The sequence below is a fragment of the Streptomyces sp. NPDC048142 genome (assembly GCF_043202835.1).
Taxonomy (GTDB): domain Bacteria; phylum Actinomycetota; class Actinomycetes; order Streptomycetales; family Streptomycetaceae; genus Streptomyces.
This window is the reverse complement of sequence record NZ_JBIDBC010000001.1, coordinates 56,621-112,855: the sequence shown is the minus strand read 5'-3', so window position 1 is coordinate 112,855 and position 56,235 is coordinate 56,621. Positions and strand designations below refer to the sequence as shown.

Genomic DNA, 56,235 nt, shown 5'->3' with positions numbered 1-56,235 from the left:
GCCTGTTCAGAGCGGTTTCCAGAACACTTATGAGCCGATTGCTCCCGCCGCGTCGGAATCTGTTCCGAGCACGCCCGCGGAACCTTCGGAGCACGTAGGCTTCGACCGTCCGGGACCCGCTCCGCAGGCCGGCCCCGAGCTGACCGAAGCCGGTCTGCCGCGCCGCGGCGGTCAGCAGCACTGGCAGCCGGGCCCCGGCGGCCGCGGCAACGACCAGCCCGCTCCGGCTCCGCGGCAGGAACAGCGGCAGGACCCGCAGACGGACGGGGACGGCCCCGACGACTGGCGCTCGACGAACGACGAGCGCTGGGAGCGGGCCGACAAGCTCCGTGAGCCGAAGGCGGGCGGAATAACCCCCTCCGGACTCCCCCGGCGCGTACCCAAGGCCAACCTGGTCGAGGGTACGGCGGAGCAGACCCAGCAGGGCGGCCCACAGGTCTCCCGCGCGCCCGAGGACGTCCGCGGCAGGTTGAGCAACCTGCGGCGGGGGATCCAGCGGGGACGCGGCACGGGGTCGGACACCAGTACCACCTACAACCAGGAGCGTTAGTGTGAGCCCGATGAGCCAGGCGGCCCAGAATCTCAACTGGTTGATCACCAATTTCGTGGACAACACCCCCGGGGTGTCGCACACGGTGGTGGTCTCCGCCGACGGACTCCTGCTGGCGATGTCCGAGGGATTCCCGCGCGACCGCGCCGATCAGCTGGCGGCCGTCGCCTCCGGTCTGACGTCGCTGACCGCGGGCGCCTCGCGGATCTTCGAGGGCGGCGCCGTGAATCAGACCGTTGTGGAGATGGAGCGTGGATTCCTCTTCATCATGTCCATCTCCGACGGATCCTCGCTCGCCGTGCTGGCCCACCCGGACGCCGATATCGGTCTGGTTGGGTACGAAATGGCCCTTCTGGTGGACCGTGCGGGCAGCGTCCTGACTCCGGACCTCCGCGCCGAACTTCAGGGAAGTCTTCTTAACTAGTAGAGAGACAGTGCGTTTCTCGCCACCGCACCTTAAAGTGCGGTGGCGCGGCCCCACTGGGATCGGCGACCGGCAGTCGGAGGAGGAAACGTGGCAGCACCCACAGGCGGGCACTCATACAACGGTGACCAGAGGGTTCCGGGTGAGCACGGTGACGACCGTTTCGGCTTCCCTGCCGCACCCGGTGGACAGGGACCCGAGCAGTATCAGCCATACCAGCAGCCCCAGCACTCGCAGCAGCCCCAGGGTGCTCACGGCGCTCAGGGGTCCCAGTGGCCTCCGCAGCAGCCGGGGGCGGGGTGGCCGCAGCAACCGCAGCAGCCCCAGCGGTACGACGCACCCCAGCAGCAGCGGCGGGCTCCCCAGCCCGCCAAGCCCGCCGTGCACAACCCGCTGGTCCGTCCGTACGCCATGACCGGCGGCCGGACCCGACCGCGTTACCAGCTCGCCATCGAGGCGCTGGTGAGCACCACGGCCGATCCGTCCCGGCTGCAAGGGCAGTTGCCCGAGCACCAGCGGATCTGCCGGCTCTGCATCGAGATCAAGTCGGTCGCCGAGATCTCGGCCCTTCTCTCGATCCCCCTCGGCGTTGCCCGGATCCTCGTCGCCGACCTGGCCGAGGCCGGACTCGTCGCTATCCATCAGCCGGGCGGCGACGAGGCCGCCGGCGGCCAGCCAGATGTGACACTGCTCGAAAGGGTGCTCAGTGGACTTCGCAAGCTCTAGCGGCGGAGCGGCCCGCTCCACTACCTCGGCGAAGATCGTGGTGGCAGGGGGCTTCGGCGTGGGTAAGACCACGTTTGTCGGTGCCGTTTCGGAGATCAATCCGCTGCGCACCGAAGCCGTGATGACGTCCGCCTCGGCGGGCATCGACGATTTGACCCACACCGGGGACAAGACCACCACGACGGTGGCCATGGACTTCGGGCGCATCACCCTGGACCAGGACCTGATCCTGTACCTCTTCGGTACGCCGGGTCAGGACCGCTTCTGGTTCATGTGGGACGACCTGGTCCGCGGCGCCATCGGCGCCGTCGTCCTCGTCGACACCCGCCGCCTCGCCGACTGCTTCCCCGCCGTCGACTACTTCGAGAACAGCGGACTGCCCTTCGTCATCGCCCTCAACGGCTTCGACGGACACCAGCCCTACACCCCCGACGAAGTACGCGAAGCGCTCCAGATCGGGCCGGACACCCCGATCCTGACGACGGATGCCCGCCACCGCGCGGACGCCAAGAGCGCGCTCATCACGCTGGTCGAGCACGCGCTGATGGCACGCCTGCGCTGAGGGCCCGTCCCCGTACGCACGAGAAGGGCCCCGCACTCCTTGAGGAGTGCGGGGCCCTTCTCCGTGAGCCGTGCGGGCGGTCAGCCCTGCCAGCTGTGCGGGGCGCGGAAGCCCGGCGTGCGCTCCAGGCGGCGCCAGCCGGCGGTGTCCCGGCCCCGGTGGGCGGGGGCGGCGGGCCGGGCGGCGGCGCGGGCCATCAGGACGGCGGTGATGGCCGCCAGCTCCTCGGGGTCGGCGTGACCCTTCTCGACGCGCAGGACGGACTCGGCGGACGTCAGGCTCATGATGGGGTGTCTCCGTCTTCTCGGCAGGATGTCGTGGACCGTGCGGCGGATCGCGCCGCTGCGGAGGATGACTACTGCGGGGGGTTGCCGTGCTTGCGGGACGGCAGGTCGGCGTGCTTGTTACGGAGCATGGCGAGCGAGGCGATGAGCACCTCGCGGGTCTCGGCGGGGTCGATGACGTCGTCGACGAGGCCGCGCTCGGCCGCGTAGTAGGGGTGCATCAGCTCGGCCTTGTACTCCTTGACCATGCGGGTGCGCATGGCCTCGGGGTCCTCGGCGTCGGCGATCTGCCGGCGGAAGATGACGTTGGCGGCGCCCTCGGCGCCCATCACGGCGATCTCGTTGGTGGGCCAGGCGTAGGTGAGGTCGGCCCCGATGGACTGGCTGTCCATGACGATGTACGCGCCTCCGTAGGCCTTCCGCAGGATCAGCGAGATCCGCGGCACGGTGGCGTTGCAGTAGGCGTACAGCAGCTTCGCGCCGTGGCGGATGATCCCACCGTGCTCCTGGTCCACACCCGGCAGGAAGCCGGGGACGTCCAGTAGGGTGATGATCGGGATGTTGAAGGCGTCGCACATCTGGACGAAGCGTGCGGCCTTCTCGGAGGCCTCGATGTCCAGGACCCCCGCCAGCGCCTGCGGCTGGTTGGCGACGATGCCGACGACCTGTCCGTCGAGGCGGGCCATCGCGCAGATGATGTTGCGGGCCCAGCGTTCGTGGATCTCCAGGTAGTCGCCGTCGTCGACGAGTTCCTCGATCACCTGGTGCATGTCGTACGGGCGGTTGCCGTCGGCCGGGACCAGGTCCAGCAGGACGTCACCGCGCCGGTCGGCGGGGTCGTCGCTCTCGGCGGTGGGCGGGTTCTCGCGGTTGTTGGAGGGCAGCATCCCGATGAGGTAGCGGACCTCGGCGATGCAGGTCTCCTCGTCGTCGTACGCGAAGTGCGCGACGCCGGAGGTCTCTGCGTGCACGTCCGCGCCGCCGAGACCGTTCTGCGTGATCTCCTCGCCGGTGACCGCCTTCACGACGTCCGGCCCGGTGATGAACATCTGCGAGGTCTCACGGACCATGAACACGAAGTCGGTCAGCGCCGGACTGTAGGCCGCACCGCCCGCGCACGGCCCCAGCATCACACTGATCTGCGGAATCACCCCGCTCGCACGGGTGTTGCGCTGGAAGATACCGCCGTAACCGGCGAGCGCCGAGACACCCTCCTGGATACGGGCCCCGGCACCGTCGTTCAGCGACACCAGCGGAGCACCCGCCGAGATCGCCATGTCCATGATCTTGTGGATCTTTGTGGCATGCGCCTCACCCAGCGCCCCGCCGAAGATCCGGAAGTCATGCGCGTAGACGAAGACCGTCCGGCCCTCGACCGTCCCCCACCCGGTGATCACACCATCGGTGTACGGCTTCTTCGCCTCCAGACCGAACCCCGTGGCCCGGTGCCGGCGCAGCTGCTCGACCTCCTTGAACGAACCGGGGTCCAGCAGCAGCTCGATCCGCTCCCGCGCCGTCAGCTTCCCCTTGGCGTGCTGCGCCTCGGTCGCCCGCTCACTCGGCCCGCGCCGCGCCCGCTCGCGCAGGGTCAGCAGTTCGGCCACCCGGCCTCGGGCGTCGTTCGGCTCACCCTGGGTTTCGTCCACAACGGTCATGTACTGACCCTACGAACCCCGACCCAGAAATCGTGCCGTCGACTCCGCACAGTCTCCTGCTCGGTTTCGTGGTGGGAGTGAACAGAACCCTGGCGTCGTGCAGGCGATCCACCAGCGAAAGGCCGTCTGCGGCTGTGGGAACCCCACAAAGGGGCGGTGTGCCGTGGGCCACATGCCCCTGAGGGGGCCCGAAGGCCCCCTCAGTATCGCGCGGCACAGTTCCCCTGATGTCCACCGCGCCCGGTGAATAGTTCGACCGGCGTTCAACTTCCGCAGTGGAAGCGGGCATTGCCCCAGTCGGCGTGGTCGTTGCCATTGCCGTCGCCGCCGTCCCGGACGACCAGCTCGACGTACTGCGCGCCGGTGACGTCGGCGGTGAGCTTCCAGGCGGGATCGGCCGCCCCCAGCACCGGTGACGCGACCTCCTCCGTGCCGTCGGCGGTGACGGAGAACCGCACACTGCCCCGGGTGGACTGGACGTCGTCGACGCCCACCTCGGCGGTGAAGGAGGTGCACTTCCCACCCAGGTAGTAACGGATCTTCGCCGGGGCATGGGTGCCCAGCCCCTTGGCGTACGCGACCCCGCCGATCTTCAGCGGGCCGCCGTCACCGGCCCCGGTCTCCCCGTTGGCCCGGTCGCGCTCGACCGGGCCCCAGCCGTTTTCCGAGGCCGTCCAGTCGAGGTCACTGGCCCAGCTGTCCTCGGTGGGCGGCGGCGGGAGCGTACGGACGAAGGTCCCGGCGCCGAGCACCCGGCCGGCTCCCCCGACGGCGTACGTGGCCTCCGCGTCCAGCGCGTAGGTGTCGTAGGGGGCGCCGACCGGCGGGGTGACCCGCCAGCTGCCGGTGACCTTCGCACCCGGGGCGACCGAGTCGAAGGCGACCGCGCCCACGGGCTCGGCCTCCCAGCCCTCGGGCACGGTCAGCGCGAGCCGCACGCCGGTGGCGGCACTTCTCTCGTCGTTGCCGAAGGTCGCCCTCACCGTGTTCGGGGCTCCCGGCTCCAGGGTCTCGGCGTCGGCGGCCACACCGAGCGTGCCGCAGACGGCCTCCTGCCCGGCGGGGGCCGGTCCGAGGTCGGTCACGGTGAAGCCGTCGAGCACGAAGTCCGCGCCGGCGGGTGCTCCGGACAGCTTGCGCAGCCCGGTCCAGGTGTCGCCGCAGCCCGCGGTGAGCGTCCGGCCGAAGTGCCCGGTGGTGCGCTGCCGCCCGATCGGGGTGGCCCGGGTCTCGGTCGATGCGGCCTTGCCGTCGGTGACCCGGTCGTAGCCCTCGACCCAGCTGTAGGCGCCCGCATGGCTGGACTGGTAGTCGAACGCGACCCGGTAGCGGTGGCCGTCCTTCATCGGGACGGTCCAGGGGGCGGTGCGGTAGACGAGGCCGGTGTTCTCCTCGTGGGACTTCAGGGACTCCTTCCCGCCGAGCACGTCGTCGATCAGTTTCCCGTTCCAGCCGGACTGGGTGTACGGGGCGTGGAGCTGCGAGATGCTGGTGCGGGGGTCGGTGGAGCCGCCCGCGTCGCCCTTGAGGAAGGGGCCCCAGCCCTGGTCGACGGCCTCGAAGTCCTCGTACACCACGGTGCCGGGGCGGGTGGCGGGGGCGTTCTCCACGATCCGTACGTCATCGGCCCGGACCTGCGCCGTGCTGCCCGCCGCCGCCTCGATGCGGAGGGAGGTGCGGCCCTTCGCCGGTGCGGTGAAGTTGACCTTGGCGCGCTGGAAGAAGGTGCCGTGCCAGTCGGACGCGGCGACGAAGTCCTCGGCCGTGGAGCGTTCGACGGCCACGGACTTCCCGCCGGCGCTCAGGGTGGTGCGGCGGCTCTCGCCGGGCTCGACCTCGACGAGGGCGGAGGCGGTGTAGCGCTCGCCGGGCTTGAGGCCGGTGACGGTCTGGGAGAGCGAGGCCTTGTCCGGGCCGGAGAGTTCGGCGCTGTTGCGGCCCTGCTCGTCGGTGTCGCGGACGGCGGTGCCGGTCTTCGTCCAGCCCTTCAGGTCCCGGTCGTTGAAGCTGGGGTCCGTGAGTTTGGTCCCCTTCCCCCAGTCGGGGGCGGCCTCCTTCGGAGCCCGGCCGGGGTACAGGACGTAGGCCTGCCCGGCGGCGGCGGTCAGCGTGATCTTCCCGCGCACGGGACGGACGGTGGTGACTTTCTCGCGGCCGTTGTCGGTCAGCTCGTAGAGGGTGTACGGGCGCTTGCCTGGCACCTCCCAGGTGCTGGTGCCGCCGGTCCCGCTGTAGTGGTAGAGCTTCTTGCCGCCGTCCCACGGCAGCAGGTAGTCGGTGCCGCTGAGCACCTTGCGGCCCTGGTCGTAGAAGGTGCGCTGCCCGTTCTCGACCGTGCCGCGCACCCCGCCGGTGAAGGTGATGTCGTTGCCGTCCCAGCGGGTGATCCGCTGCTGCTGGAGGTACTTCGCGGGCAGGTTCTGCTGCCAGATGTTGGCGGTGAAGGCGTTCCAGTCGGTCTCGCCGGTCCAGCCCTCGAAGTCCTCCAGGACGCTCTGGCCGAGGACCGGGTGGTTGTTCCAGATGTCCTTCTCGCCGTTGCGGATGAACCGGATGATCTGCGAGTTCAGGCCCTTGTTGGTGGCCCCGCCGTAGTTCAGGTCGTTGGCCCAGTGCGACCAGAGCGAGGCGCGCTCGAACTTGTCGGCCCATTCGGTGCCGACGGTCCAGCCCTGCTTCTGCACCGCCTGGATGGTCTTGTCGGCGATCCAGCCGTGGCTGTAGTAGACGTCGATGTAGAGGAAGTCGAGGTTCTCGTCGGTCTCGTCGCGCAGTTGCTGGAAGCGTTTCGCCAGGTCGCCGCTGTTGATGTCGCGGCGCTGGTCGATGTAGTAGCTCTGGTTGAGCCAGTTCCAGCCGGGCCTGGTCTTGTCGACGAGCTGCTCGTCGAAGGCGTTCGCCTCCGGGTAGGACTCGGTGGCGTTCACATGGACGCCGAAGTCGGCGCCCCACTTCTTGCCCTCCTTGAGCAGGGTGTTGAGGTCCTTGAGACCGCCGGCCCGCTTGTTGTAGTTGCCGCCGTAGTCCGGGTGGGCGGAGTCGTGCCCCTCGGAGCCGTACCCCTTGAGGACGGCGAGCTGGCCGAGACCGTCGGTGGCCTTGGAGATCCGCTTGACGTCGTCCAGGGTGCGCAGGAAGGGGTGGGTGGCCTGGCTTGCGAAGTTGAACGGGATGTGGGTGACGACCCGCTTCGCGGTGTCCTCGCTGCCCGGCGCGGTGACGCCGATCGAGCGGAAGGCGATTGCCCCGTCCTGCCAGTCGACGGCCCGGTCGCCGTTGGCGTCCGGGGTGACGACGACCTTGGCCCACGGCAGGTTCTCGCCGCTCTCGGGCTCCGGCGCGCCCTCGCCCCGGTAGGTCCACTGGCCGGACCATACGCCGACCCGGACGCCGCCGTCCTCCTCGGTGCGCGCCTGGTGCCAGAAGCGGGCGTCGTCGCCGCCGGTGGCCCCGGCGGGCTTGTCGTACGAGGAGTTGGACTCGACGGCCGCGGCGAGCGAGCCGTTGTTGAGGATCGCGTAACTGGCCCCGACGGGCGCGGCGTCGGGCTTCGTACCGCCGGTGATCTCCGCGAAGACGTCGGCGGTGCGGGTGGAGTCCGGGTCGAGCTTCGTGAACGCGGTGGCGGCCCCGGTCTCGGTGGACCCGACGGAGATCAGGTCGTGCCCCGGGATGTCGATCGTGCCGACCCGGAAGGCTTCGGTGTCGCGGACGGCGGTCACCTTGAACGTGGTGGCGCGCCCGGAGACGGTGAGCGAGGCGTCGATCTCGACGCCCGGGAGCCCGTCGAAGGCGAGGGTGTAGCGGGCGGCGGAGCGGGTGACCTTCGGCGCGCCCGTGAGCTTCACCCGGTGGGCGGTTCCGTTGAGGGTGACGGCGGTGACCGGCCGGGTGCTGCCGAGCAGCCGCTTGCCGCTCGCCCGGTCGGTGTACGACAGGACGCGCGGAAAGTCGTCGGCGACGGCGACGACGAGCCGGCCGGACCCGATGACGGCGGATCCACCGGATTCCGCCGTCCGGGCCGGGGAGGGGGACGGATCGGCGGCTGCGGCGGGGAGGGCGGCCCCCGCGAGCGCCAGGACGGCTGCGGAGGCCGCGGCGACCAGGCCGGGGCGAGGGAATCTTGGCGACATGGCCCCTGGGTAGTCGCCGTGTCCGGACACCGTCAACGAACTTCGGCTCCGGGGGCCGACTCCGTCCAACAACCCCGGTGCGTTAGTCCAAGTGAGGAGGGTGCGGGGCGGACGGGGCGGCACGGGCGCCTGACAAGCCGGGCCGGGCGACCAGGCCAGGCCGGGCGGGGCGGGCGGGGCGGGGCGGGCGGGGCGGGGCTGGCCGGGGCAGGGTGCCTGGTGGTGCGTCAGCCCGTCACCCGGGGCACGACCAGGCCGGTTTCGTACGCGATCACCACCGCGTGGGTCCGGTTCTGCGCGCCGAGCTTGGTCAGCACGTTCCCGACGTGCGTCTTCACCGTCTCCAGGCTCACCGTGCACGACCGGGCGATGTCCGGGTTGGACAGGCCGGTGGCCATCAGGCGCAGCACCTCCTCCTCCCGGCCCGTCAGCGCCGCCCTCGGCAGCGCCTCGGCGGATTCCAGTGGGCGGGCGGTGACCATCTGGCGCAGCACCGCCGGGAAGAGGATCACCTCGCCCGCCGCGACCACCCGTACCGCCTCCGCGATCTTGGGGACGGGGAGCCGCTTGAGCACGAAGCCGCTGGCTCCGGCGCTGAGTGCGGCGGTGACGTAGTCGTCGTTCTCGAAGGTGGTGATCACCACGACCTTCGGCGGGTCGGCCTGCCCTGCGAGGAGCTGCCGGGTGGCCTCGATGCCGTTGCGGCGCGGCATCCGTACGTCCATCAGGACCACGTCCGGCCGCAGCCGCTGTGCCCGCTCGACTGCTTCGATGCCGTCGGCGGCCTCCCCGACGACGGCGATCCCGGGCTGCATTCCGAGCAGGGTGCGCAGACCGCTGCGGGTCACCTCGTCGTCGTCCGCGATCAGGAGGGTGATGCGGCTGGAGGCGCCGGCGGTGTCGGTGGTGACGGCTGCGCCCGCGTCGGGACCGGTCGCGGCCGGTGCGCCCGCATCGGGACTGATCGTGACGGCTCCGCCCGCGTCGGGACCGGTCGCGACGGCTCCGCCCGCATCGGTGCTGGTCGCGACCGCTGCGCCCGCTGGTGAGCCGTTCATGCGGGCAAGCGTACGGGCAGCCGGACCGCGAGCCGCCAGTGCTCCGGTCCGTCCGGACCGGCCTCGATCTCGCCGTGCAGCAGCCGCACCCGCTCGAAGAGGCCGGGCATGCCGTGCCCGGACGTCGGGAAGGCCCCCGGGCTCATGCCGCTCCGGGCCCCGGTCCGGTTGACCACGTCGAGCTCCAGCGATTCCGGCGCGGCCGCCACCCTGACCCGGATCGGACCGCCCGCTCCGTGCCGCAGCGCGTTCGTCAGCCCTTCCTGCAGGATCCGGTACGCGGCGCGGGAGAGCGTCCCCTGCACCTGCGCGTAGTCGCCCGACAGCTCCGGCTCCACCACCGCGCCCGCGTGCCGAAGCCGGTCGAGCAGCTCGGGAAGGTCGGCCAGGGTCCGGGCCGGCGCCGTCCCCGCCTTCTCCTCACGCAGCATGCCCAGCACATAGTCCAGGTCCTCAAGGGCGGCCCGGGTCGACTCCTCGATGCTGCGCAGGGCGGCCCGCGCCGCCGACGGGTCGGCACCGAGCACCTCGCCCGCCACCGCCGCCTGGATCGTGGCGGCCGTCAGGGTGTGCCCGATCGAGTCGTGCAACTCGTGGGCCAGCCGGTTGCGTTCGGCCAGTACCCGCTCCCGCTCGGCCGCCAGCGCGAGCCGCTCGGCCGACGACGGACCCAGCAGTCTGGGCGCCAGCCACCGCAGGGCGTGCGTCACCGCCAGGCACAGCGCCGCCGCCAGCAGCAGGCAGCAGAGCGCCGCTGCCCAGCTCCGCCAGCCGCTGTCCGCCCGCAGCGACCAGCCGTTCACGCTCACCCCGGCCTCGGCGCCGGCCCAGCCGCCGGGAAGGAGCAGGCCCGCGATGAACAGCAGCACGCTCAGCTGAGCCCCCGCCCACCCCAGCGCTACCTGCGACAGCAGCCAGAGCGGGGTCCGCCAACGGTCGGCGGCCGACGCCGTGGGAGAAGCCGCCCCCTCACCGGTCGAGCCCGCACGCCGGCGCTTGCCCACGGGGTCCGGCAACGGCACCCCCAGCATCCGCCGGGCGCAGGCGATCAGCACCCGCCGGGTCGTGCGGGACAGTCCGATCGCACCGATCAGCACGGACCAGACCAGCACGGTCAGAGCGAACTGCGCTCCCTCGGAAGCGGATGGCCACGCCATCGCCGGCAGGGCCGCGAACGGCAGCAGAGGAAGACTCGCCAGCGCACCGCAATAGGCGAACAGCGCACCCGCATACGTGGAGCCGCGCAGCAGCGGCCGGATTCCTCTCAACATGGCCAGGCAAGTATGAACCCGACGGACCACCGGCGGCCTCCCCCGATCGGGGGAGCGAATTCTCCCGCCTTCCCGCGATGTGCCCGTGGGCCCCCGAAAGCAGAATCGGCCTCTCAACCAGTCGACGGGACGGAAGGACGGGCAGATGAACGCTCAGGGGATCGAGGCGCGGCTGAACCACACGGTGTCCGCTCAGGACCAGGCCGTACGGACGCGGACGGCGCCGAACGGAAGGGCACCGGACCCGACAGTGCCGAAGAACAGCCTGGCCACGGCCGCCATGACACTGGGCATCGTCGGCCTGTGCACCTCGGTGGTCTTCATCGGCGGCCCGCTCGCCGTGATCGGCCTGATCCTGGGCATCGCGGCGCTGCCGGCGGCCAGGCGGACCGGCGCGGGCCGGGGCAAGGCCGTCACCGCCCTGGTGACGTCGTCCCTCGCGATCGTGGTGTCCGGGCTGGTCGCCGTCTTCATGGTCTGGTACGCGAACAAGACGCAGGAGTGCTACCAGCCCGACAGCTTCCACCAGTACACACAGTGCGTCCGCGAGCACCTGAACGGAAGCTGAACCGCTTCCCCCTTCCCTCACCGGTGAACCGGTTCCCTCACCGGTGAACCGGCTGCCCACTCCCTGGACGCTGCCCACTCCCCCCGGGCGCTGCCCTGCCGGCACGGTCCACTGGACGCAAGATGTTGAACTTTGAACTAGATCGCGCTACAGTCAATCTCGTTGAAGGTTAAACCAAACTTTCGGCGTCGCCGGACCCCCGTCCCCCGCAGCGCATCCCCGAGGAGGAGCCATGGCTCTGTTCACCCGCAAGTCGACCGCCGCCCCCACCGTCACCGAGGCCCCCTCGGTGGATCCGGCGCTGGCCGCGCTGACCGGCACGTACACCCTGGACCCGGCCCACAGCAGCATCGGCTTCACGGTGCGCCACGCCATGGTCACGAACGTGCGCGGCTCGTTCGGCGAGCACGAAGGCACCCTGGTGGTGGACGGTACGGACCCGGCGAACTCCACCGCCTCCATCGACGTGAAGATCGCCAGCATCGACACCGGCATCGCCGACCGCGACGGCCACCTGGTCAGCGGCGACTTCTTCGACGCGGAGACGTTCCCCCTCATGACGTTCCGCTCCACGAAGGCCGAGCAGCTGGGCGGCGAGGCGTACCGGATCACCGGCGACCTGACCATCAAGGACGTCACGCGCCCGCTCGCCATCGACCTGGAGTTCAACGGCTCCGCCACCGACGTCTACGGCAACGAGCGCGTCGGCTTCGAGGGCAGCGCCGACATCCTGCGCTCCGACTGGGGCCTGACCTGGAACGCGGCGCTGGAGACCGGCGGCGTGATGGTCAGCGACAAGGTGAAGCTGACCTTCGACATCTCCGCGATCAAGGCCGCCGCCCCGGGGGCCTGACCCCCCTCGCCGTCGAGCACGTCCGCCCGGCACACAGCGCGCCCCGCACCCGGATACCGGGGACGGGGCGCGCTGTCGTGTGTGCGGGGACTGCTTGACGACCTTCTCCGCGAAGAGCGGGACCCACGTACTGCACGACGGCCCGCACGATCACGGCGGGCGGCTCGCACATCTGCCTGCAGGCCGGTCCACGCACGGTCGCCATCAAGGTCTTCCGGTACAAGTGCGGCAACCAGAGCGTGCGCGGCCAGGCCGTCAACTCCTGGCCCCACGAGTCCGGTCGGACGCTGGTCGGATCCGGCTTCATCTTCGGAACAACCTTCTGCCTGCCGCCACGGGTGACATCGACGAGGGCTCCCGTACGTGGAGCGGCACGCTCGACTGGTACATCCGCACCTACGGCAAGCCCCCGACAGCTGTCCGACTCGCGCGGCGCCGAGGTCACCTGTGTTGACGGGCACCCCCGACGGCCGGACGCTCTTCGTCAACATCCAGCATCCCGGGGAGCGCACGGCCCGCTGGGGCGCCCCGGACCCGGACGCTCCCCGCACCACCGGCAACTGGCCCGCCCACACCCGGTCCGGCCGCCCCCGCTCCGCCACGGTGGCCGTCCGCCGGGGAGAAGAAGACGCACGGGCGACGAGAGCCTGAGCTCAGGCCGACGACCATGCCTCGGGGGGCGGGGGCCGGGCCTCCCTGGGCCGGGCCTCCCGGGTCTCGCCCCCGGCCCCAGGCCCCGGTCCCCCGGTCCCAGGCCTCAGTCCCCGGGTTCCCGGATTCCCGTTACGCCGTGCCGACCGGGCGCGGCTCCCGGCGCATCACCCACAGCACCGGGCCGCCGCCCGGCAGCGCCGCCTCGCCCAGGACCGTGAAGCCGAAGTGCTCGTAGAAGGGCAGGTTGTCCGGCTTGGAGGACTCCAGGTAGACCGGCAGGCCCGCCGCGTCGGCCTTGGCCAGCCCGGATCGCAGCAGCGCCGCCCCGTGCCCTTGGCCCCGGGCGGCCGGGTCCGCGCCGACGACCGCCAGGTACCAGTGCGGTTCCTGCGGCCCGTGCTGGGCGGCCGCCTCGACGGCGTCCCGGAACAGGGGCGCCCGGTCGCCGAGGATCTCCGCCAGCTCCGCGATCGTCTCCGCGTCGGGAACGGCCTTCTCCTGCCCTTCCGGCGGCACCCAGAACGCGGCCGCCGACGCGGTGCGCTCGCACACCCCGTGGCGGCCGTACTGCCGGGTGAAGATCGTGGTGAAGTAGCGGACCAGGTCCGGCTCGCGCGAGGCCCCGCCGGGGAAGAACCACCCCATCATCGGGTCGTCGGCGAAGGCGCGGGCCAGGGTGCGGCTGATCGACGGAGCATCGTCGAGCGTGGCCGCCTGCGGCGTGTTCGTTATCGACATACAGGTCATTCTGCACACCGATGATCTTGAAGGGTCACGGGGGTCTCCCCTCCCCAGGCGCCCGCCCGGACGCCGGGGACGCCGGCCCGGACGCTGCCCCGGACACCCGGGATAGCCTCCCCGGATGGATCGGAGACTTGCCGCGTACGCGGTGTGCATCGAGGACGGACGGGTGCTGCTCGCCCATGCCGTGGAGCCGGACGGCGGGCGGACCTGGACCCTCCCGGGCGGCGGGGTGGAACACGCGGAGGACCCGTTCGACGCGGTGATCCGGGAAGTCGCCGAGGAAACCGGCCTGGAGGCCGTGGTCGAGCGTCTGCTCGGCGTGGACTCACGGGTGATTCCGGCAGGCGAGCGGCGCCGGCCCTGTGCGCCCGAGCTCCAGAACGTCGGCGTCTTCTACCGCGTCCGCGTCACCGGCGGCCGGCTCCGGCCCGAACCGAACGGCGACACCGCCGAGTCGGTGTGGACCCCGCTGCCCGAGGTCGCCCGCCTGCGCCGGTCGTCGCTGGTGGACATCGGGCTCGGCCTGGCGCAGACCCTCCCGCCCACGGGGCACATGGGCCCCGTCCCGGTCGGCGGTCCGGTCCAGCACTGACCCGGCGGATCCCGCCCGCGCCCTCAGCGGCGCAACCCCGTCATCCCGTGGCCCGCCGGGCCCGCGACCGCCAGCCGGGTGTCCTCGGCGATCAGGTCGCCGTTGACCGCGCCCGCCGCGCGGAGGCCCGCCGCAGCCGCACCGATGACCTGCTCGGTGAGGTTGGCGACGTTGCCCGCCACCCAGACGCCGGGGATCTCCGTGGCACCGGCCGCGTCGGCCGCGATGTACGAACCGATCACCGTGCCGCCCATCTCCTGCTCCACCGGGGTCAGCCCCAGCGACTCCAGGACCGCCGAGCGGGCGGTGAACCGGGCCTGGACCACCAGCGCCTCGCGCGGGATCACCCGGCCGGACTCCAGCCGTACGCCGGTGAACCGGTCGTCCGTGACCTCCAGTCCCGCCACCTCGCCGTCCACCACCGCCACACCTCGCGCGGCCAGCTCCTCGTACTCCTGGTCCGACGGCTCCGGGCCCGTGTGGCGGAAGAGGGTGACGTCCTCGCTCCACTGCCGCCACATCAGCGCCTGGTGCACGGCGAGGGAGCCGGTGGCGAGCACGCCGATCGGGCGGTCCGCCACCTCGTGGCCGTGGCAGTACGGGCAGTGCAGCACCTCGCGCCCCCAGCGCTCCGCCAGGCCGGGCACGGGCGGCAGTTCGTCGACGAGCCCCGTCGTGACCAGCAGCCTGCGCGCCTCGACCGACCGGCCGTCCTCCGTCACCACCCGGAAGCCCCGCTCCCCCGGCAGCCGCTCGGCCGAGACCACCCGGCCCTCGGCGAGCTCCGTTCCGTATCCGGCCGCCTCGCCCCGGCCGATCGCCAGCAGTTCGCCGGGCGGGGTCGACTCGCGGCCCAGGTAGTTGTGCACATGGGACGCGGGCGCGTTACGGGGCTCGCCCGCGTCGATCACCAGGACCGAACGCCGGGCCCGCGCCAGGGTCAGCGCCCCGCTCAGGCCGGCGGCCCCGCCGCCCACGATCACCACGTCGTACCGCTGCTGCTTCATGTCGCTCCTCCTTCGTCACCCGGCGGATCGCCTCCGCTCGATGACGAGAGTGCGCCCGTGAGGCCGAAACGACAAACATCCTTGCCGAAACAGCAACTCACGCGATGTTGAACTCGCACCACACGACCTTGCCCGGATCCCGCTCGGCCACCCCCCACTTGTCCGCCAGCCCCGCGACGAGCAGCAGCCCGCGCCCGCCCTCGTCGTCGGCCCCCGGCACCCCGTCCACCGGGCGCACCTCACCGTCACCGCTGTCGTGCAGCTCGACGCGGATCATGTTCTCGATCCGCTCCAGGTAGATGTGGACCTTGAAACCACGCCCCGGCGGAACACCGTGGCGGAGGGCGTTGGTCGCCAGTTCGGTTACGCAGAGCAGCACATCGTCGGCGCGCTCTTCGCACTTCCACTCGACGAGAGCCTTGCGGGCGAACTTGCGTACGACCGGGATCGACCTGCGCTCACGGCAGTAGAAGGCCGCGCGGAAGTAGGGGAGTTGAGTTGTCTCGTTCATACTTCCACGCTCACACAACGTCACTACGCTTCAGCAGAGCGGAGAGACGTACAAACACTTTTGTACGGGTTCTGACGGGTTGACAGCGGGACCGGAACGGGGAGAGCCAGGTCATGCAAAACGGAAAGCAGAGCGGCATCAGGCGAGTTACCTCATGGCAGCTGGTCGGGGCGCAGCTGCGCCACCTCCGCAAGCTCGCCGGGCTGACCCAGGCGGCCCTCGCCGAGCAGCTCGGGGCGGGCGAGGACACGATCGCCTCAATCGAGCAGGGCCGGCGGGCACTTCAGCTGGACCTGGCCGTCCAGCTCGATGAACTGCTGGAGACCAAGGGCGTGTTGCGGATCGCGGTGGAAAGGATTCCACGGAAGGAGCGCTACCAGGCGCTGGTCAAGGACTTCGTGCAGTACGAGCAGAACGCGCTGAGCCTGCTCTGGTACGAGTCGCAGCTCATCCCTGGACTGCTCCAGACCGAGGCGTACGCGCGCTTCATCTTCGGCTGCAACTACCCGCCACTCGAAGAGGAGGAGATCGAGAAGCGGGTGGCGGACCGGCTCGGCCGCCAGAAGATCCTGGAGCGCAAACCCCGGCCGATCCTCCACTTCATCCTGGAGGAGAGCATCCTGCACACCCAGCTGGGCGACCCCGAAGTAATGCGGGAGCAGCTTCTCCATCTGCGGCGCTGCATGGATCTGCCGTTCGTCACCATTCAGATCATGCCCCGGAACACGCCTCGGCACGCCGGGCTCGCGGGACCACTCGTTCTACTGGAGACGCCCGACCACGACGGGCTCGCTTACGTCGACGGCCAGCTGCGCGGAGAGCTGTACGACGAACCCGCCGACGTCAGCGCACTTATGCAGAGGTATGGGATGCTGCGTTCCCAGGCGCTCACCGTCGCGGAGAGCACCCGGCTACTGGACGCACTGCTTGACGCACTGCTTGGAGAGACATGCCCCGCGCAGCACACCCCGGCCCCACAGCCCTCCACTGGTTCAAGTCCAGCTACAGCAACGGTGACGGCGGAAACTGCGTTGAGGTCGCCTACCACTGGCACAAGTCCAGTTACAGCAACGGTGACGGCGGAGCCTGCGTCGAAGTCGCCGCCCATCCCTCCGCCATCCACATCCGCGACTCCAAAGTGACCGACGGTCCCGTCCTCACCGTCGAGCCCGCCGCCTGGAGCGCCTTCGTGCACAGCGGCACGGCCCTCTGAGCCGTACCCCTTACCCCGCACCCCGTACCCCGTACACGGAAAGAGCTGCCCCGCTTCCAGCCGACAAACGCGGCCGGAAGCGGGGCAGCTCTCGGTGGACCTGGCCCGTGAACCTCGGCTCAGCTGAACCGGGCGTCTTCCACGGTGCTGGTGACCGTGCCGGCGGTGGAGGTCGTCGCCCCCGCCGCCCCGTCGACCAGCTTGCCGAGGTCCCCGACGCCGTCCAGCGCGCCCAGGCTGACGGGCGGTTCGGCTGCGTGCGCCGTGTCCCCGCCTCCCGGGGGCGGGCTGATCGCGGCGATGACCGCTCCGGCGGCGAGAGTGACAACGGCGAGTGCGCTTCGCTTCTTCATGCCCGTATCAACGGTCGGCACCGGCCAAAGGGCACGCTCCGATTCTCCGGCCGCAGCGCCGCAGGCCGTCCCCGCCCCCATGCGAGGTTCGCGGCAGCCGGGGCAGCGCGGCCAGGGCTGATCACTTCGCGGCCCCGTGCGGGGCGGACTGCGGGCTCAGAAACCCCCGCCGTCGAACCCGCCGAAGCCTCCGCCGTCGCCGAAGCCGCCGCCCCCGCCGAAGCCGGAGGAGTCGAAGTCGGAGCCGGAGAAGTCGCCGCCGCCCCAGTCGCCGCCCTCGCCGCCGCCGAAGTCACCGCCACCGTACTCGGAGGCGTACGCCGGGGTGGCGAGCATCGAGCCGAGCATGGTGCCGACGAGGAGGCCGGGGAGCAGGCCGCCGCCGAAGTAGCCGCCGGCCCAGGGGCCATACGCCGGGCCCGCTTCCCAGTACGGGCGGCGGTTGCCGTCGCCCACGTCGACCGTACGGCTCATGGGGTCCTCGCCCCGGCTGAGCCGGATCTCGTCCGCGCCGCAGACCGGGACCTCCCGGGCCGCGCCGCCGGAAGGGGTCCACAGGACCTCCGTGACGGCGGGGCCGTGGCGCGGGTCGAAGAAGCACGGCGGGCGGCGGGCCGGGAGTTCCGCGCCGGTGCGGCGGGCCTCCAGGACGGCCAGGGAGTAGCGGCCCTCCTCCAGGGACTGGGTGACTCCGCGTACGTCCGAGGGGTGTGCGGCCTTGTCCATCCTGGTCTTGGCGCTCTCGTAGGAGTCCAGGGCCCGTTCGTAGTCGGCGCGCATGGTGTCGTCCGCGCCCGGTTCGGCGGGGTGGAAGTCCAGACGTTCCAGGGTTTCGCCGTACGCGGTGATGTCCTCGTCGACGACGACCCGGAGCTTGTCGAGCGCGATGCGCTCCTCTTCCTCCGTGCGGCGCTTGTTGCGGCGGGAGATCGCGTACGCGCCCGCGCCGCCCGCCGCGACCAGGGCGCCGAGCGTGATCAGGCCGCCGACCGGGGCTCCGGCCCCGTCCGCCGCGCCTCCGCCGCCGGACCAGGAGGCGGGGGCCGTGCCCCTGGCCTGCTCGACGGCGCGGTCGACGAAGGCGTTGAGCTGGGCGTTCGTGTCCGTGGCGGTGGCGGGGTTCTGCACGGATGCGGTGAGGTTGTCGACCGCGCGGATCGGCATGACCTGCGGGTCCGCGCCCGCGTCGAAGCCGTCGCCGAGGCGGACCGCGTAGACGCCGGTGATGCCGGTCTCGGTGCGCAGGGTCTGGAGGAGGCCTTCCTCGGGGAAGGCCGGGGTATCGGGCAGGACGGCCACGAACACCGGCTTGTCGGCGTCCATGATCTTGTTCTCCAGGGCCTTCTCGTCAGCGACGGAGAGCTGATCGCGAGCGCCCGGGGCCACGTGGACCGGGTCGTCGCGCAGGGCCTGGGCGGCGTCCTGGATGGTCGCGGCAGGCGCGGCGGGCGCCGCCGACGCGGAGGAGGTCAGGGCGAGAGCCGCTGCTGCGAAGATGAGCAGCAGGCCCGCCAGCAGCGCGGGTATGAGCCTTTTCCTCATACTTAACGCTACTCCAGACGGGCGGCGGACGTCGCCCGCCCGGAGAGCGCCCCAGGGCGTCCGTCGCCCCCGCGAAGACGATTGACCGGCCCCGTTCGCCGGCCGCACGGGCGACGAGGCCGGGCCGGGCTACTCCGTGGGCTCGACGCCCGCGCGCAGCAGTCCGTAGGTGTACGCGTCCTCCAGCGCCTGCCAGGAGGCGGCGATGACGTTCTCGGCGACCCCCACGGTCGCCCAGTCGCCGGTGCCGTCGCCCGTGGTGATGAGCACCCGGGTGGTGGACTCGGTGCCGGTGCGGCCCTCCAGGATGCGGACCTTGTAGTCGACCAGCTCCAGCTTGGCGAGCTGCGGGTAGATCCGCTCCAGGGCCACGCGCAGGGCCCGGTCCAGCGCGTTGACCGGACCGTTGCCCTCGGCGGTCGCGACGATCCGCTCGCCCTTGGCCCAGAGCTTCACGGTCGCCTCGTTGGCGTGGGTGCCGTCGGGGCGGTCCTCGACGATCGCCCGCCAGGATTCCGTACGGAAGTAGCGCCGGGCCCGGCCCTCGACCTCGCCGCGCAGCAGCAGTTCGAAGGAGGCGTCGGCGGCCTCGTAGGTGTAGCCCTTCAGTTCGCGTTCCTTGACGCGCTCCACGACCCGGCCGACCAGGGCGCGGTCGTCGCCGAGGTCGATGCCGAGCTCCTTGCCCTTCAGCTCGATGGAGGCGCGGCCCGCCATGTCGGAGACCAGCATCCGCATGGTGTTGCCGACCAGCTCGGGGTCGATGTGCTGGTAGAGGTCGGGGTCGACCTTGATGGCGGACGCGTGCAGCCCGGCCTTGTGGGCGAAGGCCGAGACGCCCACGTACGGCTGGTGGGTGGAGGGGGTGAGGTTGACGACCTCGGCGATGGCGTGCGAGATGCGGGTCATCTCGGCGAGCGCGCCCTCGGGCAGCACCTTCATGCCGTACTTGAGTTCCAGGGCGGCGACCACGGGGAAGAGGTTGGCGTTGCCGACCCGCTCGCCGTAGCCGTTGGCCGTGCACTGGACGTGGGTGGCGCCGGCGTCCACGGCGGCCAGGGTGTTGGCGACGGCACAGCCGGTGTCGTCCTGGGCGTGGATGCCGAGCCGGGCGCCGGTGTCGGCGACGACGGTGGAGACGACGGCCTGGACCTGGGCGGGGAGCATGCCGCCGTTGGTGTCGCAGAGGATGACGACCTCGGCGCCCGCCTCGTACGCGGTGCGGACCACGGACTTGGCGTACTCGGCGTTGGCGCGGTAGCCGTCGAAGAAGTGCTCGCAGTCCACGAAGACCCGGCGGCCCTGCTCACGCAGGTGGGAGACGGTGTCACGGACCATCTCCAGGTTCTCCTCCAGGGTGGTGCGCAGGGCCAGCTCGACATGGCGGTCGTGCGCCTTGGCCACCAGCGTGATCACCGGGGCGCCGGATTTCAGGAGCGCCTTCACCTGGGGGTCGTCGGCGGCGCTGCCGCCCGCCCTGCGGGTCGCGCCGAACGCCACGAGCTGGGCGTTCTCGAACGTGATCTCCTGCTGGGCGCGGGCGAAGAACTCCGTGTCGCGCGGGTTGGCCCCCGGCCAGCCGCCCTCGATGTACCCCACACCGAAGGTGTCCAGATGACGGGCGATGGTCAGCTTGTCGGCGACCGTCAGGTTGATGCCCTCACGCTGAGCACCGTCGCGCAGTGTGGTGTCGAAGACATGGAAACTGTCGTCGGTGGCGTTGGCCTTGGTGGTCATGCTGATCTGACTCCTGTCGGATGAGTGGATCCGGACGGTCTGGGGCTGTTCGGGGAACCCGGAACAGCCCCCAGCTCCACTTGCCCCCATCATCCCGCGCGCTCCGCTCCGGCCCGGGTGCGGGCCGGAAAACGAAAAAACCCCTCGCGGGTGCGAGAGGTCTGCGCGCGGGTCTGGGGCACGATGGCCGCGCCGTACGTGGTGGTACGGGACGGTCACTGCGGACCGGCGCGCCTGCTGCCAATAATCATGACGAACGAGGACACGGCAGCAGTCTGGCACAGCGTCGGCGCCGTGACGGCGGTGTCTCAGGATGCGGTCGTGACGCCGGTCGCACCTCTCACGCGGCGCCCGCCGTCAGCGTCTCGTCGAGGAACTCCGCCGTCTGGGCGAGCACCTGCTCCCGGCCCGTCCCTGGGATCCCCACCGTCACATGGATGCTGAACCCGTCGAGCAGCGCCCGCAGCCGGGCGGCGAACCGGTCGGCGTCCACCGGCCGGAACTCGCCGCGCGAGATCCCCTCGGCGAGCAGCGCCACCAGGTCGCGGTGCCAGACCCCCTCGATGGCGGCCTGCCGGGCGCGGGCGTCGTCGTCGGCGTTCTGCGAGCGGCCCCAGACCTCCAGCCAGAGCGTCCAGTGGGGGTCGCGGTGCCCGGCGGGCAGGTAGAGGCCGATGTACGCCTCCAGCCGCTCCCGGGCCGTCCCCGGCCGGGCGAGCAGGGCGACGCGCTCGGCCCCGAGGCGCCGCTCGCTCCACTCCAGGGTCTCCAGGAGCAGTTCGTCCTTGGTGCGGAAGTAGTAGAGCAGGTGCCCGCTGCTCATCCCCACCTCCCGCCCCAGCCCGGCCATGGTCAGCCCGTCGAGCCCGCGTTCGGCGATGGTGGCCATGGCGGCGGCGAGGACGTCCTCGCGGGGCGGGGCGGCGTGGTGGACGCGGCGGGGGGCGGGGGTCATGGGTTCGCTCGTACCTTCGGCTGCTGCTGGGTGACGCAGTGGATGCCTCCACCACCGGCGAAGATCGTACGGGCGTCGACGAGGGTCACCGTACGGTCCGGGAAGAGGCCCCGGAAGATCGCGGCGGCCTGCTCGTCGCGCGGGTCGTCGAAGGCGCAGAGGACCACGCCGCCGTTGCAGAGGTAGTGGTTGATGTAGGAGTGGTCGACCCACTCGCCGTCCTCGTCGCGCAGCACGGTGGGCGCGGGCACCTCGACGACTTCCAGCCGGCGGCCCCTGGCGTCGGTGGCGGCCCGCAGGATCGCCAGGTTCTCCCGGGTGACCTCGTGGTCGGGGTGGGCCGGGTCCGGCTGGACATGGGCGACGACGGTACCCGGGCGGGCGAAGGCGGCGACGATGTCGACATGGCCGAGCGTGCCGTACGTCCCGTAGTCGCCGGTCAGCCCCCGGGGCAGCCAGATGGCCTTCTCGGTGCCGAGGCGGGCGTGGATCTCGGCCTCCACCTGCTCCCTGCTCCAGCCGGGGTTGCGCTCCTTGCCGAGCTGGACGGTCTCGGTGAGCAGGACGGTGCCTTCGCCGTCCACGTGGATCGCGCCGCCCTCGTTGACGAGCGGGGAGCTGTGGGCGGGGACACCGGCCAGCCCGGCGACGGTCCGGGCGATGTGCTGGTCGTGCTCCCAGCGGGCCCATTCCTGGGCGCCCCAGCCGTTGAACGTCCAGTCGACGGCGGCGAGGGTGCGGCCGTCGGTGACGAAGGTGGGGCCTATGTCCCGCATCCAGGCGTCGTCGAGCGGCCGTACGACCAGCTCGACGTCGGGGCCGAGCAGCGCCGCCGCCCCCTCCTCCTGACCGGGCCCGACGACCATGGTGACCGGCTCGAAGCGGCGTACGGCACGGGCGACGCCGGCCCAGGCGTGGCGGGCCTCCGCCAGCTCGGCGTCGGAGGCGAAGGTGGGGTTGGGTCCGGGCCAGGCCATCCAGGTGCGCTCGTGGGGAGCCCACTCGGGAGGCATGCGGAAGGGGGCGGGGGCGGGGACCATGGGAGCTCCTGTAACGACGATGGTTAGAGTGCCACTCTAACCATGACGTATGGCCATCCGAAAGATTCCCGGCATTTCTTCGAGCGGCACTCAATTCTCCGTGTACGGAAAAGGCCGCACCGGGCGACGGGCCGGGTGCGGCCTGGTCCGGACGAGAAGCCCTTAGCCGAGCGGGTGCATCCAGCCGTGGGTGTCCTCGACGACACCGCGCTGGATGTCGAGGAGGCGCTCCCGCAGCTTCATGGTGACCTCGCCGGGCTCGCCCCCGCTCTGGGTCCACTCGCCGCCCTCGGACTTCACCAGGCCGACGGGGGTGATGACAGCGGCGGTGCCGCAGGCGAAGACCTCGACGAGGGTGCCGTTCGCGGTGTCGTCGCGCCACTGGTCGATGGAGACCCGGCCCTCCTCGGATTCGTAACCGAGGTCGCGGGCGACCTTGAGGAGGGAGTCACGGGTGACGCCGGCGAGCAGCGAGCCGGTGAGGGCGGGCGTGACGAGCTTCTTCGAGCCGTCCTCCTGGGCGTACACGAAGTAGAGGTTCATGCCGCCGAGCTCCTCGACCCACTTGTGCTCGACCGCGTCGAGGTAGGCGACCTGGGCGCAGCCGTGCGAGGCGGCCTCGGCCTGGGCGAGGAGGGAGGCGGCGTAGTTGCCGCCGGTCTTGGCGTCACCCATGCCGCCGGGGACGGCGCGGACGCGGTTCTCGGAGAGCCAGATGGAGACCGGCTTCACACCGCCGGGGAAGTAGGCGCCGGCGGGCGAGGCGATGACCAGGAAGAGGTACTCGTTGGCCGGCTTCACACCGAGGCCGACCTCGGTGGCGATCATGAACGGGCGCAGGTAGAGGGACTCCTCGCCGCCGTGCGCCGGGACCCACGCCTTGTCCTGCTGGACCAGCGCGTCGCACGCCGCGATGAACGTCTCGACGGGCAGCTCGGGCATGGCGAGCCGGGCGGCCGAGCGCTGGAAGCGCCGGGCGTTGGCGTCGGGGCGGAAGGAGGCGACCGAGCCGTCGGGCTGGCGGTAGGCCTTCAGCCCCTCGAAGATCTCCTGCGCGTAGTGCAGGGTCATGTTGGCCGGGTCCAGCGACAGCGGGCCGTAGGGGACCAGCTCGGCGTCGTGCCAGCCGCGGCCCTCGGTCCAGCGGATGGTCACCATGTGGTCGGTGAAGTGGCGGCCGAATCCGGGGTTGACCAGCATCGCCTCGCGCTCCGCGTCGGACAGCGGGTTCGAGGAGGGCTTGAGCTCGATCGTGGGCGTCGTCATGAGTGCGTGTCCTTCACCGGTCTTGTGTGTGATGGACCGCGCTCACGACCGTCTCTGCCCGACGTTTTTCGGTCAGGTCCTAGGACGTCCGAGCTTTACCGCAAGCCACGGCCCCGCGTTCGATTATCTCCTGCGGGGGGCCGTGCACGAAATGGTGTGAATGCGGTCCAGGGGTCGATGGTGGCACCCGGGGGCCGCACAGGTGAAGCCGCCGGGTGCTTTCGCTGACCCGGCGGCTTCGAATGGAGTCGTCGGGTCAGCTCGCTACGCGTACCGCGAGGGCGTCGCCGATCTCGTCGGTCGTCCGCGTGGCGGCTCCGCCGCGCTCCGCGAGATCGGCGGAGACGGCGTCCTCGATGCGCACGGCCTCGGCCTCGTAGCCGAGGTGGCGCAGCAGGAGGGCGACGGAGAGGACCGTGGCGGTCGGGTCGGCCTTGCCCTGCCCCGCGATGTCGGGGGCGGAGCCGTGGACCGGCTCGAACATCGACGGGAACGCGCCCGTCGGGTTGATGTTGCCGGAGGCGGCCAGGCCGATACCGCCGGAGACGGCGGCGGCGAGGTCGGTGAGGATGTCACCGAAGAGGTTGTCGGTGACGATGACGTCGAAGCGCTCCGGCTGGGTGACGAAGAAGATCGTCGCGGCGTCGACGTGCAGGTAGTCGGTGCTGACCTGCGGGTATTCGGCGGCGACCCGGTCGAAGGTGCTCTTCCACAGGTGGCCGGCGTAGACGAGGACGTTGTTCTTGTGGACCAGCGTCAGCTTCTTGCGCGGACGGGCCGCCGCACGCTCGAAGGCGTCCCGGACCACGCGCTCGACGCCGTACGCCGTGTTGAGGCTGACCTCGGTGGCGACCTCGGCGGGGGTGCCGGTGCGCAGCGAGCCGCCGTTGCCGGTGTACGGGCCCTCGGTGCCCTCGCGGACGACGACGAAGTCGATGTCGGGGCGGCCGGCGAGCGGGGTCGCGGTGTTCGGGAAGAGCTTGGAGGGGCGCAGGTTGATGAAGTGGTCGAAGGCGAAACGCAGCTTCAGCAGCAGCCCCCGCTCCAGGACGCCGGACGGCACGGACGGGTCGCCGATCGCGCCGAGGAGGATGGCGTCGTGGTTCTTGAGGGCTTCCAGCTCCGCGTCCGGGAGGGTGTCACCGGTGCGGTGCCAGCGCTGGGCCCCGAGGTCGTACTCCTTGGTCTCCAGCTTCACATCCGGCGGGAGGACAGCGTTGAGGACCTTGAGGCCCTGGGCCACGACTTCCTGGCCGATTCCGTCACCGGGGATCACTGCGAGATCGATGCTGCGAGACATGCCGGAAGCCTAACGGTGCGTCCCACCCCATGACATCCGACGTCCAGCATGCGGACGGGTCGTGCAAGGGGTGTTCGATGTACGGGGCGGACGGGTGCGGATGGGCGGAGTACGAGCGGGCGCAGTGCGGGTGGGCGCCGTGCGGGTGGGCGGAGCACGGGTGGTGGCCCCCCGGCTCAGCGGCACCCGGCTCAGTGGCCGGTCGAGCCGCCGTTGTCGCGACGGTCCAGAGCGCGCTGGAGGGCGGCGGCGGCGTTCTTGCGGTCCGACTCCGACTGACGGGGAGTGTTGCGGACGCGACGGGCGGTGATGGTGGTCATGGGGGATCGACTCCTTGAGATCGCGTGGATGCCGGGACCGGGCGCGAGGCACGGACGGCGGCCGGGGAGGGCCGCGACGCCGGACGGGCAGCACGGTGCCGGGGGATCAGGATCGGATTTCGAGGCGCCGGAAGGGGCGGGGAGCGTACGCCGCAGGGGTTACCTGCTCCGGGGCGCGCGCCCGCAACCGCCACAGTCGCTCGATCGAGCGATTCGTTCGGCTCCTACAAAGCTAGGACAGTCCGGCCGCTCTGTCTCCACAGTTAGTCGGACTTCCTACTATCTGAGACGGGCGCCTCCGCGCGTTCCGCCCGCAGTTCCCGGATCAGCGCCCGCACCGCGAGCGATCGTGCCTGCTCAGGGGTGGTGACATAGCCGATCGAGCGGGTGGGACGGTCAGCCCCGAGAGCAGTGATCTCCGTTCCGTCGGGTGCTCCGTACAGGGACAGACCGGGCATGATCGCCATGCCGAGGCCACGGGACACCATCGAGAGCACCGCCCCGTCGTCCTCGGCCTCGACCGTCGCCCGGGGGATCCACTCCTGGGCCGCCCACCAGTCGCGGGTGTACGAGGTGCAGTTCTCGGCCCAGTCGACCAGGGGCAGCGTGCGGGGCGCCGCGTGTCCGGCCGGGTGCACCAGGGAGTACTCCTCCTCCAGCAGTACGCCGCCGACCAGCCCCGGCGGCACCGGTGGGGTGGTCCCGAGCGTCGCGACGGCCAAGGGCTGTCCCGCAATCCCTGGTGGATCAGCGCGCGGCGTCAGATGCGGTGCATCGCAAGGCGGAGGGACGTCCGCATACTGGATGTATTCGGGCGTTCCGACAACGCGGCGAGGTGCCGTAGCTGTCGTCGTGCGCCCGCCAGGGATTGCGGGACAGCCCTCAGGTCCGCCCGCCCGTCCAGCACTTCGCCGGCCGTGCCCCGGCCCACCTCGCGGACCATCCGGACCACCGGCTCGATCCCGGGATGGCGGGCGGTCAGACGCTCCAGTGCCGGCGGCAGCAGATACAGGGCGGCGCTGCGGAAGGCGGCGATCCGCAGCGGGCCGCTCATCGTCTCCGCGCCGCCGGACCCGGCGGCGGCCCCCCGGGCCTCGGCGCCCAGCACGTCGAGCAGCCGCAGGACGCGCCGGGCGTGCCCGGCGGCCACGTCACCGGCCGGGGTGGGCGCGGCGCCGAGCCGCCCGCGCTCGAAGAGCACCGCGCCGATCTTGCGTTCGCTGGCGCGTACGGAGTGGGACACGGCGGACTGCGTCATACCGAGGGTCCGGGCGGCGGCCGAGAATCCGCGTGCGTCGGCGACGGCGGCGATGACGCGGAGTTCCTGCGGCAGGAGGTCGGTCATCGCGCCGCCCGCCCCATGCCCTGCGCCCCGGGCGATCCCGGGCCCGACACATGAGAGCTGCTCATGGAAATGATTCTTCCATCGACGCCACCCCCTGCCCGACCGGCGTGTTCCCTCTTTATCGTCCATGGCATGACGACACAGCGCACCGCCCGCACCTATCACCTCGCCGCCCGGCCGCACGGCTTCCCGACGGCGGATCTCTTCGCCGTCGACGAGTCGCCCGTACCGGAGCCGGCTCCCGGCACGGCGGTGGTGGAGAACCTCTACCTCTCGGTGGACCCGTACCACCGCGAGGAGATGGACGGCGGCTGGGAGTTGGGCGTCCCGCTGGAGGGCCGCGCGCTCGGCCGGGTGACCGCCTCCCGCGCCCCCGGACTCGCGGAGGGCGACCTCGTCCTGCACCGCGCGGGCTGGCGGACCCACGCCCTGGTGACGCCCGGCGAAGGCAGCGTGCGTCCGGTGCCCTCGTACGACGGGGTCCCGCTCACCGCCCACCTCTCGATCCTCGGCGGGACCGGGCTCACCGCCTATGTGGCGCTCACCCGGACGCTGGAATTCCGGGCCGGTCAGGACCTGTTCGTCTCGGCGGCGGCGGGCGGGGTCGGCACGGCGGTGGGGCGGATCGCGCGGCTGCTGGGCGCCGGACGCCTCATCGGCAGCGCGGGAACACCGGCGAAGGCCGCCCGGCCGACCGGGGAGCTCGGCTTCGACGCGGCCTTCGACTACCACGAAGGACCGGTCGGCGAACTGCTGGCGAAGGCGGCCCCGGACGGCATCGACGCCTATGTCGACAACGTCGGCGGGGACCATCTGGAGGGCGCGATCTCCGTACTCCGCGAGCACGGGCGGATCGCCTGGGTCGGCGCCATCTCCCAGTACCACTCCGCGCACGAGCCGCCCGCCGCTCCGCGCAACCTGTTCGACATCGTGGAGAAGAGCCTGCGCCTGGAAGGCGTGATGGTGCGCAACTACCCTGACGCGCAGCGGGAGTTGGACGCACTTCTGGTGCCCCATCTGCGAAGTGGCCTGATCGTGCCGGACGTCACCGTGGTGGACGGCTTCGAGCGGACGGTGGACGGGTTCCTCGGGATGCTGCGGGGCGAGAACACCGGGAAGATGCTGATCCGGATCGCCGACTGAGGCCCGCCCGGACCGGGGTGCGCGGTGGTCCGGGCGGGCGGGGCGAGCAGTGGCAGTGGAGGTGGCCAGCGGTGGCGGGGCCAGCGGTGGCGGCTCAGTACACCGTCACGCCGTACGCCGAGAGCGCCTCGGTGACCGGCTGGTGGATGGCCGAGCCCGAGGTGCCCGAGCAGCCGGAGCTGCCGGAGTGGATGCCGAGGGCGACGGATCCGGCGAAGTGGGCGCCGCCGCTGTCGCCGCCGGCCGAGCAGGCGGTGGTGCGGACCATGTTGTAGACGGGCCCGTCGCTGTAGTTGACGGTGACGTTGACGGCGGTGACCGTGCCGGAGGTCACCCTGGTGGTGGACCCGCTCTTCTGGATCGCCTGGCCGACCACGGCGTTGGCGGCGGAGGTGATGTCCCGGGTGGATCCGTTGTAGAGGTCGACGGCCCCGGCGGGCGATGAGCCGTCGGTGTAGCGGACGATGCCGTAATCGTTGACCGGGAAGCTACTGCCCTCCCGGACGCCGATGACCGGACCGCCGGAGCGGGCCGACCAGTTGGCGGAGATGTCGGTGCAGTGTCCGGCGGTCACGAAGTAGCGCGCCCCGCCCTTGGTGACGTTGAAGGCGGCCGAGCAGCGGCTGCCGCCGCCGTAGATCGCTCCGCCGCCCAGCACCTCGCGGTGGAAGACGCCCGGTACGCGCTTGATGTCGACCGCGCCGTCGAGCCGTTCGGCGACGGCTTCGAGGCGGGCCATGTCCCGTGCGGAGACGGAGGAGTCGGCCTCGACCGCGACCCGGTTGGTGCGCGGGTCGACGCCCCAGGAGGTGCCGGTGATCTTCGCCTCGGCCTCCAGGGTGTCCATCACGGCGTCGAGCCGGGCGGCGCTGCGGGCCACCCGGCGGACGGTGGCGCCGGCGGCGCGGGCCTGCTCCTCGGCCCGGTCGGTGGTGACGGTGACGACCAGTTTCCCGGTCTTCGCGTCGAGGTAGCTGCCGGCGGTGGCGGCCCCGAGCCGGCGTTCGACGGCGGCGTCGAGCGCGTACGCGGACGGGGCGGGGATCGCCGAGGGGGCGGCATCCGGGGTGTCGGCGGCGGTGGAGGGGGCGGCTCCGAGGCCGAGGGCGCCGGCGACGAGCAGCAGGGAAACACCCAGGCGCGCACGGGAGTTGCTTCTCATGGGGGGAGCTCCTTCAGGGTGACGTGTGGGGACGTACCGAGAAGGAATTTGACATGCTCATTACTTATTTCACAAGACCGCGTGCCGGGGCCCCGCTGGGCGGACAGGCCGCACCGGTCACCGGTCATCGGACGCTGACCGGGACCGGCTCCGCGCCTGTCCGAAGTCCCGCTTCCCCCCGGCCGCCCCCACCGCGCACACTGCGGCCATGTCCGACACGACGCCCGCACCCCCGCAGTGGTCGCCCACTCACGGCGACCCGTACCGCCCCACGCCCTACCGCCCCGAGCGGATCGCCCCCGAGGAGTCCCTCGCCCGCGCCGCCCGGCTGCGGGAGGGCATGGACGGGCGCAGGACCGTCCGCGCCTTCTCCCCCGACCCGGTCCCCGAGCAGGTGCTGCGCGACGCCATCGCGTGCGCGGCCACCGCCCCCTCCGGCGCGCATCAGCAGCCGTGGACCTTCGCCCTGGTCAAGGACCCCGAGGTCCGCCGCCGGATCCGGGAGGCCGCCGAGCACGAGGAGAAGGTGAGCTACGACGGACGGCTCGGCGAGGAGTGGCTGGCCGCGCTGCGCCCGCTGGGCACGGACGCGGTGAAGGCCCATATGACGGACGCGCCCGCCCTGATCGTGGTGTTCCAGCAGCGCTACTGGCTGGGCGAGGACGGCACGAAGCGCAAGCACTACTACGTCGACGAGTCGGTCGGGATCGCGGTGGGCATGCTGCTCACCGCCCTGCACCTGTCCGGTCTCGCCGCGCTGATCCACACCCCGAGCCCGATGCGCTTCCTCGGCGAGGTCCTGAACCGGCCCGGGAACGAGAAGGCGTTCGCCGTGATCCCCGTCGGCTATCCCGCCGACGACTGCGTGGTCCCCGACCTGGTGCGCAAGTCACTGCACCAGGTGCTCGTGGAGATCTGAGGAGCCTCGCCGGGCCCGTGAACGCGGCACACCCATGGAAACCGCCCCCCGGCCGGCAGGGGGGCCGGTCGGGGGGCGGTGCTCAGGAGGTCTCCGGAGAGACCCCGGTTCCGGGGCGTCGTGCTGCGGCGCCCCGGGAGGGCGTCAGCCCTGGTGGGGGTAGGTGTAGTCGGTCGGCGGGACCAGCGTCTCCTTGATGGCCCGGGTCAGGGTCCAGCGCTGGAGGTTCTGCGGGGCGCCCGCCTTGTCGCAGGTGCCGGAGGCGCGGCCGCCGCCGAAGGGCTGCTGGCCGACGACGGCGCCGGTCGACTTGTCGTTGATGTAGAAGTTGCCCGCGGCGTAGCGGAGCTTGTCCATCGTGTACGCGGCGGCCGCGCGGTCGCCCGCGATGACCGAGCCGGTCAGCGCGTAGTCGGAGACCGACTCCATCTGCTCCAGCATGGCGTCGTACTTCTCGTCCTCGTACACGTGGATCGCGAGGATCGGACCGAAGTACTCGGTCGTGAAGACCTCGCTCGAAGGGTCGGAGCACACGATGACGGTCGGGCGGACGAAGTAGCCCACCGAGTCGTCGTAGGTGCCGCCCGCGACGACGGTGCACGCCGGGTCGGACTTCGCGCGGTCGATCGCGGCCTTGTTCTTGGCGAACGAGCGCTCGTCGATGACGGCCCCGATGAAGTTCGACAGGTCGGTGACGTCGCCCATCGTGATCGAGTCGACCTCGGCCGCGAACTCCTCCTGGAAACCGGAGTTCCAGATGGAGGCCGGGACGTACGCCCGCGAGGACGCCGAGCACTTCTGGCCCTGGAACTCGAAGGAGCCGCGGGTCAGCGCGGTCTTCAGGATGGCGCGGTCGGCGCTGGGGTGCGCGACGACGAAGTCCTTGCCGCCGGTCTCGCCGACGAGCCGCGGGTAGGTGCGGTAGTTGGCGATGTTGTTGCCGACCGTCTTCCACAGGTGCTGGAAGGTGGGGGTCGAGCCGGTGAAGTGGATACCGGCCAGGTCGCGGTGGTTCAGCGCCACCTCGGAGACGGCGATGCCGTCGCCGGTGACCAGGTTGATGACGCCCTTGGGCAGACCGGCCTCCTCCAGGAGCTGCATCAGCAGCACGGCGGCGTGGGTCTGGGTCGGGGACGGCTTCCACACCACGACGTTGCCCATGAGGGCGGGGGCTGTGGGGAGGTTGCCCGCGATGGCCGTGAAGTTGAACGGCGTGATCGCGTAGACGAAGCCCTCCAGCGGGCGGTGGTCCATGCGGTTCCACACGCCCGGGGAGTTCGCCGGGGGCTGCTCGGCGAGGATCTGGCGCGCGTAGTGCACGTTGAAGCGCCAGAAGTCGATGAGCTCGCAGGGGGTGTCGATCTCGGCCTGCTGGGCGGTCTTGGACTGGCCGAGCATGGTGGAGGCGGCCAGCGTCTCGCGCCAGGGGCCCGCCAGCAGCTCCGCGGCGCGCAGGATGATCGCCGCGCGGTCGTCGAAGGACATCGCGCGCCAGGCCGGAGCGGCGGCGAGGGCCGCGTCGACAGCGTCCTGGGCGTCCTGCTCGGTGGCCCCGGCGAAGGTGCCGATGACGGCCTGGTGGTTGTGCGGCTGTACGACGTTCACGCGCTCGCCGCCGCCCATCCGCTTCTCGCCGCCGATGGTCATCGGCAGGTCGATCGGGTTGTCGGCGAGCTCCTTGAGCTTCACCTCCAGGCGGGCGCGCTCCGGGGAGCCCGGGGCGTAGGAGTGAACCGGCTCGTTGACCGGCGCGGGGACCTGGGTGACGGCGTCCATGGTTGCCTTGTCTCCTTTTGGTGTCGGCGGGGATGGATGTGTCGGCCGTGGCCGGTTCAGCCCGGGGTCGGGGCTGGGTGCTCAGCCCTTGGTGAGGATCGAGCGGCCGAAGAACAGCAGGTTGGCCGGCTTCTCCGCGAGGCGTCGCATGAAGTATCCGTACCAGTCGGTGCCGTACGCCGTGTAGACGCGCATCCGGTGGCCCTCGGCCGCGAGCCGGATGTGCTCGTCGCTGCGGATGCCGTACAGCATCTGGAACTCGTACTCATCCAGTTTGCGCCCTGCCTGGCGGCCGAGCTCCTGGGCGATGGCGATGAGACGGGGATCGTGGGACCCGATCATCGGGTAGCCCTCGCCCTCCATCAGGATCTTCGTGATACGGACGTACGCCTTGTCGATCTCGGCCTTGTCCTGGTACGCGACGGAGGCGGGCTCCTTGTAGGCGCCCTTCACGATGCGGACGCGGCTGCCGGCCTCGGCCAGGCGGCGGGCGTCGTCCTCGGTGCGGAACAGGTAGGACTGGATGACACAGCCGGTCTGCGGGAAGTCCTTCCGCAGCTCCTCGTGGATGGCGAACATCGAGTCGAGGGTGGTGTGGTCCTCGGCGTCCAGGGTGACCGTGGTGCCGATGGCGGCCGCCGCCTCGACGACCGGGCGCACGTTGGCGAGGGCCAGCTCGTGGCCGTTCTCCAGCGCTTGGCCGAACATGGACAGCTTCACGGACATCTCGGCGCGGGTGCCCAGGCCCAGCGCCTTCAGGCGCTCGATGAGCTCCAGGTAGGCGTCGCGGGCGGCCTCGGCCTGCGCGGGGGTGGTGATGTCCTCGCCGACGACGTCGAGCGTGACCTCCAGGCCCTTGTCCGCGGCGTCCTCGACGACCGGCACGACCTCGTCGACGCTCTCCCCGGCGATGAAGCGGTCGACGACCTGCTTGGTGCCGGGCGCGGCCGAGACGAACCGGCGCATCTTGTCGCTGCGCGATGCGGCGAGAATCACGGGACCCAGCACGGGGTACCTCCACGAATGTACGGACGAGGGGCCATAACGGTACGAACGTAAACGGACCGGTACGGCACGGATAACCACCGTGAAATCTAGGGACCGCTCCGATCCTGTGCCATCGACACCTGTCACGCATCCGTGGCCGCCATCTCAGACATCTGTCTGAAGGAGTGCGAGAATGGCCCGGTGACAGGTGACTACCAGGAACTGGTCGACGAGATCTCGGCCCTTCTCGACGCCCCGGCCACCCTGGAGAACCGGGACTTCGGCCTGGTCGCCTTCGGAGCCCACGACAGCGACGACGACACCGCGATGGACCCGGTGCGGACCCGCTCGATCCTGACCCGGCGCTCCACGCCCGCCGTGCGCGCCTGGTTCGAGGGGTTCGGCATCACCCGGGCGACCGGGCCCGTCCGGATCCCCGCCGCCCCCGAGGCCGGGGTGTTCCGGGACCGCGTCTGCCTTCCGGTACGCCATCGGGGTGTCGTCCTCGGTTACGTCTGGCTGCTCGACGCCGACCCGGGCCCGACCGACGAGCAGCTGGCCGCCGCGATGGAGGTCGCCGCCCGGATCGGGGCGCTGCTCTCCGACGAGGCGCGGGCGGGCGCGGACCTCTCGCGGGAGTTCGGCGCGGTGCTCGCGGCGGGCCCCGGCCGGCAGCACGACACCGCCGTCGCCGCGCTGGGCGAGGCCCTGGGGCGGGACGCGGAGGGGCTGCACACGGTGGTGTGCGTGACCCCGTGGGCGGATGACACGCCTTCGGTACGGGGGGTGGCCTCGGCGGCCGCGCTGGCGTCGGTCGCCGCGCCGGGGGCCGCCGGGCCGGTGTCGCTGGCCGCACTGGTCCGGCTGCGCTCGCCGGACCGCCTGGACCCGGCCCTGAGCGCCGCGGACCGGCTGCGCACCACCGCCGGCCCGGCCGCCACCGGGGGGATCGCCGCTCCGCGCCGGGGTCTGGACGCACTGACGGTCTCCTGGCGCGAGGCCACCGCCGCGGCCCGCGCGGCACGGGCCGAAACCCGGTTCGGCCCGGTCGCCCGGTGGTCGGGGATCGGCCCGTACCGCCTGCTGACCGCCCTCCCGGGCACCGGCGACGGCCCCGTGGACCCGGCGGTCGCCTCGCTGCTGACCCCGTCGCACCGGGAGCTGGCGCACACCGCCGAGGTGTTCCTGGACCACGCGGGGCAGGCGGGCCGGACGGCCGCCGCGCTGGGCATCCACCGCCAGACGCTGTACTACCGGCTCTCCCGGATCCAGCAGATCACCGGCCTGGACCTGAACGACGGCGAGGACCGGCTGCTGCTGCACATGGCGGTGAAGCGGGCGCGGCTGTAACGGCGTTCCGGGGACCGCCACTTGCCGAAGCGGCGTTCCCCGGACCCGTCACTTGCCGAAGCGGCGTTCCCGGTTCGCGTACGAGCGCAGCGCGCGCAGGAAGTCCACGTGCCGGAAGGCCGGCCAGTAGCAGTCCACCCAGTGCATCTCGGCGTAGGCGGACTGCCAGAGCAGGAAGCCGGACAGCCGCTGCTCGCCGGATGTGCGGATGATGAAGTCGGTGTGGTCGGCGACGGGTGAGTAGAGGTGCCGGGAGATGTCGTCGATCCCGAAGCGGGCGACCAGTTCGGCCGGGTCGCCGCCGGCCGCGATGTGCTCCTCGAAGGCGCTTTTCACCGCGTCGACGATCTCGCGCCGGCCGCCGTAGCCGACCGCCACGTCCACCTTGAGGCCGCCGCGCCCGGTCGTGGCGGCGGTGGCCTCCTTGAGCACCCGGGCGCTGGCTCCGGGCAGCATGTCGAGCGAGCCGATCGCCCGGACCTCCCAGTCCCGGCCCTCGGCGGTGATGTCCCGGACGGTCTCCTCGATGACCTCGATCAGCGGGCCCAGCTCTTCGGCGGGCCGGCCCAGGTTGTCGTCGGAGAGCATGAAGAGGGTCACGTGCTCGATCCCGGCGGCCGTGCACCAGCCCAGGAACGTGGTCACCTTCGCGCCGCCCGCCCGGTAGCCCTCCCGGACGTCCGTGTGCCCGGCCTTCCGGGCCCAGCGCCGGTTGCCGTCGACCATGATCCCGACGTGCTGGGGACGCGGCAGCCCCACCAGGGTGGTGGCGAGCCGGCGCTCGTACACCGCTTCGATCGGCCGTCGGAGGAACAAGGGCAGCAGCTTCATGAACCCACTCCATCACAGGACGGCTGATGCCCGGGAACCCCGCCGGCCGCCCCGGAACCCCCGGCAGTATCCGGGCGGTCATCACAACGGGCCGTCCCCGCCCTCCGGTTCGGCGACCGGACGGTCGCTGACCAGGGCGGCCAGCACCAGCGGCGCGTCCCCGTCGCTGTGCCCGAGGGCCAGGGCGATCCACCGGCCGCCGGATTCGACCGGGCCCCACACCACCAGATCTCCGTACAGGTCCTCGGCGAACAGCGCCTCGAACAGCGGCTCCACGGGCCCGCCGCCCTGCCATCGCATCAGCGGCCCGTGCAGCCGCACCGCCCGGTGCGGGCCCCAGCGGTCGTCCAACGCCCGTGCCAGCACCGCCAGATGGCCCGCCGCCGCCTCCTCGGCTTCGTTCCACTCGGGGGCGTACACACCGCCGAGCGGGTCACCCTCCCAGAGCGGCACGATCCGGAAGCCCTCCCCGACGGTGACCGTCCACTCACCGGTGGCCGGATCGCCCTCGGCGGCGGTGGGGCCGGTGGCCGGTACGGGAGCGGTCAGGAGTCCGGTCACCTCGGCGGCGGCGCGGTCCGCGTCGAAGGGCTCGCCCGCCCGGGAGGTCACAGGACGGCCCGGGTCATCGGGCGGGGCAGCGGGGCCAGTGCCCCCGCCTCGCGCAGCCGCTCGTACACCCGCACCACCGTCGCACTGTCGCCCGGAGCCGCGATGCTCAGCAACTCCCCACCGCCGGGCAGGGGTTCGCGGACCGTCTCCAGTCCTTCGGGGACGAGGGCGGCACGGGCCGGGGAGAGGTAGCCGGTCCGGCCGACGACCGGGTCGCCGACGGCGTACCCGGCGTCGTCCTCCAGCGCGTCCAGCACGTCGTCGTCGCTCACGTCGCCGAAGTCCGGTTCCCACACCCGGGCGACGAGGGACAGGAGCGCCTCCTCGGGGACCACGGCGTCGTCCGGGGCGTGCAGGACGATCGCGAGCGACTGGAGCAGGAACTCCGGCGCTCCCCCGGCCAGTCCGCTGACCTCGGCCTCCCAGCCGAGCGCCCCGGTGCCGACGAGCCGCAGCCCGGTGCCGGTGAGATCCGACCAGTCGGCCGCACTCTGCGCGGTGCGGAGCGCGGCGGCCAGGGCGTCCCCGTCCGCGGTGAAGGCGGTGGCGGTGGCGGGTCCTTTCCCATGGACCTGGCTCCAGACGTCGGCCGCCTGCGGGACCAGCTCGGCGAACCCGTCGAGGGTCCGCCGCCACCGGTCGGCCAGCGCCTCGACCGGCTCCGGCCGGGGACCCCAGAAGCCCCGCACTACACGTCGCATGCTCGTCTCTCCTCCGTCGGCCGGCCCGCTGCGCCGCGGTCCCCCGGCCGGACGGCGGCCGGGATCACCACGCGTTGCAGGCTACTCGGCCCGGGGCCCCGCGTCCGGGGCCTCGCGTCCTGGCGCGGCCTACTCGTCGAAGGCCCCCGGCTTCCTGGTGCTGTCGTTGGGCTTCGTCGGGTTGTGGACCACCCTGACCGGCAGCCCTTCGTCGCGGAAGGCCTTGCGGGCGGCCTTGGCCACGTCCGGGTCGGAGAAGTGCCACTCCACGCTCCGGCCGCCGGACGCCTCCACCTGGGCGCGGGCCTCGGTGACGAACTTGTCCTTGCCGGACGGGGTGAGGGTGCTGCTGTCGGTCTTGGACAGATAGCTGCCGTAACCGTTCTTGGCCTCCAGGAACGTCTGCCGGGAGGAGTCCCAGCCGTCGTACTCCACCGCCGGCTTGCCCTCCCGGGGGTGCGGCACGACGTACTCCTGGCCGCGGTTGGTGCCGGTGACCTGCTCCTGGTAGCGGAGCCAGGACTCGTTCTTCCAGTTCGGCGCGGGGTTGCGGTCCCGGCTCGCCCAGTAGCCGTCGCCCGCGTCGGCGTCCCCGAGCGTCCGGTCCCTCAGGTCGTCGGCCCAGGACGGCGGGTTGTAGTTGCGGGGGTCGGAGGTGTCGTTGCGCTGCGGTTCGGGGTACTGCTTCTTGTCCAGCTCCGCCCGGCGCGCCCGCTCCGGCTCCTCCAGCCGCTTCTGCTCCAGGTGGGCGGCCCGCTCGGCCGCCCGCGCCCGGTCGGCGGCGGCCTTGGCGGCCTCGTCGCACCCGTCGTTCGCGAGGACGGTCCGGGCCGGGGAGCCGCCCGCCAGCACGCCGGTGCCCGAGCCCGGGACACCGGTGGCCCCGCCCCCGCCGTACCGCACCGGTGGCGGGCCCGAGGCGATGGCACAGCCGGTACGGCGCGCCGCGTCCTCGGCGGTGTCCGCCGCCTCGTCGGCCTCCTTCGCCGCCTTCCGTACACCGTCGAGGTCACCGGCCTCCGCGGCCTGGCGGGCCCGGCGGGCCGCCGCCACCGCGTCGTCGGAGGCGCGGCCCACGGCTGCGGCGACCCTGCCCAGCACACCGAGGCTGCCGACCTTGCCGACGACCTTCGCGACGTTGTAGCCGGGGATGAAGATCGAGCCGACGTTCCAGATCACATCGGTGACCGCCCGGGTCTTCTCCCCGTTGTTCCAGCGCTCGCGGACCTCGTCCCCGACGAAGACGTCGTCGCCGACCGTGACCACGGTGCTGACGGAGGCCTTGCCCCAGTCCCACACCGCGCCCAGGTAGTCGCCGTCCGCCCACTTGTCGCCCGCACCCGAGGAGTCCTGGACCCACTGGTCGCCGAGTTGCCTGCCGTAGTCGGCGAGGCCGGACCAGGTCTCCGGCTTGAACAGGTCGATGATCCCGGAGATGTCGCCCCAGATCCCGTCGACCACGAGGCCCTTGAAGACCTGCGTCGTACGGTCCCAGGCGCAGCCGAAGAAGCCCCAGCCGCCGCAGTCCTCCTTCTCCTCGGCCTGCTCGCCGCCCTCGCCTTCGCCGTCGTCGGACGCCTGTACGTCGTAGGCGGCCTCGGGCTCCTCGCTGTCCTCGGGGTAGGTGTCCTCGCCGGCACCGTCGGGCCCGCCGGTGCCGCCAGGCCCGCCGGTGCTGTCGGATCCGCCGCTCGTGGTCTCGCCGGTGGCGCCGTCCGTGGCACCCTCGGTGGTACCGCCCGTGCTGCCGCCCGTGGTCGTCGAGCCGCCGTCGGCGCTCCCGGACGCGCCGCCGTTCGCGCCGCCGTCGGCTCCCTCGTCCGTGCCACCGCCCGCCCCGCCGTCCGCGCCCCCGTCCGCGCTCCCGGACGTACCCCCGTCCGCGCCACCGTCCGTACCCCCGTCCACACCGCCGTCCGGGCGGTCGCCCGCCTCGACGGAGCCGCTGCCCGGGGAGACCGGGCAGGAGCTGCCGGTCAGCGAGCAGATCGCGGACTGGAGGCCCTCGGTGATCCGGCCGCCGAGGCCGCCCACCGTCAGGGCCGCGATCAGCGCGACGACGATCAGGACCAGGCCCAGGTACTCCAGGGCGGTCTGCCCCCGGTCCCGCTTCCAGGTGATCATGTGCGGGAGCGAGAACTTCGGCGGCTGCCCCCGCTCGCCGGGCGGCAGGCGGAACCACGCCCGGCTCGCGGGGCGGCTGATCAGGACGATGATCAGGACCGGCAGGACCAGCTGTGTCAGTCCGTCCGGCGATCCGTCGCCGAGGTTGGCGAGGCCGCCGATGATCAGCCACACCTGGACGGCGGCGATGCCCCACCGCACACGCGTGGAGCCGGTGCGTACGTACCGGGCCAGCAGCGCCGTGAGCACCCCCGGCGCGGAGGCATACAGCAGGATGCCGAGCACCTCGGCGCCCATCGCGTCCACCGCGAGAGCCGAGCCGGACAGGCCGATCGCGCCCAGCACCGTCGCGCCGGACAGCACGAGGAGCAGCACGCGCACCAGGACGAGCGGGCGCGGGAGTTCACGCCAGCGGGCGACGGCGGGAGCCGGGCCTCCCGCTACGGGTATGCCACCGACAACAGACATACGTGATCCGACCCCCGGCGCCCATGAGTGACGTGACAACCGGTCACCCTAGGGTCGGGGCCCGCTCACGTCGTGGGCCCCAGGACCCAACCCCGGGCCCACCCCGGCGGGTTGGCCGGCCTCTGCTCGCGCAAAGCGGCGTACCCGGCAGCGGGACCTCTCGTACGGGACGAGCGGGCCGGCTACCGGGTACGGAGCGGGGGTGGTGGTTCTGCTTCTGTGCTTCTACTTCTGTGCTTCTACTTCTGTGCTTCTGAGCCTGTGCGCCCGCGTCAGTCGGTGAGGTTCACCGAACGGGCCGAGGACGCGCCGATCTCCTCGGCGATCTCGGTGAGCACCGACTGCGGGACGGTGTCGTCGACGGTGAGGACGACGAGCGCCTCGCCGCCCACGGCGGCCCGGGACACCTGCATGCCCGCGATGTTCAGCCCGGCCTCGCCGAGGATCTTGCCGACCGCGCCGACCACACCGGGACGGTCCTGGTAGCGCAGGACGACCATGTGGTCGGCGAGCGCCAGATCGACGTCGTGCTCGCCGATGGCGACGATCTTCTGGAGGTTCTTCGGGCCGGCCAGCGTGCCGGAGACCGCGACCTCCTGGCCGTCGGAGAGCGTGCCGCGCACGGTGACCACGTTGCGGTGGTCGGGCGACTCGGAGCTGGTGGTGAGGCGGACCTCGACACCGCGCTCCTGCGCGAAGAGCGGGGCGTTGACGTAGCTGACGGTGTCGTCGACGACGTCCTCGAAGACGCCCTTGAGCGCGGAGAGCTCCAGCACCTTGACGTCGTGCTGGGTGATCTCGCCGTACACCTCGACGTCGAGCCGGGCCGCGACCTCGCCCGCGAGCGCGGTGAAGATCCGGCCGAGCTTCTCGGCGAGCGGCAGACCGGGGCGTACGTCCTCGGCGATGACGCCGCCCTGGACGTTGACCGCGTCCGGGACCAGCTCGCCGGCCAGCGCGAGGCGGACGGACTTGGCGACCGCGATGCCCGCCTTCTCCTGCGCCTCGTCGGTGGAGGCGCCGAGGTGCGGGGTGCAGACGACCTGGTCGAACTGGAACAGCGGGGAGTCCGTGCAGGGCTCCTTCGCGTACACATCGAGGCCGGCGCCCGCGACGCGGCCCTCCTTGAGCGCGGAGTACAGCGCCTCCTCGTCGACGATCCCGCCGCGCGCGGCGTTGACGATGCGCACCGAGGGCTTCACCTTGTGCAGCGCCTCGTCACCGATCAGACCGAGGGTCTCGGGGGTCTTGGGCAGGTGCACCGTGATGAAGTCGGCGACCTCCAGCAGCTCGTCCAGGCTGAGGAGCTTGACGCCCATCTGCGCGGCACGGGCCGGCTGGACGTAGGGGTCGTAGGCGACGATCTTCATGCCGAAGGCCGACATGCGCTGGGCGACCAGGACGCCGATGCGGCCGAGGCCGACGACGCCGAGGACCTTCTCGCTGAGCTCGACCCCGGTGTACTTGGAACGCTTCCACTCGCCGTTCTTGAGCGCGGTGTTGGCCTGCGGGATGTTGCGCGCGGTGGCCACCAGCAGACCGCAGGCCAGCTCGGCGGCGGTGACGATGTTGGAGGTCGGGGCGTTGACGACCATCACGCCGGCCTTGGTGGCCGAGGAGACGTCGACGTTGTCCAGACCGACGCCCGCGCGGGCCACGACCCGGAGCTTCCTGGCGGCGGCGACGGCCTCGGCGTCGACCTTGGTGGCGGAGCGCACCAGGATGGCGTCGACGTCGACGATCGCGGGGAGCAGCTCGGCGCGGTCCGCGCCGTTGCAGTGCCGGATCTCGAAATCCGGACCCAGAGCGTCGACCGTGGCGGGCGACAGCTCTTCAGCGATGAGTACGACAGGTTTCGAGCTCACGTGAGTCCTCACAAGTCCAGTGCGGACGGCCGTCCCGATGGCCGCAGGCGGTGGAGGGGCTAGCCGCGTGGTAGACGCACGACACTGTGGGCCCTGACGCGTGTATGTGTGGAGAAGTGTAGTCATGCGACGGGCCACGTACTGCGCCCCGGCGGAAAGATCACCCGCACGAGGGTGGACGTCGTGTACACCCGTACGGACCAGCCCCTCCGGTACCCCCGTACGGAGCGGCTTCTTTCGGTATGCGGGGCGGGGCGGGTCCGTGCAGGACCCGCCCCGCTCCCCCGAGGCCTAGGCCTCTTCGTCGTTCACCCAGCTCATGAGCTTGCGCAGCTCACGGCCCGTGGTCTCCAGCAGGTGGTCGCTGTCGGCCTTCTTGTACTCGTTGTACTTGGGCAGACCGTTGTGGTACTCCGCCATCCAGGCCTTGGCGAAGGTGCCGTCCTGGATCTCGGTGAGGACCTTCTTCATCTCGGCCTTGGTGTCGGCCGTGATGATCCGCGGGCCGGTGACGTAGTCGCCCCACTCGGCGGTCTCCGAGATGGACCAGCGCATCTTGTCCAGGCCGCCCTCGTACATGAGGTCGACGATGAGCTTCAGCTCGTGCAGGCACTCGAAGTACGCGATCTCGGGCTGGTAACCGGCCTCGGTCAGCGTCTCGAAACCGGCCTTGACCAGGGCGGCGGTGCCACCGCAGAGGACGGCCTGCTCACCGAACAGGTCGGTCTCGGTCTCCTCGGTGAAGGTCGTCTTGATGACGCCGGCGCGGGTTCCGCCGATGCCCTTGGCGTACGACAGGGCGAGCGCCAGGCCCTTGCCCGAGGCGTCCTGCTCGACGGCCACGATGCAGGGAACGCCGCGGCCCTCCTCGTACTGGCGGCGGACCAGGTGGCCGGGGCCCTTGGGGGCGACCATGCAGACGTCGACGCCGGCCGGCGGCTTGATGAAGCCGAAGCGGATGTTCAGTCCGTGGCCGAAGAACAGCGCGTCGCCGTCCTTGAGGTTGTCCTTGACGGACTCCTCGTAGACCTGGGCCTGGATCGGGTCCGGGACGAGGATCATGATGACGTCGGCCTCGGCAGCGGCCTCGGCCGGGGTCACCACGCGCAGGCCCTGCTCCTCGGCCTTGGCCTTGGACTTCGAGCCCTCGTGCAGACCGACGCGGACGTCGACGCCGGAGTCACGGAGCGACAGCGCGTGGGCGTGGCCCTGGCTGCCGTAACCGAGAACCGCGACCTTGCGGCCCTGGATGATGGACAGGTCGGCATCGTCGTCGTAGAACAGCTCGGCCACTGGGTCTTCTCCTATGTGTGCAGGTGTTGCGTCCCACCGTACGGCGGGGTGCGTCGTATACGTTGTCGGGTCTCGCCATGCGAGCGGCGCGGGCGCCGCTCGCATACCGGTCAGGCGGAACGGTCCAGGGCGCGCAGCGACCGGTCGGTGATCGAGCGCGCGCCGCGCCCTATGGCGATGGTGCCGGACTGGACGAGTTCCTTGATGCCGTACTGCTCCAGCATCTTGAGCATCGCCTCCAGCTTGTCGGCCCCTCCGGTCGCCTCGATCGTGACGGCCTCCGGGGAGACGTCGACGGTCTTGGCGCGGAACAGCTGGACGATCTCGACGATCTGGGAGCGGGTCTCGCTGTCGGCGCGGACCTTCACCAGGACGAGCTCCCGCTGGATCGCGGCGGCGGGCTCGAGTTCGACGATCTTCAGGACGTTGACCAGCTTGTTGAGCTGCTTGGTCACCTGCTCCAGGGGCAGGCCCTCGACATTCACGACGATGGTGATGCGGGAGATGTCGGGGTGCTCGGTGGTACCGACCGCGAGCGAGTCGATGTTGAAGCCGCGTCGGGAGAACAGGGCGGTGATCCGGGCGAGGACACCGGGCTTGTTCTCGACCAGGACGGAGAGCGTGTGCTTTTCGGACATGGAGTCGTTCTCTCTCTGTCTCTCAGTCGTCTTCGTTGTCGCCGAAGTCGGGGCGGACGCCGCGGGCGGCCTGGACCTCGTCGTTGGAGGTGCCGGCGGCGACCATCGGCCAGACCATGGCGTCCTCGTGGACGATGAAGTCGACCACGACGGGGCGGTCGTTGATGGAGTTGGCCTCTTCGATGACCTTGTCCAGGTCGGCCGGGTCCTCGCAGCGGATGGCGTAGCAGCCCATGGCCTCGGACAGCTTGACGAAGTCCGGGACGCGGGTGCCCTTGGCCGGAACGCCGTCCGTGTCCGCGCCGGAGTGCAGCACGGTGTTGGAGTAGCGCTGGTTGTAGAAGAGGGTCTGCCACTGGCGGACCATTCCGAGGGCGCCGTTGTTGATGACGGCGACCTTGATCGGGATGTTGTTGAGCGCGCAGGTGGTCAGTTCCTGGTTGGTCATCTGGAAGCAGCCGTCGCCGTCGATCGCCCAGACCGTGCGGTCGGGCATGCCGGCCTTGGCGCCCATCGCGGCCGGGACCGCGTATCCCATCGTCCCGGCGCCGCCGCTGTTGAGCCAGGTGGCGGGCTGTTCGTAGTCGATGAAGTGGGAGGCCCACATCTGGTGCTGACCGACGCCCGCCGCGAAGATCGTGCCCTCGGGGGCGAGTTCGCCGATGCGCTGGATGACCTGCTGCGGGGAGAGGCTGCCGTCGTCGGGCAGGTCGTAGCCGAGCGGGTAGGTGTCGCGCCAGCGGTTGAGGTCCTTCCACCATGCGGTGTAGTCGCCGGTGCGGCCCTCGGTGTGCTCGGCCTGGACGGCCTGGACCAGGTCGGCCAGGACCTCGCGGGCGTCGCCGACGATGGGCACGTCGGCGGTGCGGTTCTTGCCGATCTCGGCCGGGTCGATGTCGGCGTGGACGATCTTGGCGTACGGGGCGAAGCTGTCCAGCTTGCCGGTGACGCGGTCGTCGAAACGGGCTCCGAGGGCGACGATCAGGTCGGCCTTCTGCAGCGCGGTGACGGCGGTGACCGCACCGTGCATGCCCGGCATTCCCACGTGCAGCGGGTGGCTGTCGGGGAAGGCGCCGAGCGCCATCAGGGTGGTGGTGACGGGCGCTCCGGTCAGCTCCGCGAGAACCTTCAGCTCGGCGGTGGCCCCGGCCTTCAGGACGCCGCCGCCGACGTACAGCACGGGGCGGTCGGCCTGGGTGATCAGCTTCGCCGCCTCGCGGATCTGCTTGGCGTGCGGCTTGGTCACCGGGCGGTAGCCGGGCAGGTCCAGGGTGGGCGGCCAGCTGAAGGTGGTCTTCGCCTGGAGGGCGTCCTTGGCGATGTCGACGAGGACCGGTCCGGGGCGGCCGGTGGAGGCGATGTGGAAGGCCTCGGCGATGGTGTGCGGGATGTCCTCGGCTTTGGTGACCAGGAAGTTGTGCTTGGTGATCGGCATCGTGATGCCGCAGATGTCGGCTTCCTGGAAGGCGTCGGTGCCGATCGCCTTGGAGGCGACCTGGCCGGTGATCGCGACGATCGGCACGGAGTCCATGTGCGCGTCGGCGATCGGGGTGACCAGGTTGGTGGCGCCGGGGCCGGAGGTGGCCATGCAGACGCCGACCTTGCCGGTGGCCTGCGCGTACCCGGTGGCGGCGTGGCCGGCGCCCTGCTCGTGGCGGACCAGGACGTGGCGGACCCGGGTGGAGTCCATCATCGGGTCGTAGGCGGGGAGGATCGCGCCGCCGGGAATGCCGAATACCGTGTCGGCGCCGACTTCCTCGAGAGAACGGATGAGGGACTGCGCGCCCGTGACGTGCTCAACGGTGACGGACGGCTGTCCGCCGTTACGGGCGCGCGGCTGCGGGTGGTGGGCCCCGGTGGCCTGCTCGGTCATCGGCATTCTCTTCTCGAAGCTGAGGGTTTTCGCGGGTGTTTTGCAGCGTTTTGACAGGTGTCGGTGCAACAAAAAACCCCTCGTGCCGTGAGGCAAGCGAGGGGAGCGCGCCGGGTGTGGTCCGCAGAGTGTGTGGAGTGACTCTGCTTCAGCCGACGCGCTTTCCAAGTACGAGAATTCGGGTGCGCATGGCATTGACCCTCTCTCCGGCACGCATGACGTGTCAAGTAGGTGGGACGGGCGTCTCAGTATGTGATCCGGTGAGCAGCGGGATCGAGCCGCCCGCCATCGCCGGCCGGGGACTCGGAATGCCCGGCACCGGGAACTCCCCGCGGACCAGCGCACGTCGCAGCCGGTATTCGTCGAGCGGTCCGGAGAAGGCCATCCCCTGGCCGTGGGTGCACCCCATGGCGTGCAGGGCGAGGACCTGCTCGGGGACGTCGACGCCGTCCGCGACGGACTGGAGGCCGAGGTCGCGGGCGATCCGCAGGAGACCGCTGGTGATCTTGTGCAGCCTGGCCGATTCGACCACGCCCTCCACCAGATTCCGGTCGAGCTTCAGTACGTCGATGGGGAGCCGGCGCAAGGCGTTGATGGCCGCGAAGCCGCTCCCGAAGCCGTCGAGCGCGATCCGTACGCCGAGCCGGCGCAGGGCCACGAGGCGCTGCTCCAGGGCGTCGAAGGAGACCCGCGGGTCGCTGTCGGCGACCTCGATCATCAGGGCGCCCGAGGGCAGACCGTGGCGGGTCAGCAGCGCCTCGATGGTGCCGAAGGGCGGGGCCGTGTCCAGCAGCCGGGCGGCGGACAGCCGGACGGAGACGGAGACGGGATGCCCGGCCCTGGCGCGGTCGGCGGCCTGCGCCACGGACTCCTCCAGGAGCCAGCGGCCGAGCTCGGCGGTGCGGTCGTCGTCGCCGGTGACCCGGAGGAACTCGGCGGGGGTGAACAGGATGCCCTGGGCGGAGCGCCAGCGGGCCTGGGCGGCGACGGCGGCGACGGAGCCGCTGGCGAGGTGGACGACGGGCTGGTGGAGCAGGGCGAACTCGCCGTCGCGCAGGGCGGTGCGCAGCCGGGTGGCCAGCTCGGAGCGGCGTACGACGTCGGCCTGCATCTGCGGGGCGTACAGCTCGACCCGGTCCTTGCCGCCGGCCTTGGCGCGGTACATCGCGAGGTCCGCGTTGCGCATGAGGTCGGTGGGGGTGATGGCGGGCTCGGCGAAGGCCACGCCGATGGAGGCGGCCACCCGGACCTCGCTGGGGCCGATCCGGTAGGGCTGGGAGAGCGTGAGGCGCAGCCGGTCGGCGATCTCGTGGACCTGGTACTCGCGGGCGCCCTGGTCGCGGGTGCCGTCGCCCATGATGAGCGCGGCGAACTCGTCGCCGCCGAGCCGGGCGGCGGTGTCCCCGGCCCGGACGGAGTCCTGGAGGCGGCGGCCGGCCTGGACGAGCAGTTCGTCGCCCGCCTGGTGGCCGATGGTGTCGTTGACCGCCTTGAAGCCGTCGAGGTCGATGAAGAGGACGGCGGTGCCGGGGTCGCCCGAGCGGCGGCCGCCGAGCGCCTGGCGGACCCGGGCGGTGAACAGGGCCCGGTTGGGCAGGTCGGTGAGCGGGTCGTGCTCGGCGTTGTGCTGCAACTGGGCCTGGAGCCTGACCCGTTCGGTGACGTCCCGGCTGTTGAGGAGGAGGCCGCCCTGGTGGCGGTTGACGGTGGACTCGACGTGGAGCCAGTCGCCCGTGCCCGAGCGGAAGCGGCACTCGATGCGGGTGGTGGGCTCCTCGTGCGGCGGGGCGGCGAGGAAGCGCCGCACCTCGTGGACGAACCGGCCGAGGTCGTCGGGGTGGATGATCGAGGACAGCTCGGAGCCGACGAGGTCCTCCGCCTCGCGCCCGTAGACCCCGGCGGCGGCGGGACTGACGTAGCGCAGGGTGCCGTTGGGCGCGGCGATCATGATGACGTCGCTGGAGCCCTGCACCAGGGAGCGGAAGTGGTTCTCCTTCTGGGCCAGCTCCTGGGTGAGGGAGATGTTGTCGAGGAGCATGATGCCCTGCCGCACGACCAGCGCCAGGACGACGGTGCAGCCGGTGAAGATGACGACCCGGTCCACCCGGCGGCCGTCGACCACGTTGTACAGGATGCCCAACGTGCAGACGGCGGCGGCGAGATACGGGGTCAGGGCGGCCAGGGAGCCGGCGATCGGGCGGCTGGCGATGGCTCGCGGGGGCCCGGGGCGGCCGGCCGGCCGGGCCCCGCAGCGGACGCCCCAGGGGGCGTAGGCGAGGAGCAGCGATCCGGCGAACCAGCCGGCGTCGAGGAGCTGGCCCGAGTGATAGGTGGAGCGCAGCAGCGGCGAGGTGAACACCGCGTCGCTCAGCACGGTGAGCGCCAGGGCGGCGATGGCGGTGTTGACCGCGGAGCGGTTCACCCCGGACCGGCGGAAGTGCAGGGCGAGGACCATCGAGACGAGCACGATGTCGAGCAGCGGGTAGGCCAGCGAGAGGGCCGCGGGCGCGACGCTGGTGTCCTGGACGCCCGCCAGGTGCGTGGTGTGCGCGAGGGCGAGGCTCCAGGCGAGCGTCAGCAGCGAGCCGCCGATCAGCCAGGCGTCCAGGGCCAGGCACACCCAGCCGGCGCGGGTGACGGGGCGCTTGGCGAGCACGAGCAGTCCGACGATGGCGGGCGGTGCGAAGCAGAGGAAGAAGACGTCGGCGAGGGAGGGGGCGGGCACGGGGACGCCGAGGATCACCTCGTACCAGCCCCAGACGGCGTTTCCGCAGGCCGCCATGAGGGAGGAGAGCGAGAACAGCAGCCAGGCGGGCCGCATCCGGCCCCCGCCCTCCCTCGCGTAGAGGAAGCAGGAGACCGCGGCGATCAGCGCTGCCGCGGAGAGTCCGAAGTCTCCCATGATGACGGCCACTTGTGGTGAACCCCAGCCGACGGCGGCACCCACCGAATACCCCGCGCAGACGACGCCGAGCAGGATCCGGGACCGCAGCCCGGTGGATCCGGAGGCGGACCGCGGGGCGAGCAGGGCCCCCAGCGCGCTCACCGGAGCGCTCCCCGCCCCGGGCCCGCCGGGCACGTGTTCCCCGGCGCCTGGCACCTCGCCGGACCCCTCCGGCGCCACTCGCCCGAACCCGGCCGCGACCGCCTCGGCGATGCCGGTCCGGGGCAGGGATCCGGCCATCGGCGGGTGCTGTGGTCCATCGGCGCGGGCGGCCGCAACCGTCCGCTCGCCCGCGTCGGATCGTCTCTCCATGGCCAGCACATCGCCCGTCGCCCCCTCGCGTTCCGGTGCTCCCCCCGCGCCGCCCCTTCCACGGCGCAGCCCCCCGGATCGGACGATACACCAGATCCGTCACTCAGGGCCATAGATTCTCTACGCTCCGTGACGAAAGTCGAGGTGAGCGGCACTGCGTGCATCCGGACCGCCCCGTAGCGTGGCCGCCGCAGCGGGTCAGCCGGTGGTGCGTACGACGTTGTGCACCGGCTCTCCGGCGGCGAACCGGGTGAGCTGTGCGGCCAGCAGCCGCTTGGCGCGCGGTTCGAACGCCGAGGTGCTGCCGCCCACATGAGGCGTGATCAAGACATTCGGAGCATGCCAGAGAGGATGCCCCGGGGGCAGGGGTTCCGGGTCGGTCACATCGAGTGCGGCCCGCAGCCGGCCGGATTCGAGTTCGGACAACAGGGCCTTGGTGTCGACGACTCCGCCGCGGGCGACGTTGACGAGGAGGGCGCCGTCGGGCATCGCGGCGAGGAAGTCGGCGCCCACCAGTCCCTGCGTTGACGCGTTCAGCGGGGTGGAGAGGATCACGACGTCGGCCTCGGGCAGCAGGGCGGGCAGGTCGTCGAGCGCCTGTACGGGGCCGTGTGCGGCGGTCCGCGCTGAGCGCGCGACGCGCGCCACCCGCGCGCACTCGAACGGGACGAGCCGGTCCTCGATGGCCGAGCCGATGGAGCCGTACCCCACGATGAGGACGGACTTGTCGGCGAGCGCGGGGTAGAAGCCGGACCGCCACTCCTCCTTGTCCTGGCCGTGGACGAACCCGGGGAAACCGCGCAGGGAGGCGAGGACCAGGGCGAGCGTCAGCTCGGCGGTGGACGCCTCGTGCACGCCCTTGGCGTTGCAGAGGCGTACGCCGGCGGGCAGCAGGCCGAGGCCCGGCTCCACGTGGTCGATGCCCGCGGAGAGCGTCTGCACCACCTGGACGGACCCCATCGCGGCGAGCGGGCGCACCGCGACCTCGGAGTCCTTCATGTAGGGCACGACGTAGTAGGCGCAGTCGGCCGGGTCCCCCGGGTAGTCCGGTTCGCCGTCCCAGAAGTGGTAGTTGAAGCCCTCGGGCAGGCCGTCGACCTCCTCGGCCGGGAAGGGCAGCCACACGTCGGCAGTCGTCGCAGTCATGGTCAGGAGGCTATGCGACGGATGTGCGCATGCTCCAGGGATCCCCGGGGCCCGCGCGCGACGGGCGGTCGGCGCGGTCGCAGTTCGAGGACGTCCGGGCCCACGGCGGGTCCGCGAGCGTGCGCGCAGCCGGGGCCGGGAGAGGGGCCGGGCCGGTCGGGAGCGCGTCGAGGAGCGACAGCCGCTGCGGCCCGTCGGCGCGGGCCGGAGCGACCGCCGTGCTCCGGCGTGCTCCGGCGGGCGTCGTTCACCGTCCGGGACGCCGCGTCCAGCAGGGGAGCAGACCGCCATGGAGGCCTGCCCGGTGGCCGATGAGGAAGGCGTGCGGGACCGCGTCGAGGGGGAGTCACGATCCGCCGGACACGCCCTGGCAGGTTGCACAAACTCCGCCGTCGGTGATTGCCGCGATTGCGCAGAGACGAACGGCGGTCGCTCCCACAGGATGTGCGATCACACACCGATGTGGTCCAGCCGCATCACTCGGTTCACCTCGACGTCAGGAGTCGCCGTGTTGTGGAGAAGGAATCTGCTCGTCCCGTTGGCCGCACTCGCCCTGGCCCTGACCGCGTCGGCGGGCGCGGGCACGGCGTCGGCATCGGCATCGGCATCCACGGATCCGGCGATGGTCGCCGCCGCGCCCCCGACCCCGGCCCCCAGTGACTTCGGGGCTCCCGGCCCGTACGCCACCGCGGTGGAGGTCGGGGCGATCACCACCCTGTACTACCCGCGCGACATCGCCGACAGCGACCGCCGCCACCCGGTGATCGTGTGGGGGAACGGCACCGGCGGCTTCCCCCTCGTCTACCGGAAGCTGCTGCTCCACTGGGCCGGTCAGGGCTTCATCGTCGCCGCCGCGAACACCCCGCAGTCCAACCTCGGCATCTCCATGCGGGCGGGCATCGACATGCTCACCCGGAGGAACGCCGACCCGGGCAGCGTCTTCTTCGACCACGTCGACCTGGAGAACATCGGCGCATCGGGTCACTCGCAGGGCGGCGCGGCCGCCATCGTCGTCGGCTCGGACCCCCGCGTCGACGCCGTCCTGCCGATCCAGCCCGGTCCGCTGGCCAACATCAACACGGTGCGCGTACCCACGCTGCTGCTGGCCGGCCAGAAGGACAGCATCGTCTTCCCCGCCCTCGTCAAGGCCTTCTACAACGCCGCCGATCACATTCCGGCCCTCTACGGCGAGGTGCGCGGGGCGAACCACTTCACGGTCGTCGGCGATCCCGGCCCGTTCGCCGCACCGACCACCGCCTGGTTCCGTGCCCACCTCATGGGCGACCGGACGGCGCACGCCCAGTTCTTCGGCCCCGGCTGCGGCATCTGCACCGACACCGCCACCTGGTCCGACGTCCGCCGGAACAGCCTGGCCCTGAGCGTCCCGGCCACCACTCCGTAACCCGGCCGGGCCGACCGCCGGCGCCGTGGCGGGCGGCGTCCGATCCCCGTCCCCGCCGTCTCCCCGGGTCGCCGCCCGCGACCGGGGAGACGGCACTTCTCGTGAAAGGACCGACATGGACATCATCGCGACGACGCGCCAAGGAGAGGTACGGGGCCGCGTCGACCAGGAAATCGCCTCCTACCTGGGAATCCCGTACGCCGCCGCGCCCTTCGGAGTCCGCCGGTTCCGCGCCCCCGCGCCCGTCGAGCCCTGGGAGGGGATACGCGACGCGCTGGAGTTCGGACCGACCGCTCCGCAACGCCCCTACCGGCCGCCCCTCGACCGGTTGATTCCCGACGTGGACATCCCCGGGGAGGAGTGCCTCAACCTCAACGTCTGGGCTCCACAGGTCACCGGCGGACCGCTGCCGGTGCTGGTGTGGATCCACGGAGGGTCGCTGCGGAACGGCTCCGCCGCCATGCCCCTGTACGACGGCAGGGCCTTCGCGCGCGACGGTGTGGTCCTGGTCTCGATCAACTACCGGCTCGGGGTGGAGGGATTCGGCGTCTTCCCCGACGCACCCGACAACCGGGGCCTGCTGGACCAGATCGCCGCCCTGACCTGGGTGAGGGACAACATCGCGGGATTCGGCGGAGACCCCGGGTGCGTCACGGTGTGCGGCGAGTCCGCCGGAGCCGTCAGCATCGCCGCCCTGCTGACCAGCCCGCGCGCGGCCGGTCTGTTCCACCGGGCGATCCTGCAGAGCGGCCCGCCGCACACCGTGACGCGCGGCGAGGGCGCCAGGACCGTCCGGGCGATGGCGAAGGCGCTGCGGGTGCCGGCCACCGCGCAGGGGTTCGCCGCGGTGGACCGTGACCGGCTGCTGGACGTCCAGGACGAGCTGACCGGCAGGGCCGACCCGGTCAGCGGCGGATCGGGCTTCCACATCGTGGTCGACGACGACGTGGTGCCGGCCGATCCTCCGCTTCCCTCGGTCGACCTGCTGCTGGGCTGCAACCGGGAGGAGTACCGGTTGTGGTTCGTGCCGAGCGGGGCGCTGGACCGCGTCAGCGGACTCACCCTGCGGCTGGCCCTGCTGAAGTTCAGGATCCCCGGCCGGGTGGCACGGCTGTACCGGGCGGGCCGGCCGGACGCGAAGCCGGGGGTGATCCTCGGTGAGATGGCCACCGACCTGCTGCTGCGCGGGCCTCTCAACCGGCTCGCCGACTCCCGGCCCGCCCGGACGTATCTCTACGAGTTCGCCTGGCGCTCTCCGGTCCTGGGGCTGGGAGCCTGTCACGCGCTGGAGATCGGTTTCGTCTTCGACAACCTCCGTCACGGTGAGGCGCTGTCCGGTCCCGACGCCCCTCAGCCGCTGGCCGACGTCATGCACCGGGCCTGGGTCGACTTCGCCACCTCCGGCGACCCCGGCTGGACCGCCTGGGACGCCCGCCGGCCGGTCAGGGTCTTCGACCATCCCGGCACGTCCACGGTCCTCGCGCCCCGGCAGGAGGAGCTGCGGGCCTGGCTGTAGTGCGGGCCTGGCTGTAGCACGGCCCCGGCCGCCACGGGGCCCGCGGTCGGATTCGCCGTCGGACCACGCGGTCGGGTTCGCCGTCGGGCCCGCGGTCGGATTCGCCGTCGGACCACGCGGTCGGGTTCGCCGTCGGGCCCGTGGTCGGATTCGCCGTCGGACCCCGCGGTCGGGTTCGCGGTCAGGTGAGGTCCCTGGCGACGAGCGCCGCCTGCAACAGCCTCGCCTCGGCCGGGACGGCCGGGTCCAGCCCGGTCAGCGTGCTCACCCGGCGCAACCGGTAGTCCAGCGTGTTGCGGTGGACGCACAGCTCCGCAGCGGTCCGGCTGCGGTGGTGTCCGTGGTCGACGTACACACGCACTGTCTCCAGCAGGTACGGATACGCCTCCAGCGGGTCGAGCTTGGCCGCCAGCCGCAGCAGTGGCTCACCCGGACGTGCGAGCTGGTACTCCAGGAGCACGTCGTCGAGCCGGTACAGCCCGGACGGACGGCCCAGTCGCTGGACGAGTTCGAGTACGCGGCCCGCCTCCTGGGCCGCCGCGGGAACGGCGGCCGGTCCGGCGGCGGAGGCCGCAGCCGCGAGCACACCGTGCCCGATGTCCTTCCCGAGCGAGTCCCGCAGGCCGGCCAGGTCGCAACCGCCCGGCAGCAGTGCGATCCCGGCGACATGGTCCATCAGCACCGGGACGCCCGCGTGGGCCTCCAGCGACGACTGCACCAGCCGGGGCGGCGGATTCGGCTCGAAGGACAGGGCGACCACCTCATGTCCGCCGGCCACCGAGACCCCTGCCGCCTCCGCCAGTTCCTCGTACGGCCGACCGGCCAGCAGCGCGGTCAGCAGCGCCCGCCGTACCCGCTTGTCCTCGCTGCGGATGTCCTCCTGGGCATTGCGGTGAGCGAGCACGACGGCGGGCATCGCCGCGTGCAGGCAGGCCAGCAGCTTGGCTCCGGCGCCGGTCAGCTCCTCGGGTTCCGCCGTCTCGGCCAGTGCCTGCCACCACACTTCGGCGCCGACGAGATAGGCGGCGATCACCGCCTCCAGAGGCACACGCTCCTCGGCCCTGCGCCCCGACCACTCGATGAGCCGGGTCAGGTCACCCGGGCCCATCACGCCGTCCTGACGCAGGGCCCGCAGCAGCAGTTCGTGCACGGCCGTGATCGACCGCGTCACCTCGCCATCGAGCGTATGGCGCGGCAACTCCCCGTAGAAGGGGACCTCCGCCGCGCATCGAGCGACCACGGCAGCGGTGAAGTCACCACCGCGAGCAGCCATCCGTGCGTGCAGGCCAGGCATCGGCGTATCGTCACATCGCCCAAACGCTTCCGTCAATCACTCACCGAACTCCCCCGACAGGGGCCTGCGTCGTGGATCAGGCGGGCGTGGCCGTCCGGGTCCGGGACCGCGCTCGCGCGCCGTTCCTGGAGGAGCCGCCCGCGGACCGCGGCGGACGGGAAGGCGGAATGGCTCGTCCAGGAAAGGGTTCGGGGAGTTGGAGAGCAGGACTATCGGGGCGGCGGGGCTTGCCGTGGGTGCGGTCGGGCTTGGCTGCATGCCGATGAGCTGGGGGTACAGCGCGTCGCAGCAGCTCGGCGACCGTTCGGTGCGGACGGTGCACGCGGCGCTGGACGCGGGCGTCCGGCTGCTCGACACCGCGGACATGTACGGGCCGTTCACCAACGAGCTGCTGGTGGGGCGAGCGCTGAAGGGCCGCCGCCAGGAAGCGTTCGTCTCCACCAAGTGCGGGCTGCTGGCGGGCGATCAGCACATCGTCGCCAACGGCCGGCCCGGGTACGTCCGGCGTGCCTGTGACGCCTCGCTGCGGCGGCTCCAGACCGATGTGATCGACCTGTACCAACTGCACCGGGCCGACCCCGAGGTGCCGGTGGAGGAGACCTGGGGTGCGATGGCGGAGCTGGTCACCGCGGGCAAGGTGCGCTCGCTCGGACTGTGCGCGGTGGGGGCTCGGGCCCCGCGCCGGTCGGGCGCGGGGCCGCATGAGGGAACGATCCGGCAGCTGGAGCGGATCCAGCAGGTCTTCCCGGTCAGCGCCGTCGAGGCGGAGCTGTCGGTGTGGTCGCGCGAGGCGCTGGCGGAGCTGCTGCCGTGGTGCGTGGCGCGCGGGGTCGGACTGCTGGCCGCGATGCCGCTCGGCAGCGGATATCTGACCGGGACGCTGAAGCCGGGCCAGGGTTTCGAGCCGGAGGATCTGCGGGCCAGGCATCCGCGGTTCACGGCGGAGGTGATGGCGGCGAACCAGCCGGTGGTGGCCGGTCTGCGGCGGATCGCGGAGCGCCGCGGTGCGACCGTGGCCCAGGTGGCGCTGGCGTGGGTGCTGCGTCAGGGCCCGCATGTGGTGCCGGTGCCGGGGGCGAAACGGGAGCGGTGGGCGGTGGAGAACGCCGGGGCGGCGCAGGTGGTCCTGGACGGCCGGGATCTCGCGGAGATCGACGGGCTGCCCGCCGCCCGCGAATCGTGGGACTGAGCGGCGCGGGCCTGAGCGGCGCGGAACCAAGCGTCGTGGGACGAGCGACGTGGAACCGAGCGTCATGGGACCGAGCGGCGTCGGCCGTACGTCATGGGACCGAGCGGTGCGGGACCGAGCGTCGTCGGCCGTGCGGCGGGAGAATGGGCGCGGCGGGAACTCCTGGGCCGGCCGCGGTGTAGGAACAGGTAGTCGGGCAACGAGTCAGGCAACCGTCGAAAGGATCGGTTCCGTGCGTGGTGCTCTGTTCGGACCTGTGCAGTCCCCGGCGATGCGCAGGGGGGTGGTGGCCTCGCTGACGTCGGCCGCCCTGCTGCTGTCGGCCGCGTGTTCCGCCGAGGGGGACGGGGGTTCGGCCGGGCGGCCCGCCGGTTCCCCGACCGCTTCGGGGGGCTCCGCTCCCCCGACCTCGCCGAGCGGGTCGGCCGATCTGCCGCCCGCGAAGGGGTCGGCGAAGGTGGTCTCGACGCTGACCGAGGGCCTGAAGTCGCCCTGGGGGCTGGCCGCGCTGCCGGGCGGTGATCTGCTGGTCGCCTCGCGTGACGAGGGCACGGTGCACCGGATCGACGGCGAGAACGGGAAACAGACGCTGCTGGGCTCGGTGCCCGGGGTGTCCCCGGGCGGCGAGGGCGGGCTGCTCGGGCTCGCCGTCTCCTCCACGTTCGGCGCGGACCAACTGGTGTACGCCTACTTCACCACCACGTCCGACAACCGGATCGTCCGCATGAATTACGACGGGAAGCGCCCGGCGGGGCAGCAGCTGGGCGCCCCGGACACCGTCCTGCGCGGCATTCCCAAGGGCATCGTCCACAACGGCGGCCGGATCGCCTTCGGCCCGGACAAGATGCTGTACGCGGGCACGGGCGAGACCGGGGACACCGGGCTGGCCCAGGACAAGGAGTCGCTGGCGGGCAAGATCCTGCGGATGACCCCCGACGGGGAGCCGGTGCACGGCAATCCGGAGGCGGACTCGGTGGTGTATTCGTACGGGCACCGCAATGTGCAGGGGCTCGCCTGGGACGCGCAGAAGCGGCTGTGGGCCGCCGAGTTCGGCCAGAACACCTGGGACGAGCTGAATCTGATCGAGCCCGGCGGGAACTACGGCTGGCCCGAGGCCGAGGGCCGGGAGGGCAAGGACGGGTTCATCGACCCGGTGGCACAGTGGAGGACCTCGGAGGCCTCCCCCAGCGGGATCGCGTACGCGGAGGGCTCGATCTGGATGGCCGCGCTGCGCGGCGAGCGGCTGTGGCGGATTCCGCTGTCCGGCGAGAAGGCGGCGGAACCTTCTGCGGACCCCCAGTCGTTCCTCGATGAGGAGCACGGTCGGCTGCGCACGGTGGTGAGTGCGGGGAGCGACCGTCTGTGGCTGGTCACCAGCAACACGGACGGACGGGGCACGCAGAAGCCCGGGGACGACAGGATCCTCCAGGTGGAAGTGCGGTAGCCGTCCGCCCGCGCGGCATGTCGGAGGGAGCACGGCCGGTGTTCAATTTTTTCGAGGAGCTCTTCGCCCCGGGGCGCAAACACACCTCGGCCGAGCAGAGGCGGCTGGAGCTGAGCCGGGTGGATCTCGGCATCGGCGATCCGGACCGGGGGCCGATAGACCTGACCTCCGGGAAGGTGACCGTCCGCGCCCCGGGCCCGGCCGCTGATCCGGCCCCGGACCGTGCTTCGGCCCCGGCCGGTGCCCCGATACCGGCCGGCGCTCCGACACCGGCCAGTGCTCCGATACCGGCCGGCGCCCCGATACGGTCCGGCGCCCCGGCCCCGGGCAGTGCCCCGGAGCCCCGGCACGGGCACATGCGGCCGGTCGCGCCCGAGCAGGACGCCGTGCTCGACCGGCCCCGGCCCGGGAAGCCGGTGGGCGGGCCGGAGCGCCGCGCGGACGAGGAGCCCGAGGAGTAGGGGCCCCGGGAGCCTTACGCGGCCGGGTAGAGGCGGAGGCGGTGGGCGAGGGCGGCCGCCTCGCCACGGCTGGAGACGCCGAGCTTGGCCAGGATGTTGGAGACGTGCACGCTCGCGGTCTT

Annotated in this window: 48 protein-coding genes and 3 pseudogenes (2 of these 51 only partly in view); 18 read left to right on the top strand and 33 right to left on the bottom strand. The window is 71.8% G+C overall.

The window, feature by feature from the left end:
• The 4 genes from ACGF2Y_RS00505 to ACGF2Y_RS00490 form a co-directional block, all read left to right on the top strand.
• Window positions 1-550, top strand: the 3' portion of a protein-coding gene (locus tag ACGF2Y_RS00505; protein WP_392941718.1) for a nitrate- and nitrite sensing domain-containing protein. It extends 2,699 nt beyond the left edge of the window; 550 of the gene's 3,249 nt are visible here — the last part of the coding sequence; its start codon lies beyond the left edge, outside the window; the stop codon is at window positions 548-550.
• Window positions 551-560: 10 nt separating this feature from the next.
• A complete protein-coding gene (locus ACGF2Y_RS00500) occupies window positions 561-974 on the top strand; it encodes a roadblock/LC7 domain-containing protein (RefSeq protein WP_006127847.1) in 414 nt (137 codons plus the stop codon).
• Between the two features lie 90 nt (window positions 975-1,064).
• The gene (locus ACGF2Y_RS00495) at window positions 1,065-1,700 is read left to right on the top strand and encodes a DUF742 domain-containing protein (protein ID WP_392941716.1); all 636 of its coding nucleotides are present in this window, start codon (window positions 1,065-1,067) and stop codon (window positions 1,698-1,700) included.
• Window positions 1,681-2,262, top strand: coding sequence for an ATP/GTP-binding protein (locus tag ACGF2Y_RS00490; RefSeq protein ID WP_014048542.1), 582 nt, complete (start codon window positions 1,681-1,683; stop codon window positions 2,260-2,262). Before ACGF2Y_RS00495 ends, ACGF2Y_RS00490 begins: the two co-directional genes overlap by 20 nt.
• 80 nt (window positions 2,263-2,342) lie before the next feature.
• On the opposite strand, the gene ACGF2Y_RS00485 is transcribed toward ACGF2Y_RS00490, so the two are convergent.
• From ACGF2Y_RS00485 to ACGF2Y_RS00465, 5 genes are all read right to left on the bottom strand, one after another.
• Window positions 2,343-2,546 (bottom strand): acyl-CoA carboxylase subunit epsilon, encoded by a 204-nt coding sequence (locus ACGF2Y_RS00485; RefSeq protein WP_018960133.1) that lies wholly within the window; start codon window positions 2,544-2,546, stop codon window positions 2,343-2,345.
• 71 nt (window positions 2,547-2,617) lie between these two features.
• Complete coding sequence (locus ACGF2Y_RS00480) at window positions 2,618-4,201, bottom strand: acyl-CoA carboxylase subunit beta (protein ID WP_392941714.1); 1,584 nt, start codon at window positions 4,199-4,201, stop codon at window positions 2,618-2,620.
• A gap of 263 nt (window positions 4,202-4,464) precedes the next feature.
• Entirely contained in the window at window positions 4,465-8,334 is a 3,870-nt protein-coding gene (locus ACGF2Y_RS00475; protein WP_392941711.1) for an endo-alpha-N-acetylgalactosaminidase family protein, read from the bottom strand.
• A 227-nt stretch (window positions 8,335-8,561) separates the two neighbouring features.
• Window positions 8,562-9,392: a response regulator gene (locus ACGF2Y_RS00470; RefSeq protein ID WP_392941709.1), complete on the bottom strand. Its 831-nt coding sequence runs from the start codon at window positions 9,390-9,392 to the stop codon at window positions 8,562-8,564.
• On the bottom strand, window positions 9,389-10,663 hold the full coding sequence (locus ACGF2Y_RS00465) for a histidine kinase (RefSeq protein ID WP_392941706.1): 1,275 nt from the start codon (window positions 10,661-10,663) through the stop codon (window positions 9,389-9,391). Before ACGF2Y_RS00465 ends, ACGF2Y_RS00470 begins: the two co-directional genes overlap by 4 nt.
• Window positions 10,664-10,808: 145 nt before the next feature.
• Between ACGF2Y_RS00465 and ACGF2Y_RS00460 the strand changes: the two genes are divergently transcribed.
• The 3 genes from ACGF2Y_RS00460 (at window position 10,809) to ACGF2Y_RS00450 (ending at window position 12,735) form a co-directional block, all read left to right on the top strand.
• Window positions 10,809-11,231 (top strand): DUF4190 domain-containing protein, encoded by a 423-nt coding sequence (locus ACGF2Y_RS00460; RefSeq protein ID WP_392941703.1) that lies wholly within the window; start codon window positions 10,809-10,811, stop codon window positions 11,229-11,231.
• Window positions 11,232-11,463: 232 nt separating this feature from the next.
• A complete protein-coding gene (locus ACGF2Y_RS00455) occupies window positions 11,464-12,084 on the top strand; it encodes a YceI family protein (protein ID WP_392941701.1) in 621 nt (206 codons plus the stop codon).
• A gap of 450 nt (window positions 12,085-12,534) precedes the next feature.
• Window positions 12,535-12,735 (top strand): hypothetical protein, encoded by a 201-nt coding sequence (locus tag ACGF2Y_RS00450; protein WP_392941699.1) that lies wholly within the window; start codon window positions 12,535-12,537, stop codon window positions 12,733-12,735.
• Between the two features lie 132 nt (window positions 12,736-12,867).
• Here ACGF2Y_RS00450 and ACGF2Y_RS00445 read toward each other — a convergent pair whose 3' ends face one another.
• Window positions 12,868-13,485, bottom strand: a complete 618-nt coding sequence (locus ACGF2Y_RS00445; protein WP_392941696.1) for a GNAT family N-acetyltransferase — start codon at window positions 13,483-13,485, stop codon at window positions 12,868-12,870.
• A 115-nt stretch (window positions 13,486-13,600) separates the two neighbouring features.
• Between ACGF2Y_RS00445 and ACGF2Y_RS00440 the strand changes: the two genes are divergently transcribed.
• A complete protein-coding gene (locus ACGF2Y_RS00440) occupies window positions 13,601-14,074 on the top strand; it encodes an NUDIX hydrolase (RefSeq protein WP_392941693.1) in 474 nt (157 codons plus the stop codon).
• A gap of 23 nt (window positions 14,075-14,097) precedes the next feature.
• Here ACGF2Y_RS00440 and ACGF2Y_RS00435 read toward each other — a convergent pair whose 3' ends face one another.
• Window positions 14,098-15,081 (bottom strand): NAD(P)/FAD-dependent oxidoreductase, encoded by a 984-nt coding sequence (locus ACGF2Y_RS00435; RefSeq protein WP_392941690.1) that lies wholly within the window; start codon window positions 15,079-15,081, stop codon window positions 14,098-14,100.
• A gap of 97 nt (window positions 15,082-15,178) precedes the next feature.
• Complete coding sequence (locus tag ACGF2Y_RS00430; RefSeq protein ID WP_392941688.1) at window positions 15,179-15,592, bottom strand: ATP-binding protein; 414 nt, start codon at window positions 15,590-15,592, stop codon at window positions 15,179-15,181.
• Window positions 15,593-15,705: 113 nt separating this feature from the next.
• On the opposite strand from ACGF2Y_RS00430, the pseudogene ACGF2Y_RS00425 reads away from it, so the two are divergent.
• Together ACGF2Y_RS00425 and ACGF2Y_RS00420 are read left to right on the top strand one after the other, a co-directional pair.
• Window positions 15,706-16,500, top strand: a pseudogene (locus ACGF2Y_RS00425) (Scr1 family TA system antitoxin-like transcriptional regulator); the annotation flags it as partial.
• Window positions 16,501-16,541: 41 nt separating this feature from the next.
• The gene (locus ACGF2Y_RS00420; RefSeq protein WP_392941685.1) at window positions 16,542-16,805 is read left to right on the top strand and encodes a DUF397 domain-containing protein; all 264 of its coding nucleotides are present in this window, start codon (window positions 16,542-16,544) and stop codon (window positions 16,803-16,805) included.
• 119 nt (window positions 16,806-16,924) lie between these two features.
• Here the strand turns inward: ACGF2Y_RS00420 and ACGF2Y_RS00415 are convergent, their stop codons facing one another.
• The 10 genes and pseudogenes from ACGF2Y_RS00415 to ACGF2Y_RS00370 all read right to left on the bottom strand — a co-directional run.
• Window positions 16,925-17,158, bottom strand: coding sequence for a hypothetical protein (locus ACGF2Y_RS00415; protein ID WP_392941683.1), 234 nt, complete (start codon window positions 17,156-17,158; stop codon window positions 16,925-16,927).
• A gap of 156 nt (window positions 17,159-17,314) precedes the next feature.
• Complete coding sequence (locus tag ACGF2Y_RS00410; RefSeq protein WP_392941680.1) at window positions 17,315-18,700, bottom strand: hypothetical protein; 1,386 nt, start codon at window positions 18,698-18,700, stop codon at window positions 17,315-17,317.
• A 129-nt stretch (window positions 18,701-18,829) separates the two neighbouring features.
• Window positions 18,830-20,437: a citramalate synthase gene (gene cimA / locus ACGF2Y_RS00405; protein WP_392941677.1), complete on the bottom strand. Its 1,608-nt coding sequence runs from the start codon at window positions 20,435-20,437 to the stop codon at window positions 18,830-18,832.
• Window positions 20,438-20,777: 340 nt separating this feature from the next.
• Window positions 20,778-21,392, bottom strand: a complete 615-nt coding sequence (locus ACGF2Y_RS00400; RefSeq protein ID WP_392941675.1) for a TetR/AcrR family transcriptional regulator — start codon at window positions 21,390-21,392, stop codon at window positions 20,778-20,780.
• Window positions 21,389-22,432: an agmatine/peptidylarginine deiminase gene (locus ACGF2Y_RS00395; RefSeq protein ID WP_392941672.1), complete on the bottom strand. Its 1,044-nt coding sequence runs from the start codon at window positions 22,430-22,432 to the stop codon at window positions 21,389-21,391. The genes ACGF2Y_RS00400 and ACGF2Y_RS00395 overlap by 4 nt, the downstream gene beginning before the upstream one ends.
• A 162-nt stretch (window positions 22,433-22,594) precedes the next feature.
• Window positions 22,595-23,698 (bottom strand): branched-chain amino acid aminotransferase, encoded by a 1,104-nt coding sequence (locus ACGF2Y_RS00390; protein ID WP_392941671.1) that lies wholly within the window; start codon window positions 23,696-23,698, stop codon window positions 22,595-22,597.
• Between the two features lie 256 nt (window positions 23,699-23,954).
• Entirely contained in the window at window positions 23,955-24,998 is a 1,044-nt protein-coding gene (locus ACGF2Y_RS00385; RefSeq protein WP_392941668.1) for a 3-isopropylmalate dehydrogenase, read from the bottom strand.
• A gap of 191 nt (window positions 24,999-25,189) precedes the next feature.
• Window positions 25,190-25,318, bottom strand: coding sequence for a hypothetical protein (locus ACGF2Y_RS00380; RefSeq protein ID WP_392941666.1), 129 nt, complete (start codon window positions 25,316-25,318; stop codon window positions 25,190-25,192).
• 263 nt (window positions 25,319-25,581) lie between these two features.
• Window positions 25,582-26,034: pseudogene (locus ACGF2Y_RS00375) on the bottom strand (LysR family transcriptional regulator substrate-binding protein); the annotation flags it as partial.
• Window positions 26,035-26,196: 162 nt separating this feature from the next.
• Window positions 26,197-26,663 (bottom strand): annotated as a pseudogene (locus ACGF2Y_RS00370) (LysR family transcriptional regulator); the annotation flags it as partial.
• Between the two features lie 132 nt (window positions 26,664-26,795).
• On the opposite strand from ACGF2Y_RS00370, the gene ACGF2Y_RS00365 reads away from it, so the two are divergent.
• The gene (locus ACGF2Y_RS00365; RefSeq protein ID WP_392941663.1) at window positions 26,796-27,806 is read left to right on the top strand and encodes an NADP-dependent oxidoreductase; all 1,011 of its coding nucleotides are present in this window, start codon (window positions 26,796-26,798) and stop codon (window positions 27,804-27,806) included.
• Window positions 27,807-27,900: 94 nt separating this feature from the next.
• On the opposite strand, the gene ACGF2Y_RS00360 is transcribed toward ACGF2Y_RS00365, so the two are convergent.
• Window positions 27,901-28,968, bottom strand: a complete 1,068-nt coding sequence (locus ACGF2Y_RS00360) for a S1 family peptidase (protein WP_392941660.1) — start codon at window positions 28,966-28,968, stop codon at window positions 27,901-27,903.
• Between the two features lie 208 nt (window positions 28,969-29,176).
• Between ACGF2Y_RS00360 and ACGF2Y_RS00355 the strand changes: the two genes are divergently transcribed.
• Window positions 29,177-29,887, top strand: coding sequence for a nitroreductase family protein (locus ACGF2Y_RS00355; protein WP_392941658.1), 711 nt, complete (start codon window positions 29,177-29,179; stop codon window positions 29,885-29,887).
• Window positions 29,888-30,031: 144 nt separating this feature from the next.
• Here the strand turns inward: ACGF2Y_RS00355 and pruA are convergent, their stop codons facing one another.
• Both pruA and ACGF2Y_RS00345 read right to left on the bottom strand, forming a co-directional pair.
• Window positions 30,032-31,663, bottom strand: coding sequence for an L-glutamate gamma-semialdehyde dehydrogenase (gene pruA / locus ACGF2Y_RS00350; protein ID WP_392941656.1), 1,632 nt, complete (start codon window positions 31,661-31,663; stop codon window positions 30,032-30,034).
• 81 nt (window positions 31,664-31,744) lie between these two features.
• Window positions 31,745-32,671, bottom strand: coding sequence for a proline dehydrogenase family protein (locus tag ACGF2Y_RS00345; RefSeq protein WP_392941653.1), 927 nt, complete (start codon window positions 32,669-32,671; stop codon window positions 31,745-31,747).
• Window positions 32,672-32,851: 180 nt separating this feature from the next.
• Between ACGF2Y_RS00345 and ACGF2Y_RS00340 the strand changes: the two genes are divergently transcribed.
• Window positions 32,852-34,000 (top strand): PucR family transcriptional regulator, encoded by a 1,149-nt coding sequence (locus ACGF2Y_RS00340; RefSeq protein ID WP_392941651.1) that lies wholly within the window; start codon window positions 32,852-32,854, stop codon window positions 33,998-34,000.
• Window positions 34,001-34,048: 48 nt separating this feature from the next.
• Here ACGF2Y_RS00340 and ACGF2Y_RS00335 read toward each other — a convergent pair whose 3' ends face one another.
• From ACGF2Y_RS00335 to ACGF2Y_RS00290, 10 genes are all read right to left on the bottom strand, one after another.
• Window positions 34,049-34,831, bottom strand: coding sequence for an isoprenyl transferase (locus ACGF2Y_RS00335; RefSeq protein ID WP_392941649.1), 783 nt, complete (start codon window positions 34,829-34,831; stop codon window positions 34,049-34,051).
• An 81-nt stretch (window positions 34,832-34,912) separates the two neighbouring features.
• Window positions 34,913-35,443 carry a hypothetical protein gene (locus ACGF2Y_RS00330; RefSeq protein ID WP_392941646.1) on the bottom strand — a complete coding sequence of 177 codons (531 nt, stop codon included), beginning with the start codon at window positions 35,441-35,443 and terminating at the stop codon, window positions 34,913-34,915.
• Window positions 35,440-36,144, bottom strand: a complete 705-nt coding sequence (locus tag ACGF2Y_RS00325) for a hypothetical protein (RefSeq protein WP_392941644.1) — start codon at window positions 36,142-36,144, stop codon at window positions 35,440-35,442. The genes ACGF2Y_RS00330 and ACGF2Y_RS00325 overlap by 4 nt, the downstream gene beginning before the upstream one ends.
• Window positions 36,145-36,273: 129 nt before the next feature.
• Window positions 36,274-38,736, bottom strand: coding sequence for a Tox-REase-5 domain-containing protein (locus tag ACGF2Y_RS00320; RefSeq protein WP_392941642.1), 2,463 nt, complete (start codon window positions 38,734-38,736; stop codon window positions 36,274-36,276).
• A 272-nt stretch (window positions 38,737-39,008) separates the two neighbouring features.
• Window positions 39,009-40,601, bottom strand: coding sequence for a phosphoglycerate dehydrogenase (serA, locus tag ACGF2Y_RS00315; protein WP_392941639.1), 1,593 nt, complete (start codon window positions 40,599-40,601; stop codon window positions 39,009-39,011).
• A gap of 291 nt (window positions 40,602-40,892) precedes the next feature.
• Window positions 40,893-41,894 carry a ketol-acid reductoisomerase gene (gene ilvC / locus ACGF2Y_RS00310; protein WP_392941637.1) on the bottom strand — a complete coding sequence of 334 codons (1,002 nt, stop codon included), beginning with the start codon at window positions 41,892-41,894 and terminating at the stop codon, window positions 40,893-40,895.
• Between the two features lie 110 nt (window positions 41,895-42,004).
• On the bottom strand, window positions 42,005-42,532 hold the full coding sequence (gene ilvN / locus ACGF2Y_RS00305; RefSeq protein WP_003966072.1) for an acetolactate synthase small subunit: 528 nt from the start codon (window positions 42,530-42,532) through the stop codon (window positions 42,005-42,007).
• 22 nt (window positions 42,533-42,554) lie between these two features.
• A complete protein-coding gene (locus ACGF2Y_RS00300; RefSeq protein ID WP_392941635.1) occupies window positions 42,555-44,411 on the bottom strand; it encodes an acetolactate synthase large subunit in 1,857 nt (618 codons plus the stop codon).
• Between the two features lie 217 nt (window positions 44,412-44,628).
• On the bottom strand, window positions 44,629-47,451 hold the full coding sequence (locus ACGF2Y_RS00295; protein ID WP_392942552.1) for a putative bifunctional diguanylate cyclase/phosphodiesterase: 2,823 nt from the start codon (window positions 47,449-47,451) through the stop codon (window positions 44,629-44,631).
• Between the two features lie 408 nt (window positions 47,452-47,859).
• Window positions 47,860-48,807: a 2-hydroxyacid dehydrogenase gene (locus tag ACGF2Y_RS00290; protein WP_392941633.1), complete on the bottom strand. Its 948-nt coding sequence runs from the start codon at window positions 48,805-48,807 to the stop codon at window positions 47,860-47,862.
• A gap of 508 nt (window positions 48,808-49,315) precedes the next feature.
• On the opposite strand from ACGF2Y_RS00290, the gene ACGF2Y_RS00285 reads away from it, so the two are divergent.
• Both ACGF2Y_RS00285 and ACGF2Y_RS00280 read left to right on the top strand, forming a co-directional pair.
• Window positions 49,316-50,209: an alpha/beta hydrolase family protein gene (locus ACGF2Y_RS00285; RefSeq protein WP_392941631.1), complete on the top strand. Its 894-nt coding sequence runs from the start codon at window positions 49,316-49,318 to the stop codon at window positions 50,207-50,209.
• A gap of 115 nt (window positions 50,210-50,324) precedes the next feature.
• Entirely contained in the window at window positions 50,325-51,725 is a 1,401-nt protein-coding gene (locus ACGF2Y_RS00280) for a carboxylesterase/lipase family protein (RefSeq protein WP_392941628.1), read from the top strand.
• Between the two features lie 181 nt (window positions 51,726-51,906).
• Here the strand turns inward: ACGF2Y_RS00280 and ACGF2Y_RS00275 are convergent, their stop codons facing one another.
• A complete protein-coding gene (locus ACGF2Y_RS00275) occupies window positions 51,907-53,019 on the bottom strand; it encodes a PucR family transcriptional regulator (protein WP_392941626.1) in 1,113 nt (370 codons plus the stop codon).
• Between the two features lie 232 nt (window positions 53,020-53,251).
• Between ACGF2Y_RS00275 and ACGF2Y_RS00270 the strand changes: the two genes are divergently transcribed.
• From ACGF2Y_RS00270 to ACGF2Y_RS00260, 3 genes are all read left to right on the top strand, one after another.
• Window positions 53,252-54,208, top strand: a complete 957-nt coding sequence (locus ACGF2Y_RS00270; RefSeq protein ID WP_392942550.1) for an aldo/keto reductase — start codon at window positions 53,252-53,254, stop codon at window positions 54,206-54,208.
• Between the two features lie 232 nt (window positions 54,209-54,440).
• Window positions 54,441-55,652: a PQQ-dependent sugar dehydrogenase gene (locus tag ACGF2Y_RS00265; RefSeq protein ID WP_392941623.1), complete on the top strand. Its 1,212-nt coding sequence runs from the start codon at window positions 54,441-54,443 to the stop codon at window positions 55,650-55,652.
• Between the two features lie 38 nt (window positions 55,653-55,690).
• A complete protein-coding gene (locus tag ACGF2Y_RS00260; RefSeq protein WP_392941621.1) occupies window positions 55,691-56,113 on the top strand; it encodes a DUF6191 domain-containing protein in 423 nt (140 codons plus the stop codon).
• Between the two features lie 14 nt (window positions 56,114-56,127).
• On the opposite strand, the gene ACGF2Y_RS00255 is transcribed toward ACGF2Y_RS00260, so the two are convergent.
• A protein-coding gene (locus tag ACGF2Y_RS00255) for an AAA family ATPase (protein WP_392941619.1) crosses the window boundary here: on the bottom strand, window positions 56,128-56,235 show its final stretch. Its footprint extends 3,042 nt past the window's final position; only the last 108 of its 3,150 coding nucleotides appear in the window; its start codon lies beyond the right edge, outside the window; it ends in the stop codon at window positions 56,128-56,130.

Excerpts from the sequence above, each read along its gene's own strand:
- ACGF2Y_RS00280 (WP_392941628.1), top strand. The coding sequence starts at position 50,325 with ATGGACATCATCGCGACGACGCGCCAAGGAGAGGTACGGGGCCGCGTC.
- ACGF2Y_RS00470 (WP_392941709.1), bottom strand. The coding sequence starts at position 9,392 with ATGAACGGCTCACCAGCGGGCGCAGCGGTCGCGACCAGCACCGATGCG.
- ACGF2Y_RS00335 (WP_392941649.1), bottom strand. The coding sequence starts at position 34,831 with ATGAAGCTGCTGCCCTTGTTCCTCCGACGGCCGATCGAAGCGGTGTAC.
- ACGF2Y_RS00435 (WP_392941690.1), bottom strand. The coding sequence starts at position 15,081 with ATGAAGCAGCAGCGGTACGACGTGGTGATCGTGGGCGGCGGGGCCGCC.
- ACGF2Y_RS00395 (WP_392941672.1), bottom strand. The coding sequence starts at position 22,432 with ATGGTCCCCGCCCCCGCCCCCTTCCGCATGCCTCCCGAGTGGGCTCCC.
- ilvN (WP_003966072.1), bottom strand. The coding sequence starts at position 42,532 with ATGTCCGAAAAGCACACGCTCTCCGTCCTGGTCGAGAACAAGCCCGGT.
- ACGF2Y_RS00365 (WP_392941663.1), top strand. The coding sequence starts at position 26,796 with ATGACGACACAGCGCACCGCCCGCACCTATCACCTCGCCGCCCGGCCG.
- ACGF2Y_RS00355 (WP_392941658.1), top strand. The coding sequence starts at position 29,177 with ATGTCCGACACGACGCCCGCACCCCCGCAGTGGTCGCCCACTCACGGC.
- ACGF2Y_RS00455 (WP_392941701.1), top strand. The coding sequence starts at position 11,464 with ATGGCTCTGTTCACCCGCAAGTCGACCGCCGCCCCCACCGTCACCGAG.
- ACGF2Y_RS00360 (WP_392941660.1), bottom strand. The coding sequence starts at position 28,968 with ATGAGAAGCAACTCCCGTGCGCGCCTGGGTGTTTCCCTGCTGCTCGTC.
- ACGF2Y_RS00300 (WP_392941635.1), bottom strand. The coding sequence starts at position 44,411 with ATGCCGATGACCGAGCAGGCCACCGGGGCCCACCACCCGCAGCCGCGC.
- ACGF2Y_RS00440 (WP_392941693.1), top strand. The coding sequence starts at position 13,601 with ATGGATCGGAGACTTGCCGCGTACGCGGTGTGCATCGAGGACGGACGG.
- cimA (WP_392941677.1), bottom strand. The coding sequence starts at position 20,437 with ATGACCACCAAGGCCAACGCCACCGACGACAGTTTCCATGTCTTCGAC.
- ACGF2Y_RS00320 (WP_392941642.1), bottom strand. The coding sequence starts at position 38,736 with ATGTCTGTTGTCGGTGGCATACCCGTAGCGGGAGGCCCGGCTCCCGCC.
- ACGF2Y_RS00380 (WP_392941666.1), bottom strand. The coding sequence starts at position 25,318 with ATGACCACCATCACCGCCCGTCGCGTCCGCAACACTCCCCGTCAGTCG.
- ACGF2Y_RS00420 (WP_392941685.1), top strand. The coding sequence starts at position 16,542 with ATGCCCCGCGCAGCACACCCCGGCCCCACAGCCCTCCACTGGTTCAAG.
- ACGF2Y_RS00415 (WP_392941683.1), bottom strand. The coding sequence starts at position 17,158 with ATGAAGAAGCGAAGCGCACTCGCCGTTGTCACTCTCGCCGCCGGAGCG.
- ACGF2Y_RS00465 (WP_392941706.1), bottom strand. The coding sequence starts at position 10,663 with ATGTTGAGAGGAATCCGGCCGCTGCTGCGCGGCTCCACGTATGCGGGT.
- ACGF2Y_RS00275 (WP_392941626.1), bottom strand. The coding sequence starts at position 53,019 with ATGCCTGGCCTGCACGCACGGATGGCTGCTCGCGGTGGTGACTTCACC.
- ACGF2Y_RS00475 (WP_392941711.1), bottom strand. The coding sequence starts at position 8,334 with ATGTCGCCAAGATTCCCTCGCCCCGGCCTGGTCGCCGCGGCCTCCGCA.
- ACGF2Y_RS00385 (WP_392941668.1), bottom strand. The coding sequence starts at position 24,998 with ATGTCTCGCAGCATCGATCTCGCAGTGATCCCCGGTGACGGAATCGGC.
- ACGF2Y_RS00430 (WP_392941688.1), bottom strand. The coding sequence starts at position 15,592 with ATGAACGAGACAACTCAACTCCCCTACTTCCGCGCGGCCTTCTACTGC.
- ACGF2Y_RS00290 (WP_392941633.1), bottom strand. The coding sequence starts at position 48,807 with ATGACTGCGACGACTGCCGACGTGTGGCTGCCCTTCCCGGCCGAGGAG.
- ACGF2Y_RS00445 (WP_392941696.1), bottom strand. The coding sequence starts at position 13,485 with ATGACCTGTATGTCGATAACGAACACGCCGCAGGCGGCCACGCTCGAC.
- ACGF2Y_RS00325 (WP_392941644.1), bottom strand. The coding sequence starts at position 36,144 with ATGCGACGTGTAGTGCGGGGCTTCTGGGGTCCCCGGCCGGAGCCGGTC.
- ACGF2Y_RS00400 (WP_392941675.1), bottom strand. The coding sequence starts at position 21,392 with ATGACCCCCGCCCCCCGCCGCGTCCACCACGCCGCCCCGCCCCGCGAG.
- ACGF2Y_RS00500 (WP_006127847.1), top strand. The coding sequence starts at position 561 with ATGAGCCAGGCGGCCCAGAATCTCAACTGGTTGATCACCAATTTCGTG.
- ACGF2Y_RS00460 (WP_392941703.1), top strand. The coding sequence starts at position 10,809 with ATGAACGCTCAGGGGATCGAGGCGCGGCTGAACCACACGGTGTCCGCT.
- ACGF2Y_RS00410 (WP_392941680.1), bottom strand. The coding sequence starts at position 18,700 with ATGAGGAAAAGGCTCATACCCGCGCTGCTGGCGGGCCTGCTGCTCATC.
- ACGF2Y_RS00390 (WP_392941671.1), bottom strand. The coding sequence starts at position 23,698 with ATGACGACGCCCACGATCGAGCTCAAGCCCTCCTCGAACCCGCTGTCC.
- ACGF2Y_RS00480 (WP_392941714.1), bottom strand. The coding sequence starts at position 4,201 with ATGACCGTTGTGGACGAAACCCAGGGTGAGCCGAACGACGCCCGAGGC.
- ACGF2Y_RS00485 (WP_018960133.1), bottom strand. The coding sequence starts at position 2,546 with ATGAGCCTGACGTCCGCCGAGTCCGTCCTGCGCGTCGAGAAGGGTCAC.
- pruA (WP_392941656.1), bottom strand. The coding sequence starts at position 31,663 with ATGGACGCCGTCACCCAGGTCCCCGCGCCGGTCAACGAGCCGGTTCAC.